The 56,228-nt window shown below is 70.8% G+C and carries 54 protein-coding genes and 4 pseudogenes; 33 read left to right on the forward strand and 25 right to left on the reverse strand.

The features are described from left to right. Positions 1-97 precede the first annotated feature (97 nt). Positions 98-1,495 carry an NAD(P)-binding domain-containing protein gene (locus ABZ154_RS19610; RefSeq protein ID WP_356834228.1) on the reverse strand — a complete coding sequence of 466 codons (1,398 nt, stop codon included), beginning with the start codon at positions 1,493-1,495 and terminating at the stop codon, positions 98-100. A gap of 132 nt (positions 1,496-1,627) precedes the next feature. Between ABZ154_RS19610 and ABZ154_RS19615 the strand changes: the two genes are divergently transcribed. The 3 genes and pseudogenes from ABZ154_RS19615 to ABZ154_RS19625 all read left to right on the forward strand — a co-directional run. Further along, positions 1,628-1,993: a hypothetical protein gene (locus ABZ154_RS19615; RefSeq protein WP_356834230.1), complete on the forward strand. Its 366-nt coding sequence runs from the start codon at positions 1,628-1,630 to the stop codon at positions 1,991-1,993. Positions 1,994-2,119: 126 nt separating this feature from the next. Further along, positions 2,120-2,473 (forward strand): metalloregulator ArsR/SmtB family transcription factor, encoded by a 354-nt coding sequence (locus ABZ154_RS19620; RefSeq protein WP_356834232.1) that lies wholly within the window; start codon positions 2,120-2,122, stop codon positions 2,471-2,473. Between the two features lie 171 nt (positions 2,474-2,644). After that, positions 2,645-2,761, forward strand: a pseudogene (locus ABZ154_RS19625) (hypothetical protein); the annotation flags it as partial. Positions 2,762-2,818: 57 nt separating this feature from the next. Here ABZ154_RS19625 and ABZ154_RS19630 read toward each other — a convergent pair. The 3 genes from ABZ154_RS19630 to ABZ154_RS19640 all read right to left on the reverse strand — a co-directional run bounded on the left by ABZ154_RS19630 (position 2,819) and on the right by ABZ154_RS19640 (position 5,422). Beyond that, entirely contained in the window at positions 2,819-3,874 is a 1,056-nt protein-coding gene (locus tag ABZ154_RS19630) for an ArsO family NAD(P)H-dependent flavin-containing monooxygenase (protein ID WP_356834234.1), read from the reverse strand. Between the two features lie 136 nt (positions 3,875-4,010). Beyond that, on the reverse strand, positions 4,011-5,117 hold the full coding sequence (gene arsB / locus ABZ154_RS19635; protein WP_356834236.1) for an ACR3 family arsenite efflux transporter: 1,107 nt from the start codon (positions 5,115-5,117) through the stop codon (positions 4,011-4,013). Further along, positions 5,114-5,422 (reverse strand): metalloregulator ArsR/SmtB family transcription factor, encoded by a 309-nt coding sequence (locus tag ABZ154_RS19640; RefSeq protein WP_062189842.1) that lies wholly within the window; start codon positions 5,420-5,422, stop codon positions 5,114-5,116. The genes arsB and ABZ154_RS19640 overlap by 4 nt, the downstream gene beginning before the upstream one ends. 92 nt (positions 5,423-5,514) lie before the next feature. On the opposite strand from ABZ154_RS19640, the gene ABZ154_RS19645 reads away from it, so the two are divergent. The 5 genes from ABZ154_RS19645 to ABZ154_RS19665 all read left to right on the forward strand — a co-directional run bounded on the left by ABZ154_RS19645 (position 5,515) and on the right by ABZ154_RS19665 (position 11,609). Further along, entirely contained in the window at positions 5,515-5,928 is a 414-nt protein-coding gene (locus ABZ154_RS19645; RefSeq protein WP_356834238.1) for an arsenate reductase ArsC, read from the forward strand. Further along, complete coding sequence (gene trxB / locus ABZ154_RS19650; protein ID WP_356834240.1) at positions 5,925-6,914, forward strand: thioredoxin-disulfide reductase; 990 nt, start codon at positions 5,925-5,927, stop codon at positions 6,912-6,914. Before ABZ154_RS19645 ends, trxB begins: the two co-directional genes overlap by 4 nt. 289 nt (positions 6,915-7,203) lie before the next feature. After that, a complete protein-coding gene (locus ABZ154_RS19655) occupies positions 7,204-9,954 on the forward strand; it encodes an AAA family ATPase (RefSeq protein ID WP_356834242.1) in 2,751 nt (916 codons plus the stop codon). Positions 9,955-10,083: 129 nt separating this feature from the next. Next, positions 10,084-10,917 (forward strand): alpha/beta hydrolase, encoded by an 834-nt coding sequence (locus tag ABZ154_RS19660; RefSeq protein WP_356834244.1) that lies wholly within the window; start codon positions 10,084-10,086, stop codon positions 10,915-10,917. A 104-nt stretch (positions 10,918-11,021) separates the two neighbouring features. Continuing rightward, complete coding sequence (locus ABZ154_RS19665) at positions 11,022-11,609, forward strand: sigma-70 family RNA polymerase sigma factor (RefSeq protein ID WP_356834246.1); 588 nt, start codon at positions 11,022-11,024, stop codon at positions 11,607-11,609. A gap of 64 nt (positions 11,610-11,673) precedes the next feature. On the opposite strand, the gene ABZ154_RS19670 is transcribed toward ABZ154_RS19665, so the two are convergent. Beyond that, complete coding sequence (locus tag ABZ154_RS19670; protein ID WP_356834248.1) at positions 11,674-11,973, reverse strand: hypothetical protein; 300 nt, start codon at positions 11,971-11,973, stop codon at positions 11,674-11,676. Positions 11,974-12,219: 246 nt separating this feature from the next. On the opposite strand from ABZ154_RS19670, the gene ABZ154_RS19675 reads away from it, so the two are divergent. The 3 genes and pseudogenes from ABZ154_RS19675 to ABZ154_RS19685 all read left to right on the forward strand — a co-directional run bounded on the left by ABZ154_RS19675 (position 12,220) and on the right by ABZ154_RS19685 (position 13,739). Continuing rightward, a complete protein-coding gene (locus ABZ154_RS19675; RefSeq protein WP_356834250.1) occupies positions 12,220-12,693 on the forward strand; it encodes a DNA starvation/stationary phase protection protein in 474 nt (157 codons plus the stop codon). 73 nt (positions 12,694-12,766) lie between these two features. Then, a pseudogene (locus ABZ154_RS19680) lies at positions 12,767-13,090 on the forward strand (AhpC/TSA family protein); the annotation flags it as partial. A 115-nt stretch (positions 13,091-13,205) separates the two neighbouring features. Next, positions 13,206-13,739, forward strand: coding sequence for a DM13 domain-containing protein (locus ABZ154_RS19685; protein WP_356834409.1), 534 nt, complete (start codon positions 13,206-13,208; stop codon positions 13,737-13,739). Between the two features lie 311 nt (positions 13,740-14,050). Here ABZ154_RS19685 and ABZ154_RS19690 read toward each other — a convergent pair whose 3' ends face one another. Both ABZ154_RS19690 and ABZ154_RS19695 read right to left on the reverse strand, forming a co-directional pair. Further along, on the reverse strand, positions 14,051-14,380 hold the full coding sequence (locus ABZ154_RS19690) for a hypothetical protein (protein WP_356834252.1): 330 nt from the start codon (positions 14,378-14,380) through the stop codon (positions 14,051-14,053). A gap of 210 nt (positions 14,381-14,590) precedes the next feature. Beyond that, positions 14,591-14,932: a beta/gamma crystallin domain-containing protein gene (locus ABZ154_RS19695; RefSeq protein ID WP_356834254.1), complete on the reverse strand. Its 342-nt coding sequence runs from the start codon at positions 14,930-14,932 to the stop codon at positions 14,591-14,593. Between the two features lie 681 nt (positions 14,933-15,613). Here ABZ154_RS19695 and ABZ154_RS19700 point away from each other — a divergent pair. Further along, complete coding sequence (locus ABZ154_RS19700) at positions 15,614-16,027, forward strand: sigma factor-like helix-turn-helix DNA-binding protein (RefSeq protein ID WP_356834256.1); 414 nt, start codon at positions 15,614-15,616, stop codon at positions 16,025-16,027. Here ABZ154_RS19700 and ABZ154_RS19705 read toward each other — a convergent pair. Then, positions 15,981-16,307 carry a TetR/AcrR family transcriptional regulator C-terminal ligand-binding domain-containing protein gene (locus ABZ154_RS19705; RefSeq protein ID WP_356834258.1) on the reverse strand — a complete coding sequence of 109 codons (327 nt, stop codon included), beginning with the start codon at positions 16,305-16,307 and terminating at the stop codon, positions 15,981-15,983. The genes ABZ154_RS19700 and ABZ154_RS19705 overlap by 47 nt on opposite strands. A 20-nt stretch (positions 16,308-16,327) precedes the next feature. Between ABZ154_RS19705 and ABZ154_RS19710 the strand changes: the two are divergent. From ABZ154_RS19710 to ABZ154_RS19725, 4 genes and pseudogenes are all read left to right on the forward strand, one after another. Continuing rightward, a pseudogene (locus ABZ154_RS19710) lies at positions 16,328-16,528 on the forward strand (hypothetical protein); the annotation flags it as partial. 322 nt (positions 16,529-16,850) lie between these two features. Next, positions 16,851-18,032, forward strand: coding sequence for a serine hydrolase domain-containing protein (locus ABZ154_RS19715; RefSeq protein WP_356834260.1), 1,182 nt, complete (start codon positions 16,851-16,853; stop codon positions 18,030-18,032). A 484-nt stretch (positions 18,033-18,516) separates the two neighbouring features. After that, entirely contained in the window at positions 18,517-19,353 is an 837-nt protein-coding gene (locus tag ABZ154_RS19720; protein WP_356834262.1) for an alpha/beta hydrolase, read from the forward strand. A 107-nt stretch (positions 19,354-19,460) separates the two neighbouring features. Then, entirely contained in the window at positions 19,461-20,318 is an 858-nt protein-coding gene (locus ABZ154_RS19725) for an alpha/beta hydrolase (protein ID WP_356834264.1), read from the forward strand. A gap of 398 nt (positions 20,319-20,716) precedes the next feature. On the opposite strand, the gene ABZ154_RS19730 is transcribed toward ABZ154_RS19725, so the two are convergent. Then, positions 20,717-21,871 carry an FHA domain-containing protein gene (locus tag ABZ154_RS19730; RefSeq protein WP_356834266.1) on the reverse strand — a complete coding sequence of 385 codons (1,155 nt, stop codon included), beginning with the start codon at positions 21,869-21,871 and terminating at the stop codon, positions 20,717-20,719. 181 nt (positions 21,872-22,052) lie between these two features. Between ABZ154_RS19730 and ABZ154_RS19735 the strand changes: the two genes are divergently transcribed. From ABZ154_RS19735 to ABZ154_RS19765, 7 genes are all read left to right on the forward strand, one after another. Beyond that, entirely contained in the window at positions 22,053-23,909 is a 1,857-nt protein-coding gene (locus tag ABZ154_RS19735; protein WP_356834268.1) for a serine/threonine-protein kinase, read from the forward strand. A 446-nt stretch (positions 23,910-24,355) separates the two neighbouring features. Next, entirely contained in the window at positions 24,356-24,592 is a 237-nt protein-coding gene (locus ABZ154_RS19740; RefSeq protein WP_356834270.1) for a hypothetical protein, read from the forward strand. 69 nt (positions 24,593-24,661) lie between these two features. Beyond that, positions 24,662-26,785: a choline BCCT transporter BetT gene (gene betT / locus ABZ154_RS19745; RefSeq protein ID WP_356834272.1), complete on the forward strand. Its 2,124-nt coding sequence runs from the start codon at positions 24,662-24,664 to the stop codon at positions 26,783-26,785. A gap of 226 nt (positions 26,786-27,011) precedes the next feature. After that, positions 27,012-27,599 carry a redoxin domain-containing protein gene (locus ABZ154_RS19750; RefSeq protein ID WP_356834274.1) on the forward strand — a complete coding sequence of 196 codons (588 nt, stop codon included), beginning with the start codon at positions 27,012-27,014 and terminating at the stop codon, positions 27,597-27,599. Positions 27,600-27,605: 6 nt separating this feature from the next. After that, positions 27,606-28,484, forward strand: coding sequence for a cytochrome c biogenesis CcdA family protein (locus tag ABZ154_RS19755; protein WP_356834276.1), 879 nt, complete (start codon positions 27,606-27,608; stop codon positions 28,482-28,484). Between the two features lie 289 nt (positions 28,485-28,773). Further along, positions 28,774-30,306 (forward strand): sodium-dependent transporter, encoded by a 1,533-nt coding sequence (locus tag ABZ154_RS19760; protein WP_356834278.1) that lies wholly within the window; start codon positions 28,774-28,776, stop codon positions 30,304-30,306. Further along, positions 30,306-30,443 carry a methionine/alanine import family NSS transporter small subunit gene (locus ABZ154_RS19765; RefSeq protein ID WP_356834280.1) on the forward strand — a complete coding sequence of 46 codons (138 nt, stop codon included), beginning with the start codon at positions 30,306-30,308 and terminating at the stop codon, positions 30,441-30,443. Before ABZ154_RS19760 ends, ABZ154_RS19765 begins: the two co-directional genes overlap by 1 nt. 376 nt (positions 30,444-30,819) lie before the next feature. Here the strand turns inward: ABZ154_RS19765 and ABZ154_RS19770 are convergent, their stop codons facing one another. After that, on the reverse strand, positions 30,820-31,590 hold the full coding sequence (locus ABZ154_RS19770; protein WP_356834282.1) for a potassium channel family protein: 771 nt from the start codon (positions 31,588-31,590) through the stop codon (positions 30,820-30,822). 271 nt (positions 31,591-31,861) lie between these two features. Between ABZ154_RS19770 and ABZ154_RS19775 the strand changes: the two genes are divergently transcribed. Beyond that, positions 31,862-33,124 carry an MFS transporter gene (locus tag ABZ154_RS19775; RefSeq protein WP_356834284.1) on the forward strand — a complete coding sequence of 421 codons (1,263 nt, stop codon included), beginning with the start codon at positions 31,862-31,864 and terminating at the stop codon, positions 33,122-33,124. A gap of 111 nt (positions 33,125-33,235) precedes the next feature. Here ABZ154_RS19775 and ABZ154_RS19780 read toward each other — a convergent pair whose 3' ends face one another. Beyond that, positions 33,236-33,976, reverse strand: coding sequence for a 3-oxoacyl-ACP reductase family protein (locus tag ABZ154_RS19780; RefSeq protein WP_356834286.1), 741 nt, complete (start codon positions 33,974-33,976; stop codon positions 33,236-33,238). Between the two features lie 104 nt (positions 33,977-34,080). On the opposite strand from ABZ154_RS19780, the gene ABZ154_RS19785 reads away from it, so the two are divergent. Continuing rightward, the gene (locus ABZ154_RS19785; RefSeq protein WP_356834288.1) at positions 34,081-34,704 is read left to right on the forward strand and encodes a TetR/AcrR family transcriptional regulator; all 624 of its coding nucleotides are present in this window, start codon (positions 34,081-34,083) and stop codon (positions 34,702-34,704) included. 13 nt (positions 34,705-34,717) lie between these two features. Here ABZ154_RS19785 and ABZ154_RS19790 read toward each other — a convergent pair whose 3' ends face one another. The 3 genes from ABZ154_RS19790 to ABZ154_RS19800 form a co-directional block, all read right to left on the reverse strand. Then, positions 34,718-36,217: a carboxyl transferase domain-containing protein gene (locus ABZ154_RS19790; RefSeq protein WP_356834290.1), complete on the reverse strand. Its 1,500-nt coding sequence runs from the start codon at positions 36,215-36,217 to the stop codon at positions 34,718-34,720. After that, the gene (locus ABZ154_RS19795; RefSeq protein ID WP_356834292.1) at positions 36,207-37,712 is read right to left on the reverse strand and encodes an acyl-CoA synthetase; all 1,506 of its coding nucleotides are present in this window, start codon (positions 37,710-37,712) and stop codon (positions 36,207-36,209) included. The genes ABZ154_RS19790 and ABZ154_RS19795 overlap by 11 nt, the downstream gene beginning before the upstream one ends. Positions 37,713-38,059: 347 nt before the next feature. Further along, complete coding sequence (locus ABZ154_RS19800) at positions 38,060-39,280, reverse strand: NarK/NasA family nitrate transporter (protein ID WP_356834294.1); 1,221 nt, start codon at positions 39,278-39,280, stop codon at positions 38,060-38,062. Positions 39,281-39,406: 126 nt separating this feature from the next. Between ABZ154_RS19800 and ABZ154_RS19805 the strand changes: the two genes are divergently transcribed. After that, positions 39,407-39,838, forward strand: coding sequence for an Lrp/AsnC family transcriptional regulator (locus tag ABZ154_RS19805; RefSeq protein WP_356834296.1), 432 nt, complete (start codon positions 39,407-39,409; stop codon positions 39,836-39,838). 40 nt (positions 39,839-39,878) lie between these two features. On the opposite strand, the gene ABZ154_RS19810 is transcribed toward ABZ154_RS19805, so the two are convergent. The 3 genes from ABZ154_RS19810 to ABZ154_RS19820 form a co-directional block, all read right to left on the reverse strand. Continuing rightward, complete coding sequence (locus tag ABZ154_RS19810) at positions 39,879-41,447, reverse strand: GAF domain-containing protein (RefSeq protein WP_356834298.1); 1,569 nt, start codon at positions 41,445-41,447, stop codon at positions 39,879-39,881. A gap of 8 nt (positions 41,448-41,455) precedes the next feature. Further along, positions 41,456-42,493, reverse strand: a complete 1,038-nt coding sequence (locus ABZ154_RS19815; protein WP_356834300.1) for a rod shape-determining protein — start codon at positions 42,491-42,493, stop codon at positions 41,456-41,458. Positions 42,494-42,636: 143 nt separating this feature from the next. Continuing rightward, a complete protein-coding gene (locus tag ABZ154_RS19820; RefSeq protein WP_356834302.1) occupies positions 42,637-43,203 on the reverse strand; it encodes a hypothetical protein in 567 nt (188 codons plus the stop codon). Between the two features lie 123 nt (positions 43,204-43,326). Between ABZ154_RS19820 and ABZ154_RS19825 the strand changes: the two genes are divergently transcribed. After that, a complete protein-coding gene (locus tag ABZ154_RS19825; protein ID WP_356834304.1) occupies positions 43,327-44,061 on the forward strand; it encodes a hypothetical protein in 735 nt (244 codons plus the stop codon). 53 nt (positions 44,062-44,114) lie between these two features. Here the strand turns inward: ABZ154_RS19825 and ABZ154_RS19830 are convergent, their stop codons facing one another. Then, positions 44,115-44,549, reverse strand: coding sequence for a MarR family transcriptional regulator (locus ABZ154_RS19830; protein ID WP_356834306.1), 435 nt, complete (start codon positions 44,547-44,549; stop codon positions 44,115-44,117). 117 nt (positions 44,550-44,666) lie between these two features. Here ABZ154_RS19830 and ABZ154_RS19835 point away from each other — a divergent pair, with 117 nt between their 5' ends. The 5 genes and pseudogenes from ABZ154_RS19835 to ABZ154_RS19855 all read left to right on the forward strand — a co-directional run. Next, positions 44,667-45,686 (forward strand): NADP-dependent oxidoreductase, encoded by a 1,020-nt coding sequence (locus ABZ154_RS19835; protein WP_356834308.1) that lies wholly within the window; start codon positions 44,667-44,669, stop codon positions 45,684-45,686. Positions 45,687-45,797: 111 nt separating this feature from the next. Then, positions 45,798-46,226, forward strand: a complete 429-nt coding sequence (locus tag ABZ154_RS19840; protein ID WP_356834310.1) for an organic hydroperoxide resistance protein — start codon at positions 45,798-45,800, stop codon at positions 46,224-46,226. Positions 46,227-46,307: 81 nt separating this feature from the next. Beyond that, positions 46,308-47,087: an EI24 domain-containing protein gene (locus ABZ154_RS19845; protein ID WP_356834312.1), complete on the forward strand. Its 780-nt coding sequence runs from the start codon at positions 46,308-46,310 to the stop codon at positions 47,085-47,087. Beyond that, positions 47,084-47,692: a LysE family transporter gene (locus tag ABZ154_RS19850; RefSeq protein WP_356834314.1), complete on the forward strand. Its 609-nt coding sequence runs from the start codon at positions 47,084-47,086 to the stop codon at positions 47,690-47,692. Before ABZ154_RS19845 ends, ABZ154_RS19850 begins: the two co-directional genes overlap by 4 nt. 79 nt (positions 47,693-47,771) lie before the next feature. Beyond that, positions 47,772-47,966, forward strand: a pseudogene (locus tag ABZ154_RS19855) (hypothetical protein); the annotation flags it as partial. Positions 47,967-47,977: 11 nt separating this feature from the next. Here the strand turns inward: ABZ154_RS19855 and ABZ154_RS19860 are convergent. Both ABZ154_RS19860 and ABZ154_RS19865 read right to left on the reverse strand, forming a co-directional pair. Beyond that, on the reverse strand, positions 47,978-49,111 hold the full coding sequence (locus ABZ154_RS19860; protein ID WP_356834316.1) for an amidinotransferase: 1,134 nt from the start codon (positions 49,109-49,111) through the stop codon (positions 47,978-47,980). A gap of 161 nt (positions 49,112-49,272) precedes the next feature. Next, positions 49,273-50,184 (reverse strand): SGNH/GDSL hydrolase family protein, encoded by a 912-nt coding sequence (locus ABZ154_RS19865; protein WP_356834318.1) that lies wholly within the window; start codon positions 50,182-50,184, stop codon positions 49,273-49,275. A 399-nt stretch (positions 50,185-50,583) separates the two neighbouring features. On the opposite strand from ABZ154_RS19865, the gene ABZ154_RS19870 reads away from it, so the two are divergent. Continuing rightward, positions 50,584-51,078 (forward strand): DUF3145 domain-containing protein, encoded by a 495-nt coding sequence (locus ABZ154_RS19870; protein WP_053561392.1) that lies wholly within the window; start codon positions 50,584-50,586, stop codon positions 51,076-51,078. 108 nt (positions 51,079-51,186) lie between these two features. Here ABZ154_RS19870 and fabF read toward each other — a convergent pair whose 3' ends face one another. From fabF to ABZ154_RS19895, 5 genes are all read right to left on the reverse strand, one after another. Further along, positions 51,187-52,449: a beta-ketoacyl-ACP synthase II gene (gene fabF, locus ABZ154_RS19875; protein ID WP_356834320.1), complete on the reverse strand. Its 1,263-nt coding sequence runs from the start codon at positions 52,447-52,449 to the stop codon at positions 51,187-51,189. Between the two features lie 76 nt (positions 52,450-52,525). Next, positions 52,526-52,774 (reverse strand): acyl carrier protein, encoded by a 249-nt coding sequence (locus ABZ154_RS19880; RefSeq protein WP_356834322.1) that lies wholly within the window; start codon positions 52,772-52,774, stop codon positions 52,526-52,528. Between the two features lie 63 nt (positions 52,775-52,837). Continuing rightward, the gene (locus tag ABZ154_RS19885) at positions 52,838-53,869 is read right to left on the reverse strand and encodes a ketoacyl-ACP synthase III (RefSeq protein WP_356834325.1); all 1,032 of its coding nucleotides are present in this window, start codon (positions 53,867-53,869) and stop codon (positions 52,838-52,840) included. A gap of 13 nt (positions 53,870-53,882) precedes the next feature. Next, positions 53,883-54,800, reverse strand: a complete 918-nt coding sequence (locus ABZ154_RS19890) for an ACP S-malonyltransferase (RefSeq protein ID WP_356834327.1) — start codon at positions 54,798-54,800, stop codon at positions 53,883-53,885. Positions 54,801-54,889: 89 nt separating this feature from the next. After that, entirely contained in the window at positions 54,890-56,089 is a 1,200-nt protein-coding gene (locus ABZ154_RS19895) for a helix-turn-helix domain-containing protein (RefSeq protein WP_356834329.1), read from the reverse strand. Positions 56,090-56,228: the final 139 nt, after the last annotated feature.

Here is a 56,228-nt window from a genome sequence, read left to right on the forward strand (position 1 = left end):
GCAGTCGGAGCGGGCCACGATTCGAGTTAGGTGAACAGGTGCTGGTAGCTGGTCGGGTCCCCTGTTCCGGTCGCGGCCCCGCGGGCGTGGGTTTCGGTCACGCGCAGCAGCCACCGGCTGGCGTGGGCTCCACGGCAGCCGCGGTTCCAGCGGGCGCGGCAGTACCGATCTGGACCACGGCGGGCTCAGGGGCGCAGCAGCCTCCGCCGTCCGTCTCTGCCGTGACGGGGGCGTCGAAGAGTCCGGCGCCGCCGCAGACTCCGGTATCGGGGAGGGTGAGCTCGACGCGGTCGGCGGCTTCGAGGTCTCCGGCGAGAGCAGCGGCAACGGAGCGGACCTGCTCGTAGCCCGTCATGGCGAGGAAGGTGGGGGCGCGGCCGTAGGACTTCATGCCCACGAGGTAGATCCCGGTCTCCGGGTGGGAGAGCTCGCGGTGGCCGTGCGGATAGACCGTGCCGCAGGAGTGCTGGTTCGGGTCGATGAGCGGAGCCAGCTCCACCGGTGCCTGGAGGCGCTCGTCCAGGCCGAGGCGGAGCTCGGACAGGAAGGACAGGTCGGGGCGCAGGCCGGTCAGGACGATGACCTCGTCCACCGGGTCGAGCCGGCGTCCGTCCTCGGCCACCAGTGTCAGGCGCTCGTCGTCACCGCGCTCGATGACTTCCGTGCGGAAGCCGGTGACGGCATCGGCGTGTCCGGCGTCGACGGCTGCCTTGGCCGCCAGGCCCAGGGCGCCGCGGGCGGGGAGCTGGTCGGCGCTTCCGCCGCCGAAGGTGGAACCGCTGATTCCACGGCGCAGGATCCAGACGGAGTGGGTGCCTGGCTCGTCCTTCGCTACGTCGGCGAGCGAGGCGAGCGCGGTGAAGGCGGAGGCTCCTGAGCCGATGACGGCGGTGCGCTTGCCGGCGTACCGGGTGCGGACGGCGGGGTCCTTGAGGTCGGGGATGCGGTAGGAGATGCGCGCGGAGGCGGCGGACTCGCCGAGGGCGGGAAGCCCGTCGGCACCGATGGGGCTGGGCGTGGTCCAGGTGCCGGAGGCGTCGATCACGGCCCGGGCGAGAATCCGCTCTTCCGTACTGTCCACGCCCTTGATGCGGATGGTGAAGGGCTGCTGCTCCCGGCCCGCGTCCACGATGCGGTCGCGGCCGAGGCGGGAGACGCCGGTGACGGTCGTGTCGTAGCGGACCTTGTCGCCGAGGACGTCGGCGAGCGGCTGGAGGTACTTCTCCGCCCAGTCCGTGCCGGAGGGATAGGTGCCGCCGTCGGGCGCGGTCCAGCCGGTGGGGGACAGGAGCTTCTCGGCGGCCGGGTCCACGAGCTCGGACCACGTCGAGAACAGCCGTACGTGCCCCCACTCGCGTACCGCGCTGCCCGCTGCGGGGCCGGACTCCAGGACCAGGAACTCCATGCCGCGCCCGGCGAGATGAGCGGCGGCAGCAAGGCCGGCGGGGCCCGCTCCGATCACCACGGTGGGCAGGGCGGTGGTGGGCGCGTTCACGGCGACTCCCCAGTTGTTTCGACGTCTGTCAATAACTTGCGCCGCCAGCATGACACCTGTATTGATGGCCGTCAACTTAGACATTCATCGAACTCGCGGTGATGTGAGTGAGCGGCGGAGCAATTCGATGTTGTGGTGATCGGTGGTGGCCGGTCCGGCCTTGCCGCCGCCGAAACTCTGGCGCGGGAGGGCCTTCAGCCGGGGGTGGTCGTGTGGGCCGGCGGCACCCGCGAGAAGGCCGACACCGTGCTGCTGGCCACCGGGTACCGGCCCGGCCTGGGCTGTCTCAAGGCCCTCGATGCCCTGGACGCCGGCGGCATGCCGCTGCACAGTGGCGGGCTGTCCTTGACTCATCCAGGCCTTGTCTGCCTGGGTCTGGAATCTCAGCGGTCCTTCGCCTCCGACACCCTGCGGGGCGTGAGTCGCGATGCCGAACACGTCGTCGCGCCCTTGATTGCCCAATGCGCAAGGCGCCGATCGCCGCCGGTCTCTGAGTGATCGGCCCGCCGGGACGTGGGCGGGGCGGAGGCGGGGTGGCCCTTGCCCCGCCCGCCCCCGGGTCATCTGCGGGGGCGCAGGTTGCCAGTCCTCGCTCCCTGATTCGATGTGTGTCAACATAGGTGTATGTCGAGTATCAGGTCGTTGCCCGTGCTGGAGCCGGTCGTGCCGTGCTGCCCGCCGCTGACCGAACGGCCCTTGAGCGCGGAGGAGGCCGAGCGAACGGCGAAGATGTTCAAGGCGCTCGGCGACCCTGTCAGGCTGCGCCTGTTCTCCGCTGTCGCTTCGCACGAGGGCGGGGAGGCGTGCGTCTGCGACATCTCCGACGTGGGCGTCTCCCAGCCGACGGTCTCCCACCATCTGAAGAAGCTGAGGGAAGCGGGCCTGCTCACCTCCGAGCGGCGCGGGACGTGGGTCTACTACCGAGTGGAGCCTTCCGTCCTCGCGGCCATGGGGCAACTGTTGTCTGCCGCCGCCTGACGCCCTGAGGAGCCGTCACCCTCGCGCATGCGGGCTTCCCGCAGCTGACCGGGCCGTACTCGCCTCCCGACCCGCCCGGCATGACGCTGTTCAGTACCAGTCCGGCCAGCCTCGCCTGCGACTGATGGCGGACGACAGCATTGACACGTTCCGCGGTTGCACCGCGGCGCGATGTCCTTCGCAGAGGGTTGCTCCGCGGGCATGCGGAACTCCAGCAGTCATGGGGGCGGGCTGCCGGAGCTGCCTGAGCACGAGGCCCTGGAACAACTCGCGGCTTTCAGCGTCTTGGCGCGCTGGGTGGACAGCGCGGCCCTCGACACACCCCTCAGTCCGATCGCGGAGGCGTCAGCGCAGCAGTGCGGCGATCTCGCGGGCGGCGTCCCGGGCGGGGCGGCCGACGCCGATCAGGGTCGCCGAGGCGGGCCCCGTCCAGTCGCCGTAACCGAGGAGGTGCAGGCGAGGTTCGTCGACGGCCCGGGTGCCGTGGGCGGGGATATGGCCACGTTCGCCTCGCAGGCCGAGCGGGGCGAGGTGGGACAGTGCGGGGCGAAAGCCCGTGCACCAGATCACCGCTTCAACCCGTGCTCGCGTCCCACCCGCCCACGCCACTTGGTCCTCGGTGAGGCGGGCGAACATCGGCTGGGCTTTGAGGAGGCCGGCATCCCGTGCGGCGCGGACCGGTGCGACGGCGACGACGTCGCCGAGGGAGGCGACGCCTCCCGTGTCGGTGTTCCCCGTGTCCAACGCTCTGCGGCGGGCGGTCGCGGCGTCGAAGAGAGCGCGGCCGTCGATGTCGTCGGCCAGGAAACGTACGGGCCGTCGGGTGACCCAGGTCAGGTCGGTGTGTGGTGCGAGGTCGGCGGCGATCTGTGCTCCGGAGTTGCCTCCACCGACCACGACGACCCGCTGTCCCGCGAACTCGTCAGGGTTCCGGTACTGCACGGTGTGCAGCTGACGGCCGGTGAAGACCTCGCGGCCGGGTACGGCAGGGAGAAAGGGCCGCCACCATGTTCCGGTCGCCGAGACGACCGCACGGGTGGACCAGACACACGCGTCCGTCTCCACCCGCAGCCGCTCACCGTCACGGCGTACAGCCTTCACCTGGACCGGTCGCTGGACCGGCAGGGCGTAGCGCTCCTCGTACGCGGTCAGGTACTGGACGACGTGATGCGCGTCCGGATACTCCGCCCCGTCCTGGGCGGGCATCAGCCAGCCCGGCAGGGAGGAGTACGCGGCCGGGGAGAACAGGCGGAGCGAGTCCCATGTGTGCTGCCACGCGCCGCCCGGTGAGGGCTGGGCATCGAGGATGACGAAGCCGAGGTTCTGGCGGCGCAGATGGTAGCCGGTGGCGAGTCCCGCTTGGCCGCCACCGATCACCACCACATCCACCGCGCGTGTCACCGGGTCACCCCCGGGGCAACGTCGGGCGTCTCGGCTCCCACCCCACCCCCGAGCGGCACAGCCTCCGCCGTCGGGCGGACGGTGAAGCGGGCCGTCGGACGGACGTCGGGACGCGGGCGGGAACCGAGGTGGTGCATCAGTGCTGCGTGGTGCTGGTGGTGATCGCGGACGGGGCGAACTTCTTGCGCCAGGCCAGGGCCACGTAGACGAGGGCGATCAGGACGGGGACCTCGATGAGCGGGCCGACGACGCCGGAGAGGGCCTGGCCGGAGGTGACACCGAAGGTGGCGATGGCCACGGCGATGGCCAGCTCGAAGTTGTTCCCGGCGGCGGTGAAGGCCAGCGTCGTGGTGCGGTCGTAGGCCAGGCCGATGGCCTTGCCGATCAGGAAGCTGCCGAAGAACATGATCGCGAAGTACACGAGGAGCGGGAGCGCGATCCGGACGACGTCCAGCGGCTGCGAGGTGATCGTCTTCCCCTGGAGGGCGAAGAGGATGATGATCGTGAAGAGCAGGCCGTAGAGGGCCCAGGGGCCGATCTTCGGCAGGAACGTCGCCTCGTAGGACTCGCGGCCCATCTTCTTCTCGCCGAGGCGGCGGGTGAGGAAGCCGGCGAGCAGGGGCACGCCCAGGAAGATGACGACGTTGAGGGCGATCTTCCACATGGAGATGTCGAGCGTCTCGCCGTCGCCGAGGCCGAGCCATCCGGGCAGCAGGTCGAGGTAGAGCCATCCGAGCAGGCCGAACGCGATGACCTGGAAGACGGAGTTGAGGGCCACCAGGACGGCTGCGGCTTCGCGGTCGCCGCAGGCGAGGTCGTTCCAGATGATGACCATGGCGATGCAGCGGGCGAGGCCGACGATGATCAGGCCGGTGCGGTACTCGGGCAGGTCCGGCAGGAAGATCCAGGCCAGCGCGAACATGACGGCCGGGCCGATGATCCAGTTGATGACCAGCGAGGAGATCATCAGCTTGCGATCGCCGGTGACGGCGTCGAGCTTGTCGTAGCGGACCTTGGCCAGGACCGGGTACATCATGATCAGCAGGCCCACGGCGATCGGCAGCGAGATGCCGCCGACCTCCACCTTCGCCAGTGCGTCGTTCAGGCCCGGGATCAGCCGGCCGAGACCGAGGCCGAGAGCCATGGCCAGGAGGATCCAGACGGCGAGGAAGCGGTCCAGGGTGGACAGCTTCTGCACGACCGAGGGTTCCTCGGTCGTCGCGGGTGCTTGCGTGGGGGTCACGGACAGGCCCTCTTGTTCTCGGCGGCGGTACGGGCGGACTCGGCCAGGTCGGCGAACTGGCCGGCGAGCTGGGCGATGACGTCCGGGCGGAGCTTGTAGTACGTGAATCGGCCGCACGGTTCGGTCTCCACGACCCCGGCCTCGCGCAGGACCCTCAGGTGGTTGGAGAGGTTGGTCTGCTTCGCACCGGTCTCCTCCACCAGGTGGGTGGTGCACAGCGTCTCGCGGGCGAGCAGGGTCACGATCCGGAGCCGGAGCGGATCGCCCAGCACCCGGATCAGTTCAGTGTCGACTGACGTCATCATGGACTGATACTCTCACATCAGTGGCTACTGACGCCACCGGGTGCTGATGTCATGTGTGCCTGATTCGACTGTGTGACGAGAGAGACCTCCTGATGTCCGAGAAGCCCTCTGTTCTGTTCGTCTGTGTCCACAACGCCGGCCGCTCCCAGATGGCAGCCGCCTGGCTCACCCACCTCGCCGGGGACCGCGTCGAGGTCCGCTCCGCCGGGTCCAACCCCGGTGACGCGGTGAACCCGGCCGCCGTCGAGGCGATGGCCGAGGTCGGCATCGACATCTCCGCCGAACAGCCGAAGGTCCTCACGGTCGACGCGGTCAAGGAGTCGGACGTCTGCATCACGATGGGCTGCGGCGACACCTGCCCCGTCTTCCCCGGCAAGCGCTACCTCGACTGGAAGCTGGAAGACCCGGCCGGTCAGGGCGTGGCAGCGGTGCGCCCGATCCGCGACGAGATCAAGGTCATGGTCGAGGGCCTGATCAAGGAGATCGCGCCGGAGACGTCCAAGTGAGCGCCGACACGGAGATCCGCAACGTCATCGTCATCGGCTCCGGCCCCGCCGGATACACCGCGGCGCTCTACACGGCGCGTGCCGACCTCGAGCCGCTGGTCTTCGAAGGCTCGGTGACCGCGGGCGGCGCGCTCATGAACACCACGGAGGTCGAGAACTTCCCCGGCTTCCCCGAGGGCATCGTCGGCCCGGACCTCATGGACAGCATGCGGGCCCAGGCGACACGGTTCGGCGCCGAGCTGGTCCCGGACGACATCGTCGCCGTCGACCTGACGGGCGACATCAAGACGGTCACCGACAGCAGCGGCGGGGTCCACAAGGCCCGCGCCGTGATCGTGACCACCGGATCGCAGCATCGGAAGCTGAACCTGGAGCGGGAGGACGAACTGTCGGGACGCGGGGTCTCCTACTGCGCGACCTGTGACGGGTTCTTCTTCCGGGACCGCGACATCGTGGTCGTCGGCGGCGGGGACACCTCGATGGAGGAGGCCACCTTCCTCACCCGGTTCGCCCGTTCCGTCACGGTCGTCCACCGCCGCAGTGCGCTGCGGGCGTCCCAGGTCATGCAGAGCCGCGCATTCGCCGACGACAAGATCTCCTTCGCCTTCGACAGCGAGATCGCGGAGATCAAGGAGGAGGGCGGCGCGCTGTCCGGCCTCGTCCTGCGTGACACGGTCAGTGGCCGGACGCGCGGCCTCGATGTCACCGGCCTGTTCGTCGCGATCGGCCATGATCCGCGCACGGAGCTCTTCGCCGGTCAGCTGGACCTGGACGACGAGGGATACCTGAAGGTGGAGGCCCCCTCGACCCGTACGAACGTCCCTGGCGTGTTCGGAGCGGGAGACGTGGTCGACCACACGTACCGCCAGGCGATCACCGCTGCCGGTTCGGGATGCGCCGCAGCCCTGGACGCCGAGCGCTACCTCGCGGCCCTCACCGACACCGAGGCGGTCGCGGAGCCCGGGAAGACCCCGGCAGCCGTCTGAGCGTCCCGGCGGAACGACTCCGACCGCGATCCTCGGGAAAGCCTTCGGCCCGGCGAGCGAGAAGTGTGCGAGGCCGACGTCACGCCGCGTCCTGCCGCAGTCGACCCCACGGTGTCGGAAGACGACATACCGACGTCTTTCCCGCCCGGCGGCGTGCTTACCATTGCACGGATGGCATCCAGCCCCGGCCTCCGTTTCGCCTGCCAGTGGAGATGCCGCCGAGTCGCCTGGTCACGCGAGGACGCGGAGCCCTCGGGTGCCCGGGAGGCGCAGAGAATCGGAGTGAGGCATGCAGAGGCGGGCACTGCTGGGTCGTGAGACGGAGCGTCGCGCGCTGGCTGCCCTGGTCGAGCAGGGCGCCACCGGGTCGGGCGGCGCGACGGTGATCACCGGTGAGCCGGGGATCGGCAAGTCGGCGCTGGTCGCAGAGGCCGCAGCCGCGGCAGCGCGCGGCGGTACCCATGTGATCACTGCTGTGGGGGTCCAGTCGGAGGAGAACCTGCCCTGTGCCGGCCTGCACCAGCTGGTTCACCAGCTGCGAGACGGAATCGACGACTTGCCGGAGCGTCAGCGTACTGCGCTGCTCGCAGCCGTCGGGCTCGTCGACGAGACCGTCCACGATCTGTACCTCGTCGGCCTGGCCGCGCTGACCTTGCTGACGGACGCGGCAGCGCAGGCGCCGCTGCTGGTGGTCGTCGAGGACGCCCACTGGATGGACCACGCCAGCCTCGATGTGCTCGGGTTCGTGGCGCGGCGGATCGAGTCCGACCCCCTTGTCCTGGTCGCCGTCACCCGGCGCCTCGACGACCGCCTCAGCAGCGCCGGCCTGCCTGTGCTGCACCTGGGTCCGCTGACGGATGAGGTGTCGGGTGCGGTGTTGGACGCGGTGGCCCCCGGCCTGGGGCAGCAGGTCAGGCGGCGGCTGCTGGAGGAGTCCGCCGGGAACCCGTTGGCGCTGACCGAGCTGCCGGTCGCGCTGCAGGCGGTCGGCGGGGCGTACGCGCTCAACCCGGGTCCGTTGCCGCTGACCGCACGGCTGGAGAGGACCTTCACGGCACGGATCTCCCGCCTTCCGGCCGACGCCCATACGGTTCTGCTCCTCTCGGCCCTCAACGGTGACGGAACGATGGACGAATGCCTCGCCGCGGCGACCCGGATGCTCGGAACGGTGGTCGACGTCGCCGCTCTCGAGGCAGCGATCGACGCGGGTCTGGTGGAGAACCAGGGGCTGGCCTTCAGGCACCCGCTCATCCGCTCGGCGATCTACCACGCCGCTACCGCGGCGGAACGACGGGCCGCACACGCCGCTCTGGCCGCCGCGCTCCAGGGGCTGCCCGATCGACAGGCATGGCACCGTGCCGCCGCCACCGCGGGCCCCGACGAACGAGTAGCACGGGATCTGGACTCCACTGCCGGCAGAGCCCTGCGGCGAGGTGGTGTCGCCGCAGCCCTTGCCGCGCTGAGGCGGGCGACGGAGCTGACGAAGGACCCGTCCGCGCGGGCAGACCGGCTGCTCCGGGCGGCGGAGCTCGCGTTGGAGTCGGGCCAAGGAGACATCGCGGCACATCTGCTGGCCCAGGCGCGCTCACTGGACCTCTCAATCCGGGACCAAGGCCGCGCGGCCTGGGTCAGCATCGCTCTGGCCGAGGGGACACGGGGCGAGGGCGCCGCGACCGCCGAACTCGCCGAGCTGGCGGTCGAGATCGCCGCTGGAGGCGAACCGGCACTCGGACTGCGCATGCTGTGGGGCGCGGTCCTGCAATGTTTCTGGGGAGAGCCAGGGCCGGCCGCCCGCAAGCGGGTCGCGGCTGCCGCCGATCGGATGCCCGTGCATGCCGACAACGCCGACCTGGTGGCTCTGCGGGCGTACTCAGCCCCGGTCGAGCGCGGGGGAGGGGTGATGGAAGGCCTGGCGGGGCAGATGGAGCGCTCGTCCGAGAACCCAGAAGGGGACCAGCTCCTGGGAGCCGCCGCCGTGACGGTGGGTGCTCCGGCCCTGGCAAGCCGGCTGGCGGCGAGGTCGCTGGACGCCCTGCGAGCGCAAGGCAGGCTGTCGATGCTGGCCCGCGCTCTCTGCGTCCAGGCGGGGAGCGCAGCACGGCTGGGTGACGTACGCGCTGGGCACCTCGCCGCGGAGGAGGCCGCGTCACTGGCCCGCGAGACCGGTCAGCCTCTCGTGCACGCGATGGTGAACGCCATCCGCGCGCAACTGGCCGCCGTCAGCGGCGACCCGGCGTCGGAGGCGTGGGCGTCGGAAGCCGAGCGCGCGGCCCTTCCCAGCGGAGGACGCCCGGTGCTGGCCATCGTGCAGATGGCCCGCGGGCAGGCGGCGCTCTGCCAAGGGCGCTACGGCGACGCGTACGGGCACCTGCACCGTGTCTTCGACCCGGCTGACTCCGCCTTCCATCCCTGGTTGCGCTTCTACGCGGTCGCGGAGCTGGTCGAGGCGGCCGTGCGCAGCGAATCCCGGGAGGTGGCGCGCGACGTCGTGCGGGAGCTGACCCCGCTCGGGAAAGTGACTTCTTCGCCGGCCCTGCTCTGCGGATTGCGACTTGGCCAAGCTCTGCTGAGCCCGCAGGATGCCGCCGAGCCGCTCTACAGGGCGGCCCTCCACGCCGTACCCAGAGAGTGGCCGTTCGAGCGGGCGCGGGCGTGCCTCGCCCTGGGCGAGTGGCTGCGGCGGCACCGGCGGCCCGCGGAGTCCCGCGCCTCCCTGCAAGCCGCGCGCGAGATCTTCGACGCCCTCGGCGCGTCGGCATGGGCTGAGCGGGCACGGCAGGAGCTGCGAGCCGCGGGCGCGTCCTCCCCTCGCCAGGATCCGGCTGCGGTGGACCAGCTGACCTCCACCGAGCTGCATGTCGCCCAGCTCGCCGCGCAGGGCCTGACGAACCGGGAGATCGGCGAGCGGTTGTACGTCTCGCCCAGGACGGTGAGCACCCATCTCCAGCGGATGTTCCCCAAACTGGGGGTGACGTCCCGCGGCGAGCTCGCCGCGGTGCTGGGCGGCACGGTGACGTACGCCGAAGACGCGGCACGGTGACGTACGCCGAAGACGCGGCGTCATGACGTACGCGGAAGACGTAGTCCGACGGACGCGGTCTCCCCTGCTCGTTTCCTAGGTTTGGGCCATGCCCGGTTCGTACACGGCGGACGGGCGGGAAGGCACACCATGGGAACCATTACCGTCGGAGCCGAGGGCTCGACCAGCATCGAGCTCTACTACGAGGACCACGGGGCGGGGCAGCCGGTCGTCCTGATCCACGGCTACCCGCTGGACGGGCAGTCGTGGGAGAAGCAGACCGATGCTCTGGTCAAGGCCGGTTACCGCGTCATCACCTACGACCGCCGTGGCTTCGGCCGGTCGAGCAAGACCATGACGGGCTACGACTACGACACCTTCGCCGCCGACCTGGACACCGTCCTCACGCAGCTGGATCTGCGTGACGTGGTTCTCGTCGGGTTCTCGATGGGCTCGGGCGAGGTCGCTCGCTACCTCGGCGTCCACGGCTCGCAGCGGGTGGCGAAGGCGGCGTTTCTCGGTTCGCTCCAGCCGTTCCTGTTGCAGACGCCGGACAACCCCGCCGGTGTGCCGCAGAGCGTCTTCGACGGCATTGCGGAGCAGGCGGAGGCCGACCGCTACGCCTGGTACGAGAGCTTCTTCGTCGACTTCTTCAACACCGACGAGACGCTCGGGACGCGGCTCAGCGAGGCCGCGCTGCGGGCGAACTGGGCCACCGCCATCGGCTCGGCGCCCATGGCGGCGTACGCGTGCGTCCCGGCGTGGCTGACGGACTTCCGGGCCGACGTGGAGCGCATCGATGTGCCGTCGCTGATCCTGCACGGGACCGCCGACCGCATCCTGCCGATCGACGCCACAGCCCGCGAGTTCCGCCGCCGCCTGCCCGACGCGCGATACGTCGAGATCGACGGCGCTCCGCACGGGCTGCTGCTCACCCACGCAGCCGAGGTCAACGCCGCTCTGATCGACTTCCTCACCACCTGAAAGCCGGCGTCTTTCCCCCTTGTAAGGAGCAGGTGTGTGTCAGCTGTTCTCCGCGCACGTAGGTGAGCACGCCACGGACACTCGAACAGGATTGGGCGCCTCTCATGAACGGGATCATGGATACGGGGGCCGCTGCCCTCGCTCCGACTTCGTCGCAGGCCCGTCACCTCGCATCGGACCCCGACCCTGACTGCGACGCCTTCATCAAGGACATCTACGACCAGTACGGGTCTCTGCTCGTCCGATATGCCGCGCGGCTGCTGGATGGTGACTGGCACAAAGGGGAGGACATCTTCCAGGAGACGGCGGCCCGCGCCTGGAAGCACGCCCGCTTCCTGGGCAGCCGCCACGAGAGCCTTCGACCGTGGTTGTTCACCGTGACGAGGAATCTCGTCATCGACCACTTCCGGGCACGCCAGGTCAGGCCGCTGGAGCTCATGTCCGTAGAGGACCTGGACACATCCAGCGACAGCACGGCATCCACGATCGACTCCCATGTGGTGGTGCAGGCCCTGGGGGAGCTGAACGAGCAGCAGCAAACCGTCATCCGCCTCATGTACTACCTGGAATGCAGCGTGAATCAGGCTGCCGAGCACCTCGGCATACCGCCCGGCACCGTCAAAAGCCGTGCTTTCTATGCCACGCGGGCGTTGCGCAAGGTGCTGGAGAAGCAGGGGATCCTGGGGGTGTAGCCCGCCGCGAGGCCACGTGCACGCCGGACCCCTTCCACGGCCCCGTATGCCGGTGGCATGGTCTTCAGCGGGGCCTGTGGTCCAAGCCGGGAAGCACCACGCACGTGAAGTACGAGCGCAGGTACGCCGTGTCGGGGCCTGCCCCTGTCACTGCCCGCTGGGACAGCATCGAGCCGAGCAGGCCGTCTGCTCCCGCCCTCACGGCGACTTCGTCCAGATCGCCCGCGAGGGTGCCGGTGTCGACGGCGTCGATGTGGATGCGTCCGCTCTGCTCAAGGGCCGCTGCCACCAGATGCGTCTCGTGGTGCCATCGGCGGTGGAGAATCGCTTTGCTCGCGCGCGCCTTCGAGCGCACTTCGTCCATCGTCGCGCTTCGAAGCCCACCTCTTCGAGCAGTTCTCGACCGCTGCGCATATGACGCGCCGGCGCTCTTCGCCCAGCCGGGACGGGACTGGAGCGGACGAGCTGCACCCACGGCGGACTCCCCCCGTTCCTAGCCTCGGGCTCATCGACGCCCCACAGAAGCGAGCGGCGCACGTTCCTATCCAACGGCAGTCGTCGACGTCCGCGACCAGGACGTCGGCGCCTTACACGAAAGGACGGCACTCCTGTGCTGGCTATCAACAACCCCCTGCCGGAGCACGACCGCGAAACCGCGGGTGCGGCGCTGCAGGCGACCCTGACCGACCTTCTCGATCTGTCCCTGGTGGCCAAGCAGGCCCATTGGAATGTGTACGGCCCGCGCTTCCGCTCGGTTCACGTCCAGCTCGACGAGGCCGCCACCGTCGCCCGGAACCACGCCGACACGGTGGCCGAACGCGCGGCCGCCCTGGGCGTCAGCCCGGACGGACGGGCCGGAACCATAGCGGGTACCAGCGGTGTGCCCGCCTTCCCGTCAGGCTGGACCAAGGACAGCGACGCCGTGGAGGCCTTGGTGCACGCGCTATCCGCGGTGACCGGAAGACTGCGTGAGCGCATCGCCGAGATCGGCCCGGTGGATGTGGTCACTGAGGACCTCCTCATCGGACTCACGGCTGATCTGGAGCAGCAGAGCTGGATGTTCCAGGCGGAGAACCGGGGCTGATCAGTCCCCGGTTCCTGCGATGCGCTCTCCGTCCTGCGCTCCTCGTGCCGGGCGGAGAGCGCGTCGCGGACGGTCACTCTCCCTCGCGGAGAAGCACGAGCTGGCCTTCGACGTGCTCAGTGACATCGGTTCCGACACCGCCAAGCAGTAGGGACTGGCCTTCGACCTGCCCGACGACCTGGCTGCCGTCTACGAAGGCTTCCACATCTACCCGCAGCGTGTGAACGCCGGCCACTCCCGTACCCTGCCGCTGCCCGCGACGTACGTCACCGACCGTGACGGCACCATCGGGTGGGCCTTCGTCACCACCGACCACACCACCAGGGCCGAACCCGCCGACATCCTCGACGCGCTCGACATCCTCGACGCGCTCGATCGGGCCCCGCGCCGGCCGTAAGCATTTCGTCATCAGTCCTGGACGGCCGTGGGCCGCCGTCACCCCGTTGAATGGGGGCGGGAAGTTCCTACGTGAAGGGGGGCGCGCCGTGGGTCGCGTGGCGAAGAAGAAGCTCATGGCCGGACTTTCGGTCGCCGTAGTAGCCGTGGTCGCCTCCGGGCTCGTGTGGTTCAAGCCCTGGACCCTTTGGGTCGACGAGACGGTGCGCGAGGAGCTGCCGTCGGCAGCGGCGACGCAGACGATGACTCCCACCACGCCTCAGGGGAGCCCGAGCCCGTCTTCCGCCCCCGTCGGACCGCAGACGCTGGCCTCGGGCGAGCTGATCAGCCACGAGCACACCACCACCGGCTCGGTGAAGCTCGTACGGCTCGAGGACGGCACGCACACGCTGCGTATCGAGGGGCTCGACACCAGCAACGGTCCTGACCTGCGCGTCTGGCTCACCGACGCGCCGGTGAAGGCGGGTCAGGCCGGCTGGCACGTCTTCGACGACGGCGAGTACGTCAGCCTCGGCAAGCTCAAGGGGAACAAGGGCGACCAGAACTACGCACTGCCCGCAGGCGTCGACTGGAATGCGTACACGAGCGTCAGCATCTGGTGCGACCGCTTCAACGTATCGTTCGGCGCCGCAGAGTTGATCCGAATCTGACAGAGTCCTTGTCCTTCCTGGCCGGGCGTCGCGGTCACCGCCCTCTCGTGCAAGCCGACTCGTCCTCCCCGGGGAATGGCCGGCTGCCGAGGGGGCGCCAGGCGTCTGTCAGGTCCTTCGATCTGGCCACACGCGTGCGTTCCCATCGATCTGGTCATGGGGTGCAGCTTTGTTGATTCCCATCACCCACCAGCTCGTAGTTCCTCGTTCCGAAGTCACGATGATCACTTCCCCGCGTGAGAAACACACCGCACTCGCAGCCCGACCACCACACCGGTGGTGTCCATTTCCTGTCCTGCCGGACTCGGCCTTCATGCGGTGATCGAGCGGGTGACGTTGCCCATCGCCACCCGCGAGGATGGCCGTCGCGGCAGGCTCCCTCCGTACAAGCGGGCCTTCGTGTTCTCGCCTGCCTGCGCAAGCACGTCACTCTCGCGCAGATCGCCGCCCGCTGCGGCATATCCGTAGGCACCGCCCACGGATATGCCACCGCCGTCGTCCTGCTTCTCTCCGACCGGACGCCGGTCCTGCTCAGAACTGCGCGAGCAGGACCGGACCAGGCACTGCCGGGTGGCACCCTCAGTTAGTGCGACCGCCCGGGTGACGGACGCGCCGATCGCGCCCGCGAACACCGGCGTCACGGCGTGTAGACGCAGATCGGCCCTCGTCCGGGCCCGCGCACCTCTCGAACGATGTGCCGCCCGCCTGAGGCCCCGGCGGACCTTGCGCCGGAGCCGCCGCAGCCCGAACCGCTGCAGTCCGAACCGCACCCGCGACACGGTGGGTTCCAGAGCCAAGTGCCCGCGCCCTCGTGACGAGGAGCGCTGTCACCTCGTTCGTTGCGACGGGCGCTACCAGATCCTGATCTTCGTGATCTTGTGAATGGGCTCGCCGGGGATGTTACCGAAGTGCCACTTGTCCACGGTCGCGCTGGTCGCCGGCGCGCCCAGCCTCGGCACGTACTCAAACGTGACCTTGTTGTCTCCGGTCCACATCCGGTCCACGCCGTAGATCGCCACGCTCTGCACGCCCGCGTTGGCGAAGCAGAGGTTGCCACCCGCGTTGTGAAGCGACAGGAGACCCAGCCCATGGCAGTCGGTGCGGTTGATGGCGGACGCCGACGAAGCAGGCAGCACGACGGCCATGGCTCCGGCCGCCGCGACTACCGCGAGGCGTGTGATGAAGCGCTTCACTGGTGAGTTGTTCCTTTCATGGTGGTGTGGTGCCGCCGAGGGCCACACCGCTCGGCGGCATCGCAGGGACGCATGGACGCCCAATCAGCGGAACGTGGAAAAGGGCGCTCCCGTTCACCACGTGAGCGCCCTACTTCGGGCACGGTCGCAATCCGGCTCCTCGGCCGCTGACGGCGGCCGCGGGGCTCGCGTGGTGCCGGCACAGCGCAAGGCCGACCGGGAGTACGAGCACCGCGTCAGCATCCCCACGCAGAACGGTCCATGACCGTTCGCGGTACCCACAAGAATGTGACCCGGTAGCGCGCTCGTTGGACGCGAAGCCGGCGGGTGCCGCTGTCGTGGAGACGACGTGTGGACGAAGGACACGCCCGCACGCGTCGTGTGCGAAAGGGCAGGCCGGCCACTTGTCGGCAGCGATCCGTCAACCACTACGTGGCACTCGCCGAGTCCTGTGCAGCGGAAACTGGCTTGTCCCAGCAGGCATGCGTTCCCGGGGCAGCTACAGCTACTCGGCGTGGATCGACCTGGTGACCGTTACGGTCGGCGGCGACGACCTCGGCTTCTCCGACGTTTCCTGGCTCCATCAGACGACCGACCGGCTGAACCCCATGCTGGAGCTGCCAGCTCTCATGGAGCACGCCGCATTTCCGGGGGCCTCGAGCGCCACGCATGAACGGGCTCATGGAAACGACCGTGGTTGTTCACCGTGACGAGGAATCTCTCGTCATCGATCATCACCGGGCGCGCCAGGTGCGGCCGCTGGAGCACATGGCCGTCGAGGAGCTGGACGCCTCCAGCGACAACACGGCAACCACGATCGACTCCCATGCGGTGTCGCAGGCCCTGGCGGAGCCGAACGAACAGCAGCGATCAATCATCTGCCTCATGTACTCCCCGGAATGCGGCGTTGCCCAAGCAGCCGAGCACCTCGGCATACCGGCCGGCACCGTCAAGAGCCGTTCCTTCTCCGCCGTGCGGGCGTTGCGCAGAGCGCTGGAGAAGCAGGGCATCTTGGGAGTGCGACCGCGCGGCCACGGTCACACGGCCGTCAACGGGGCCTGTAGTCAAGAAGGCTGGGAAGCACGACGGAACTGAAGTACGCGCGCAGGTGGGTCGTGTCGGGGTCTGTTCCCGTGACGGGGCGCTGCGACAACATCGCGCCGAGCACCAGGTGGGGGAAGTAGCCGATGGCAGGACAGTTTCTGGGGACTTCGCCCCTCTCAACCGCACGACGCAGCAGCAGGCGCAGTGCTTCCAGGTGCCCCTCGACGACGTGTCTGCGCAGTGCCTCCGCGAGGTGACTGTCGCCGCGTATCGCGTGTGCTGTCGAGGAGAGCAGGCGGGCGGTCTGCCCCCCGTCCTCTCCCGCCCGCACGGCGACCTCGTCCAGGTCGCCTGTCTCTGCCGGCCGAGCAGGCCCATGGGAATGTGTACGGCCCGCGCTTCCGCTCGGTTCACGTCCAGCTCGACGAGGCCGCCACCCGTCGCCTGGACGCCGTGACCGAGGACCTCCTCATCGGGCTCACGGCCGATCCGGAGAAGCAGAGCTGGATGTTGCAGGCGGAGAACCGGGCTGCCCGGTCCTCCTTCGGGTGACCGCCCGACGTACCGTCCGGTGAGCCGGGCCTGCTCGGCGTGGCATCCGCACGGGGCCCGCGGATGGCTCCTGCGAGACGACCCTCGCCACGTCCTGTCGTCCGAGCGGTGCCGGCGACTACTTGATGACGGCCGATGCCCCACCTACAGGCGGGCGGCGGCCAACACCGCAGGCGGTGGCCGCCGCCGTCCGGGACAGCGCGCACGGCGGAGTGAGGAAGCCTGCGCAGGGGCTCCGCTACAACCCCCTGCCGGAGCGGCATGTGAACAGATGTCATGACCTGAGGCGATGCGTGAACCACTGTGACCTTTGGCCCGTTGAGTGAGCGAACGGTTGTCGTCCGGAGTGGAGAAGAACATGGTCGTCGAGGGCACGAGCACTGCCCGGTTCGAACCGGTACGAGCGGCGCTGGCAGCGCACCTCGAAGCCGGCGCTGAGTTGGGGGCGTCGATCGCCGTCGATGTGGGCGGGGTCATGGAAGTCGATCTGTGGGGTGGCCACGCGGACCGAGCGCGGACCGTGCCGTGGCACCGGAACACCTTGGTGAGCATGTGGTCGACCACGAAAACTCTCACCAATCTCGCGGCCCTCGTCCTCGTCGACCGGGGCGCACTGGACCTGCACCGCCCGGTCGCGCACTACTGGCCCGGGTTCGCCGCCCAGGGAAAGGAGCACATCGAGGTGCGGCACGTACTGTCGCACACCTCGGGACTGTCCGGCTGGGAGCAGCCATTCTCCATGGAAGACCTGTACGACCGGCCTACCGCGAGCGCCCGGCTGGCCGCGCAGGCCCCGTGGTGGGAGCCGGGCTCCGCTTCGGGATACCACGTGCAGACCCAAGGACAACTGGTGGGAGAGCTCGTCCGGCGGGTCACCGGCCGCACGCTGACGGAGTTCGTCGACACCGAGATCGCCAAGCCGACGCAAGCCGATGTCCAGATCGGTGCGCGTCAGGCCGACTGGCCACGCATCGCCGATCTGGTGGCCCCCTCGCAGATCTCCGGTATACCCACCGGCCTCGGCCCCGAGGGGATCTTCACCAGGACCTTGGTCGGCAGTCCCGCCCGTGACGAACACGTCGACACCCCGCAGTGGCGCTCCGCCGAACTCGGAGCCGTCAACGGCCACGGCAACGCGCGAGGTCTGGCCCGTGCTCTCTCCGTCATCTCACGGCGCGGCCAGGTGAACGGCCTCCGGCTTCTCTCCGCGGAGACGGTGGACAAGGTGTTCGATGTACAGGCCGACGGAGTCGACCTCTTCCTGGGCGTCCCCGTCCGCTGGGGCATCGGCTACGCACTCGCCGACCCGAGGACGATGCCGCACATGCCCACCGGAAGAATCTGCTTCTGGGTCGGCCGGGGCGGTTCGATCGTCATGATGGACCTCGACCGGGGCGTCACGTTGTCGTACACGATGAACCGGGTGGGCGACGGGATCCTCGGCTCGGAACGCACCCACGACTACATCAAGCACGTCTACGAAGTCCTGGCGTCCACCGGCTGAGGAGCGCCCAGTCCCTGGCTCGGCGGGAGACTTCGTGAGCGGAGCTGTCGACCGGTGGGTCAGGCTGCCGTTTCCGGTCCGGTCGTGGCTCCCGCGCACAGTGCGCCACCGGCCGGAGTGGGACGAGGCCGAGCACCACGCCTCGTGCTGCGCCGGGGGCGCGGCGCCGCGAACGAGCAGCTCATCCTCGGGTGAACCGGTCCGGCCGTCCGGTCGTCGTACGAGACGAAGGACGCTCCCCGCCCGGTGACCGGGCGGGAGCACCGCCTCGGGATCACCGGAGCCGCAGGCCCGGAGCCGCTCTCCGTGCCGCTGCCGCCGAGGCCATCAGCAGTCCGGTCCGTGCTGATCACCCAGCGCGGGCGGACGTACGCAAGCTCAGTCCTCGGCGAGGTGACTCGGGGCCCCGCTCCTCGGACGCACCGGCCTGCTTCGCCCGCACGGTCCGTCGAGGACCGTCAACCAACCAAGAGGGACCACACACATGCGCATCACCCGCCTGGCCCGTCCGAGCCGCAGATCCGCGCTGCTCGGTGTCACCACGGCCGTAGGCCTGTCCGTCGCCGCCGCCCTGCCCGGTACGGCCGGCGCGACGCCCCACCACCCCGTACGTCCGACGATCGTCCTGGAACACGGAGCCTTCGCCGACGCCGCGAGCTGGGACGGTGTCGTCACCCGGCTGCAGCGCGCCGGCTATCCGGTGGTGTCCGCCGCCAATCCGCTGCGCGGTCCGGCGAACGATGCCGCCTACCTGCGCAGCGTCCTCGACCACATCGACGGGCCCGTGGTCCTGGTCGGCCACTCCTACGGCGGCACCGTCATCAGCCAGGCCGCTGCGGGCCTCGAGGACAAGGTGAAGGCCCTGGTCTACATCGCGGCGTTCCTGCCCGACACGGGGGAGAGCTCGATCGGACTGACGAACAAGTTCCCCGGCAGCACCCTCGGACAGGCCGTCGAGCCGGTCAACTACTCCCTGCCCGACGGCGGTCAAGGCGCGGACGTATACATCAAGCACGAGAAGTTCCGCCACCAGTTCGCCGCGGACGTTCCGGCGGCCAAGGCCAGGCTCATGGCTGCCGGCCAGCGTCCGGTCGCCGCGGCCGCTCTGGAGGAGAAGTCCACCGAGGCCGCCTGGAAGACGATCCCCTCCTGGTCGCTGGTCACCACGGAGGACCGCAACATCCCCGTGGCCGCCCAGCGCTTCATGTCGGCCCGTGCCAAGGCCCGTACGACGACCGTCGACGCGTCGCACGCGGTATCCGTGTCCCGCCCCGAAGCCGTCACCCGCATCGTGGAGCAGGCGGCCCGCACGGTCCGATGACCGACGGCCCCGCACTGTCGCCCGACGTACCTCACAGCACCCGCACAGCCTTGCCCGATCGGGCACCTCACCATCAGACGCACCCACACCGGAAGGCAGGAACCACCATGGCGTTCATCACCGTCGGCCAGGAAAACTCCACCAGCATCGAGCTGTACTACGAGGACCACGGCACGGGGCAGCCGGTCGTGCTGATCCACGGCTACCCGCTCGACGGCCACTCCTGGGAGAAGCAGTCCGCCGCACTCCTGGCAGCCGGCTACCGCGTGATCACGTACGACCGGCGCGGTTTCGGCCGCTCCAGCCAGCCCACCACCGGCTATGACTACGACACCTTCGCCGCCGACCTGAACACGGTCCTGGAGACCCTCGACCTCGACGACGTCGTCCTGGTGGGCTTCTCCATGGGCACCGGTGAGGTCGGCCGATACCTGGGCACCTACGGCTCCGCCCGGATCGCCAAGGCCGCCTTCCTCGCCTCCCTGGAGCCCTTCCTCCTCAAGACCGACGACAACCCCGGCGGCGTCGACGGCACCATCTTCAAGGACATCGAAGGTGCCGTCACCGCGGACCGCTACGCCTACTTCAGCGCGTTCTACGAGGACTTCTACAACCTCGACGAGAACCTCGGCTCCCGTATCAGCGAGGAGGCCGTCCGCAACAGCTGGAACGTTGCCGCCGGGGCCTCCTCGTACGCCTCCCTGGCCTGCGTGGCCACCTGGTCCACCGACTTCCGTGCCGACCTGCCGAAGATCGACGTCCCGGCACTCATCCTGCACGGCACCGCCGACCGCATCCTGCCCATCGAGGCCACCGGAGAACTCTTCCACCAGGCACTCCCGCAGGCGGATTACGTCGTCATCGACGGCGCCCCCCACGGCCTGCTGTGGACCCACGCCCAGGAAGTCACCGACGCCCTCCTCGCGTTCCTCGCCAAGGGGCGGCCGGCGCCTCAGCTGCCGTGAGGCGGCACGCGGCCGGTTACGCACCGGGCGGGAAGCTGAGGCGTACCCCCGCTGCTGTACAGGAGGACCGTGAGCCGGGCTCACCATGACGTCGAGCCGACGACGCCGGCCGACGCGCATCGGCGGCAGCACGACCGGGCAGCCGGCCAGGAGCGTCGTGCGGCCGGACTCTCCGACACGAGATGCCCGCCCACCCACGTGGGCGGGCATCTCGTCGGTGCTGGCGCCGGACGCGTGCACGCCGGTACTCACGCTGCGGAGCTGCGCAATCGGACAGCACCATGTAGTGGTGCCTCCCGAAGTGGCGCACATCTGCGGCCGGTTCCCGGTGCTCGTGCACCGAAGCGGCCGGCTCAGTCATCGGACGGTCAGGCGTCCAGCCGGCGGCGCCAAGGTGGTCAGGCCCGGCGGGTGGGCGCCGCGGCAGTGGGTGACACGGGGGTCCTGGCGGCTTCCGTCCGCCAGGCGTCGGCCAGTTCGGCGGGAAAGCGTCGGCCACTGCGGGTGAGTACGACGCCGGATGAGAGCTCGGCCTCGTCGCCTGGACGGAAGGGACGGTCGGTCTGCGGGGGCAGCTTCTCCCAGGGGCCGAACGCACCCTGCCTGCGCGCGCGGCGCACGCGGGTCCCGTAGGTGCTGATGTCACGGATCAGGACTGCGCCGCTCCGGGCGGAGACGGTCACATGCCTGCGGCTGACCTGCTGGGCGACCTGCGGGGGCAGCAGGCTGTGGAGGGCGATTCCCACCTGCCCCGGCAGTCGGCCGACGTGCGCCTCGGAGCCCTCGTCGAGGGTGTACCGGGCCACGCAGGTGCCGTTGATGACGGCCTTGAGCTGGGTGGTGCCCAGGCGCGGTCCTTCACCCACCAGAGGCGTGCCGTGCAGCTCGCAGGTGGGAACACCGCGGCGCATACGGGGCAGCAGGATCCGTCCGCCCTTGTGGATGTCGTAGAGGGTGCAACGGAGTTCCGGGCAGCGCCACGTCCGCATGATCACCTCCGCCAGCGGCGTCCGGGAGGGGCCGAGGAGACCCTGCTTCTTCAGTGCGGACAGTTCCATCCTGCGCGAGATCTCCGCCGCTGAGCGCACGCCCATGTCCATCGCCAGGAGGGCGACGGATCCGTCGGGGCGGGCTTCCGGTCTGAGGAACTGCCAGGTGTTGCCCTGGATCCACGGGTGCTCCGGACGGTGGTCGACGTACCGGTCGCCGGTGATGACCGGCAACGAGGTCATGCGGGCCAGGTCGAGGACGCGCTCATCGGCGTCGTCGACCTCCTCGACCAGCCCGTCGGCCACCCAGCCACGCAGTCGCCGGACCTCGGCCTGATCAGCGAACTCTCGGTGCCCGCCCAGCAGGCTGGTGTCGGCGACCAGGTAGACGGAGACGTCCGGATCCCCTGTGAGCTCCATCAGGGCCCTCAGGACCAGACCCAGGCGGCGCAGGGACCGCGGGCCGAGTCCGCCGACGGAGGAGGTGTCGCGCACCACGTTGGAGAGTTCCACGAGATAGTCAGCCCGCTCCGCCGACGCGGCCAGATGATGTTCCACGGACACCTCGCTGTCTGTCGGCAGGGGTGTCACTTTAAGGGCGCCTGGCGCCATCCGCCATCAGGACGAACTCTCGCGGCTCCACGGCACTTCCCGAAGTTCGCCTCTCCCCCCACTTCCCCGGACGCCTACCAGGGGCGTGGGCTGGTCGGTACGATCATCGCAGTGACGGAGAGGGTCGAAAATCTTGAACAGCGCTGAGAACGTGGGTCAGTTGAGCCCGCTGGGCCCCGAAGACCCGCGTGAGGTGGCCGGTTACCGCCTGCTCGCCAGGATTGGCGAGGGCGGCATGGGGCGCGTCTATCTCTCGCGCACGCGCGGCAACCAGCCGGTCGCCCTGAAGGTGATCCGCCACGAGTACGCCCAGGACGAGGAGTTCCGCCGCCGTTTCGAGCAGGAGGCGATCTCCGCCCGCAGAGTGCGGGGCTATTACATCGTCCCCGTCGTCGACCATGACACCACCGGCCCGCAGCCGTGGCTGGCCACCACGTACGTCCCCGGCCTCGCCCTGGACCAGCTCCTCACCGGGCATGGGACGCTCCCGCTGACCACGGTCCTGCAGCTGACCTGCTGCGCGGCGGAGGCGCTGCACGCCGTGCACAAGGCCGGAGTGATCCACCGTGACATGAAGCCGAGCAACATCCTCATCGGCTCCGAAGGCCCCTGGATCATCGACTTCGGCATCGCCCGGGCCGCCGACGCCACCCAGCTCACCCGCAGCGGAGGGCTCATCGGCACCCCTCAGTTCATGTCGCCGGAACACGCCGGAGGCCAGGACCTCACACCGGCGACCGACGTCTTCTCGCTCGGCCTGATCGCCGCCGTCGCCGCGACCGGCCGCCACCCCTACGGCGATGCCGGAGCCATCACGCTGGCCACCAAGATCGCCAACAGCGAGTCCCGGCCGCCGGACCTGACGGCGTATCCACAACCGCTGCGTGCCGTCCTGGAGCGCACGCTGGCCGCCGACGCGACCGCCCGCCCCACACCCTCCGAACTGGCGGAACTCTGCCAGGAGCTGAGCGGGCGGCCGTCGCGTGACTTCGTCGGCTGGCTGCCCGCGCCCGTCGCGGCGGACATCGCCCGCCGGGAGCAGGCCGCCCGGCAGCAGGCCGAGACCGATTCCGGAGCGCGTTCCGGCGCCGTCGCGGGTGCTGAGACAGTGCCCCCCCGGCCTGTCGCGTCAGGCGCAGCTGTGCCTCCCGGTGCCGCTGCGCCGGCCGACACCCCACCGTCGGTCGGCGTGGCCGTGGGCGGATACACGCCCACCCATGCCTCCCGGCCCGGTGAGCACCCGCACCACGGTCGGGTACAGCCGCCGCCGGCCGGATCCTCTGTCCCGTTCCCGCAGGGAGCGCCACCCCCCACCGGCCCCCCGGCAGCCGCGTCGGCGGCCCGGAGACGTACTCCGTTGACGGTCGGCGCGGCTGTGCTGGCCCTGGCGGTGGCGGCGACCGCCGTCTGGGTCCTCACCCAGGGCGACGACACGGACAACGCCCGGGGCCGCGGCGGACAACCGGCCTCGTCGCCGGCCACCGGTACCCAGACCCCCGGGGACACCACGCCGGGTACCGGCGCATCGCCCACCGGGAACGCGGCGCCGAACGGCTACACGGCGATCTTCGAGGACAAGCCGCTCACCTTGCGCGCCCAGTTCACCTCCAACCGCATCTCTTACACCAACGTCGACCTGGACAAACCGAAGATCGACCCGAACGCCCTCAGCGAGGGGAAGGGAAACGAGCTGCAGTACGAGGAGTTCGGCGGCACCTACACCCTGCGCTTTCTGACGACCATGGGAAAGAGTGCGGGCACCACCCCCCAGGAGTGTGCCGAGGGGGCGGCGGCCGACGCGATGCCCTCCGAGCTCGACGGCGAGGCACAGGGCGAACAACTGATCCCGGGCACGGTGCTGTGCACCGTCACCGATGAGGACAATCTCGCGATGCTCACCATCAAGAACGTCGTCGTCCAGACGGATGAGAGCGCGGGCTTCGAAGCACGCGACTACGTCACCGAACTGACTCTCTGGAAGGCGCCCTGATCCGCTGACCCGCCCGTCGCGGAAAGCGTCCTCGTCCCGTCGTACCGACTCGTCCCGCGCGGGCATCACCGTCCGGGGCTACCCGCCGCTGAACCGACCGCACCACAGTCGGCACACCTCGCGCCGCCGTCGTACCAGGGGAACAGCTCCGGGTCGTCACGGTGGACATCGAACAGCGTGTTCACGCGGGGCGGGCCTGGCGACCGTGCGTGCGCCGGTGTTAGCCCGAGCGGTGCGCATGGGGCCACCAGCTCGGCGATGCTGCGGTGAGTCCCCTGGACCGGTGGCCACCGGACAGGCCATGTTGCTGGCAGCCACCTGATCAGATCGGTACCGACCGGAGGGGCAGGGGTGGTCTGCACACCCGATGCGAGTGGCCCTCGGCGAGGAGGGTGGCCTATCCCGGCGGCGACGCCGTTGGCTGGAGCTCAACAGCGAATGGTGCCGTGCGTGTCACCCGCTTCGCCTGCCGAGGAGGCCCGGGCCGCGATTCCGGCGCGGCGCCCGTCCCCGCGCTCACGTTCGCACTGCTGTGTGACTGGGCGCAGAGCGTCCGCGTCGAGTCCGCCGATGACCGCCCGGCTCGGGTCGCCGACCCCGCCGTCGGCCGGGTCGTACACGAGGACGCCGCCCCCGGTTCCAGTATGGCCGTATGGCTGGGCGCCGACGGCACGCCGCCCTGATCGAAGACCGACCGGCCTCCGGCAGACCGGAAGCCGCACAGTTGCCCGCCCCTGCGAAAGGAGCCGACCATGTCGACCGTAGGAGACAAGGGCCCCAGGCCTGGCGCGGACGAGCCGCAGGCCGATCCCGGTGCGGAAGGGGCTGGCTCGCTCAAACCGTTGGTCTTCTTCGGCTCCGCGACGCTCATCCTGGCCATCTCGATCTGGGCGATCATCACCCCCTCGGGTGCCGAGAAGGTCATCGGCGTGGTGGTGGACAAGATCTCCGGCTGGTTCGGCTGGTACTACTTCCTCGCCGCGACCCTGTATCTCGTCTTCGTCGTCTTCATCGGGTTGTCGAAGTACGGCACGATCAAGCTCGGTCCCAAGCACTACAAGCCGGACTACGGGCTCTTCGCCTGGGCCGCGATGTTGTTCGCGGCGGGCATCGGCATCGACTTGATGTTCTTCTCGGTCGCCGGCCCGGTGAGCCACTACCTGGTGCCGCCGGAAGGGGACCCCGAGTCGCTGGAGGCGGCCCAGCAGGCCGTGGTGTGGACGCTGTTCCACTACGGCATCACCGGCTGGGCCATGTACGCGCTGATGGGTATGGCGCTCGGCTACTTCGCTTTCCGCCACCAGTTGCCGCTCGCCATCCGCTCCGCGATCTACCCGATCATCGGCCGTCGGATCCACGGCAGGATCGGTGACGCCGTCGACCTGGCGGCCATCATCGGTACGGTCTTCGGGATCTCCGTGTCCCTCGGCATCGGCGTGGTGCAGCTGAACTACGGGCTCAAGGTCCTCTTCGGGGTCCCGGAGGGTCTGCCCGCACAGATCGGGCTCATTGCCGTCGCGGTGGTGATGGCCACCGTTTCGGCGGCTGCCGGGGTCGACAAGGGCATCCGCCGACTGTCGCAGCTCAACGTGCTCCTCGCCGTACTGCTGATGCTCTACATCCTGATCGTCGGCGAGCCGTTCCGGCTGCTCAACGCGCTGGTGCAGAACATCGGCGACTACCTCAGCGGATTTCCGTCGATGACACTGAACACCTTCGCCTACGACCAGCCGACCGAATGGCTGGACGCCTGGACGCTGTTCTTCTGGGCCTGGTGGATCGCCTGGGCGCCGTTCGTGGGTCTGTTCCTCGCCCGGATCTCGCGAGGCCGCACCCTGCGCCAGTTCGTCGCCGCGACCCTGATCATCCCGTTCCTCTTCACCGGCCTCTTCCTGGCCGTCTTCGGCAACAGCGCACTGTTCGTGGTGCGCGACGGCAACTCCGCTTTCGGGGAGACCGCGCTCAACTCCCCCGAGCAGGCCTTCTACGGACTGCTGGACCAATACCCCGGGGCGCTGTTCAGTGCGGGACTCGCGACCTTCGTCGGGCTGCTCCTGTACGTCACCTCCGCCGACTCCGGAGCCCTGGTCATGGGCAACCTCAGCTCGCACCTCCCCACACCGGTGACCGACGCGCGGACCTGGCTCCGCGTCTTCTGGGCGGTGGCGACGGGCCTGCTCACCCTCGCCATGCTCCTGGTGGGCGGTGTGCAGGCCCTCACCGAAGCCACGATCATCATGGGGCTGCCCTTCTCGTTCGTGATGTTCCTGATCATGGCGGGGCTCTACCTGGCGTTGCGCTCCGAGCGGATGCGTGAGGAGGCACTCACCACCACCCTGCCGGGGTCGCTCTCCGGACGGACCACGCAGCAGGGGCCTTCGGGGGCGCGGAACTGGCGACAGAGGCTGTCGCGGGCGATGTCCTTCCCCGGCAGACGGGCAGCCGCCAGATTCGTGGAGGACGTTTGCCGCCCGGCGTTCGAGGAAGTCGTCCAAGAACTGCGTGAGCAAGGGGCGGATGCGCAGATCCTGTCCGGCACCGTCGAAGAGAACGGCCTCTCATACGTCGGCCTCGCCGTGCCGATCGGCCCGAAGGACCAGTTCGTCTATCGGGTCTGGCCCGTCGAACGGCCCACCCCGGGTTTCGCCACCCGGTCGGTGAGCACCCACGACACCTATGTGCGCTTCGAGGTCCAGCTGGCCGAGGGCAACCAGGGTTACGACGTCATGGGCTACACCAGGGAACAACTCATCGGTGACACCCTCGACCAGTACGAGCGGCATATGGAGTTCCTGCGCCTGCACCACGAGGCCACGGCAGGGTCGGCTTTCCCCGACCACCGACCTGATGCCCCGAACGCGGACCAGCCGGAGTAGCAGGCGGAGCTCGGTCAGGATCGGTGTCTTCACCGGCCACACAGGCGTGTCGAGGAATCTTCGGCGTGGAGCGACCGGGCTCGTCGGTGCAGGCAGTCGCCTCCGACGGCTCGGTCACTGCCTCCGACTCACGTCACCGAACCGTAAGCCTTGCCGTGCCCGCGGGGCGGGCGGGCGATTCTAGAGTGACTCCCATCCCGACCTCCCGACCACACTGGAGTCCTCCATGCGCGCCCGCACCGTTCTGCCCGTCGCCCTCGCCGCGGTTCTCCTCGCCCTCACGGGATGCGGAGCGGACAGTGGCGCCGACGACGGGCCGGCGGGCGCACTTCCCTCGGGCTCCTCGTCCCCTGCACAGCCGCCGGCCTCCTCCGACGCGAGCGGCGACGGAACCGCCGAGGTCGCGGTGCCGCAGGCGCTGCGGTTCACCGCTACCACGGTGGACGGGAAGCCGTTTCAGGCCGACGCACTGGCGGGCAAGCCGACCGTGCTGTGGTTCTGGGCGCCCTGGTGCCCCAAGTGCAAGGCCCAGGCCACGCAGACCGCGAAGGTCGCCGCCGACTACGCGGGCGAGGCCAACGTCGTCGGTGTGGCGGGTCTCGACCGGAACGAGGCCATGAAGGACTTCGTCGCTGACACGGGGACCGGCGGTTTCCCGCAGCTGTCCGACGAGAAGGGCGAGCTCTGGAAGCGGTTCGAGGTCACCGAGCAGAGCCGCTACGTCATCCTCGACAAGAACGGGAAGACCGTCTACGAGGGCGTCCTGCCCAAAGGCGAAGGCCTGGCCGAGAAGGTCGCCGGGCTGGTCGGCTGACCGGCGATGTCCGACCTGCCGCTCGCCCTCGCGCTCACCGCGGGCGTTCTCGCCGCCGTCAACCCCTGCGGCTTCGCCCTGCTCCCCGCCTACCTGTCCCTCCTCGTCCTCGGCGACGACAGTCCCACTCGCGGTGTCGCCGTAACCCGGGCCCTCGTTGCGACCGCCTCGATCACCGCCGGTTTCACCGCCCTGTTCGGCATATTCGGCCTGGCGATCCAGCCCCTGGCCGGGCAGGTCCAGGAGCACCTGCCCTGGTTCACCGTCACCTTCGGTAGCCTCATGGCCGCCGCCGGGGCCTGGCTGCTGACCGGCCGACAACTGCCTGCCCTGATGCCGAAGGTTCGACGGGCGCCCAAGGTGACCCGGTCCATCCCCTCGATGGCCCTGTTCGGCATGGCCTACGCCACCGCTTCCCTCGGCTGCACCATCGCCCCGTTTCTCGCCATCGTCGTCTCCGCCTTCCGCAGCGGCTCCACCACCGAGGGGACCGTCCTCTTCGCCGCCTACGCGGCCGGTATGGGTCTCATCGTCGGCGTCGCGTCCCTGACCGTCGCCCTCACCCGCAGCACAGCGGTCGGCCAACTGCGCCGTGTCGGCGCCCTCGCGCCGCGCATCGGCGGCGGGCTCATCCTCCTCGTCGGGGCGTACGTCGCCTACTACGGCTGGTACGAGATCCGCGTCCAGCGCGATCCCGCCGTCACCGACCCCGTCATCGACACCGCCGGAGCGGCTCAGCGCCTCCTCGCCGACACACTGGACTCCGTCGGCCCCGCCATCCTGACCACACTTCTGGCCGTGCTCCTCCTGACCGCCTGGGCGATCCGCCGCAGGCGAGCACAGACGGAGGACCGGTCGGCGGACGGGGCCGGCCACAGAGACTGACGCGGCACAGACGTGCTGCGAGGCTGCCCGACGTCCCCCGCCGACCCGGCCGGTCCGGGCGCACAAGGCGACAGGTGCGCGCTCCCAGCCCTCCTGGCCGGGTCCACGGTGGCGCGTCGCGAGAAGCCCGGCGCATATGACGCCGAAAGCGTTCGAGCCTCCAGTGCTTGGCCGGTGTGGGCGGTCTTCGTGTTGTCTGTGGGCCCTGTCAGGGTGGTTTGGGACACTTTCCGCGCTAACGTTCCATCAGTTTGATCCGCAGCGCTATGAGGGGATCCGAGGACTGCAAATGGCAGAGCAGCCACGTGAGCAATGGGCCACCCGCACCGGCTTTCTGCTGGCCGCCATCGGCTCGGCCGTCGGGCTCGGCAATATCTGGCGGTTCCCCGCCATCGCCTACGAGAACGGTGGTGGCGCCTTCCTGCTGCCGTACCTCATCGCGCTCCTCTCGGCGGGCATTCCGCTGTTGATCATGGAGTACGCCATCGGGCGCAAGTACCGTCTGTCGCCCCCAGCCGCTCTGCGCAGGATGGCCCGGCCGGCAGAGGTCATCGGATGGTGGCAGGTGGCGATCTCCTTCGTGATCGCCACCTACTACGCCGTGATCATCGCCTGGGCCGTACGGTACGTGGGGTTCTCGGTCGGCCGGCAATGGGGCGACGACCCGGAGGCGTTCCTCTTCGGCGACTTCCTGCGGGCCCCTGAGACCCCGGGCTTCCTGGACGGCTTCGTACCAGGGGTGTTCTGGCCGCTCATCGCCGTGTGGGCGGTCGTGCTGGCCGTCCTGGCGTTCGGTATCCGGCGAGGCATCGAGCGCGCCAACAAGATCTTCATTCCGTTGCTCTTCGTCCTGTTCGCCGCACTGGTGATCCGGGCGCTCACGCTGGACGGAGCGGCCACAGGTCTCGACGCCCTCTTCTCGCCGAACTGGTCGGAACTCGGCAGCGGCAGCGTCTGGGTCGCTGCCTACGGGCAGATCTTCTTCTCCCTGTCCATCGGGTTCGGCATCATGGTCACGTACGCGTCGTACCTGGGCCGCCGGGCCGACCTGACGGGTTCCGCGATGGTGGCGGGGTTCGCCAACAGCTCGTTCGAGATCCTGGCGGGTATCGGGGTCTTCGCGACCCTGGGCTATCTGGCGACCGCCTCGGGGGTCGGCGTCGACGAAGTCGCCGGCGCGGGCATCGGCCTGGCGTTCGTCGCCTTCCCCGCGGTGATCTCGGAAATGCCGCTCGGTGGCCTCTTCGGCGTGCTCTTCTTCAGCTCCCTGGTGATCGCGGGACTCTCCTCGCTGATCTCCATCGTGCAGGTGGTCGTCTCGGCCGTGCAGGACCGGACCGGCATGCGGCGCATGCCGGCGGTCCTGGGGATCGGCGGTCTGGTGGCGCTGGTCTCGGTCCTGTTGTTCCCCACCGAGTCCGGCATCTACCTGCTCGACGCGTCCGACCACTTCATCAATCAGTACGGCATCGCCCTGGCGGCTCTGGTCGGGCTGATCGTGATCGTCTGGGTGCTGCGGCAGCTGCCCAGCCTCCAGCAGAACGCAGACGCCACCTCCGCCATCCGGCTCGGCCGCTGGTGGCGTATCTGCCTCGGTGTCATCACACCGCTGGTGCTGGGCTGGATGATGGTCGACAGCCTACGGACCGAGTTCGAGGAGAACTATGAGGGCTACTCGACCGGCTTTCTGCTCTCCGCGGGCTGGAGCGTCGCCATCGGCGCACTGCTGGTAGGGGCCATCCTCACTCTGATGCCGTGGCCGGCCGGTGGCGAGGACATCGACCTGGACATGGAGTCGCCCGCTGACCGGAAGGAGCGCTGATGTCCACCAGCGCCATCGTCATGATGGTTGTCGCCATGCTCATCGTCTGGGGTGGACTGATCACCGCCATCCTCCGGCTGAGGGGCCACTCGGAGCCGCCGGAAGAGTTTCCGCCCGGCGCCCACCGGGCCGAGTGACCGAGCCCTCACCGGCTCCTGGGAGACGTACCGGGCCGCCGGGTTCGCGGCAGACGTCCGGCACAGAGTGCCGTCGCTGCCGCGGCCCGGTCCGTGCGCGGCCGGCTCTCGGCTCAGCCGCACATGGCTCCGACACCGCCCCCGGCGGTGACGCCGGCCCGGTCGTGTCCTTGCCGCGCCCGTAGCCTCACGTCCGGATACCGGACACATGCCCAGCCGGCTCCGCGACTGGGTCCTGCCGGAGCGGCAGCGACCTGGCCTCGAAGACCTGCGCGATCGGCGCGGTGGCCGCGCGCTGCCCACCGGGTGCCCCGGCGCGCCGCGGCTACCTCATGCTCGGACTGCTCTTCCTGGCCGTGCTCCTGGCGGATGGGTGTCACGGCCCGGCGGACGAGGGGCCGGGCACTCTCGACGCGGGCTCATAGGCGCCGGCGCTACGTGCCAGCTCGGCCCGCAATGCGGCCACTTCCGCGGTCAGAGCCTCCAGGAGCGCCGTCTGCCTTCTTTCCTCGGCGTTGTCCCGCTCGAAGCGAGAGATGAACCAGGCCGCGATGTTCGCCGTCACCACCCCGAGCAGTGCGATGCCGGAGAGCATCAGGCCCACGGCGAGCAGCCTGCCGAGTCCGGTGGTGGGCGCCAGGTCCCCGTAGCCCACCGTCGTCATGGTCGTGAAGGACCACCACACGGCATCTCCGATCGTGCGGATGTTGCCGCTCGGCGCATCCCGTTCCACCTGCAGCACCGCGAGCGAACCGAACATCATGAGTCCGACGACGGACCCCGCGACATAAACGGTCATCGTGACCTGCGGAGCCTGACTGGCTCGTCGGCCCACCAGCAGCAGTGTGGACAGCAGCCGCAGCAGCCGCAGCGGTTGGACGAGCGGCAGGACCACCGCCAGCAGGTCCAGCGGATGGCTGCGGACGAAGGCCCACTTGCCGGTAGCGAGCAGCAGTCGCGTCATGTAGTCGACGGCGAAGGTCACCCATACCGCCCACTCGGCAGCCCAGCACGCGGTGCGTGCCCAAGCCGGTGCGTCCGGGGCGAGGACGGGAAGGGCGTAGGCGGCGGCGAACACCACGGCCAGTACCAGCAGCGGGGTACGCGTGCGCTGTTCCCAGCGGTCCAGGGCGGTTCCATGCTTCATGCAGGCATCGTAGAGACCGGGTAGGGAGCGAGCCCCGATACGCTGCCGCGCGCTTGAGGCCGCGGAGGGCCGCGGACATCCGGATGTGCCGAGCAGATCGTGGTGCCGGGGCGTACCGCACAGTCGTCTCCGTTCGAGTGCCGTTGGTCGGGCGGACCCGATCCCCATCGCACAGCCTTTCTCGCCCCACCACGCGCCCTTCCCGATGGTCTCCCCGCCTGCTCCGGTGGCCGCCAGGACCGTCGGGAACCGCTCGTGACTACCATTCCCTGTGACCGAAACGACCGAGCCGCCCGTCCACCGCACCCGGATATTCGCCGACCTCACCCCGCTGCGGTCCTCGCCCGACTACCGGCGGCTCTGGTTCGGCAACACCGTGTCCTGGATCGGGCAGGGCATGACGGCCCTCGCCGTGTCGCTCCAGGTCTACGGCATCACCGGGTCCGCGTTCTCCGTGGGGCTCATCGGGTTCTGTTCGCTCGTGCCGCTCGTGGTGTTCGGGCTCTACGGCGGAGCCGTCGCCGACACCGTCGACCGGCGCAAGCTCGGCCTGTTCAGCGCCGCCGGTTCGTTCTCCCTGGCCCTCGTCCTGATGGCCGCGACCTTCGCGGGCATCGAGAACATCGGCCTGCTGTACGCGATCGTCGCCCTCCAGGCCGTCTGCTTCGCCCTCAACGCCCCGGCCCGTTCCTCGATGGTCGCCCGGCTGCTGCCGCCGGAACAGCTGCCCGCCGCCAACGCGTTGAGCTCCATGACCAGTACGACGGGCGCCCTCGTCGGACCGATGCTGGGCGGGCTGATCGTCGGCTGGTGGGGGTACCGCGCCGCGTACACCGTCGACGCCCTCACCTTCACCGCCTCCCTCTACGCGATGTGGCGGCTGCCCCCGATGCTGCCCGACCGGGAGGAAGGGGCGCGCAAACGGGCCTCCGTACTGGACGGGCTGCGGTTCCTGGCGGGCCGGCCCAACCTCCGGATGACCTTCCTGACCGACCTGTGCGCCATGGTCCTCGCCCACCCCCGGGCACTCTTCCCGGTCGTCGCGATTCTCTGGTACGGAGGTGACGCCCGGACCACCGGCATGCTCGTCGCCGCCCCCGCGCTCGGGGCGCTCCTCGGCGGGGTCTTCTCCGGCTGGCTCGGCCGCATCCGGCTGCACGGCCTCGCCGTCCTGCTGGCCGTCGGCAGCTGGGGCGCCGCCATCGCCGTCTTCGGGCTCACCCGGCACCTCTGGCTCGGGCTGCTCTTCCTCGCCCTCGCCGGGTGCGCCGACACCGTGTCCATGGTGTTCCGCAACACCATGCTCCAGGCGGCCGTCCCCGACGAGATGCGCGGCCGGCTCCAGGGCGTCTTCATCGTCGTCGTCGCGGGAGGGCCCCGGCTCGGCGACTTCCTGGCCGGTTCGGTCGCCGACCTCACCTCGCCCGCCGTGGCCGTCGTCGGCGGAGGCGCCGCCTGTGTCGTCGCCGTCTCCCTGCTCGCCCTGAAGTGGCGCGGCTTCGCCCGCTACGATGCCCGGGACCCGCAGCCGTAGGGCCCTTTCCTCCGCGGCGTCGGGGCCCGATCCCGTAGAGCCTCGCCCGCCACGGCGTCGGGACCCGACGCCGCAGCGCACGGACCGCGCCATCAGGTCCGCGTACGACCGTCAGGCCGTGTACCCGCCGTCCACCGCCAGCGAGGTGCCGGTGATCCACCGGGCGTCCGGGCCCGCCAGGAAGGCCACGGCCCCCGCGATGTCGGCGCCGGTGCCCATCACCTTCGCGGCCGTCCTCAGGCGCTCCGCCTCCGCCACCTCCGTACCCTCCGGGTTCATGTCGGTGACCGTGGGGCCGGGGTCCACGATGTTCGCCGTGATCCCCTTGGGCGCCAGGTCGTGAGCGACGCCCTTGGTGAAGCCGGTCAGCGCCGACTTGCTCATCGCGTACAGCGTCACGTTCGGCACGGGTACGCGGGTGCCCCAGCAGCTCCCGATGCTGATGACGCGGCCGCCCTGCCCCATGTGGGGGACGGCGGCCTGGGTGGCGAGGAAGACGGCCCGCACATGGACGGCGAGCATGCGGTCGATCTCCGCCGGTGTCACGTCCTCGATCGGGCCGTAGGAGAAGATCCCGGCGTTGTTCACCAGGATGTCCAGGCGCCCGAACGCGCCCGCCGCCTCCTCGACCGAGCGCACGACGGCCTCCGGGTCCGCGCTGTCCGCCTGGATGGCCAGGCCCTTGGGCCCCGACGCCTCGACCGCCGCCACGACTTCCTTCGCCTTGTCGGCCGCGCTCACATAGGTCAGCGCCACGTCGGCGCCCTCCTCGGCCAGGCGGAGGGCGATCGCGGCGCCTATGCCCCGGCTTCCTCCGGTCACCAGCGCCACTTTGCCCGCTAACTGAGACATGTTGTTCCTTCCGCTGCCGCGTTGAGCTATTTTTAGGTCGGACGATCCAGAAATACTAAACAGGTGGGGCGGGCAAGAGGCAACCCCCCTGGGAGGAGGCGGAGATGGCCGAAAGAGGGCGGCCGCGTGCGTTCGACCGGGGAGCGGCGCTGCGCGGTGCGATGGAGACGTTCTGGGAGTACGGGTACGAGGGCGCCAAGCTCACCGATCTGACGGCCGCCATGGGCATCAACTCCGCCAGCCTCTACAACACCTTCGGCTCGAAGGAAAGGTTGTTCCGGGAGGCCGTGGCCCTCTACGGAGCCACCGCGGGGTCGTCGACCGGCCGCGCCCTGCGCGAGGAGCCGACGGCCCGGGGTGCCGTCGAGGCCATGCTGCGCGGCAACATCGCCATCTTCGCCGACCCGGGCACCCCCAGCGGCTGCATGATCGTCCTCGCGGCCACCAACTGCTCCCAGCAGAACAGGGAGGTCGCCGAACATCTGGCCGGGTGTCGCAGGGCGGCGGTCGCGGAGCTGGAGGCGCGGTTGGAACGGGCTGTCGAGGAAGGGGAGTTGGGGATCGACACCGACGTCCGCCACGTCGCCGCCTTCTACGCGACCATCCTCCACGGGCTCTCCGTCGAGGCACGCGACGGCGTGCCCCTGGAGCGCCTCACCTCCACCGTGGACCAGGCCATCGCCCTCTGGGACTCGCTGGTGCGGAAGGCGGTGCCCCCGTCAGGATGAGTGCCTGCGCTTCCTACGTCACGATGGAGCGGGCGATGCCCAGTTCCACCAGGTCCTGCGGCCGAAGGTGGAGCTGGTCGGCGGTGGCGCCCGTCTCCTTTGGAGGCCGCTTGAGGATCGCCGCCGCCAGCTCGGGGGCGATGACGGAAAAATAACTGTCCGCCGTGACATGGGTGTTGCCCGGTGCTGCGAGGGCCAGCGCACCGCCCGAGCCGCCCTCGCCGATCACCAGCGTCGTCACCGGGACCCGGGCCGCCGCGATCGCCGAGAAGGTGTCGGCGATGGCCGCGCCCGCGCCCGCCCTTTCCGCCTCCGCGTCGTTGGCGGCGCCCGGGGTGTCGACCAGGGTGAGGACGGGGACGCCGAGCCGGTCCGCGAGCCGGATCGTGCGGGCCGCCGCCCGGTACCCGGCCGGGCGGGTCGGGGTCCCGCACTGGGCGACGTACGCGACCGGCTGCCCGTCGGCGCGCAGCCCGAAGCCGGTCAGCAGCCCGGGATCCGTACCGCCGCACCTGTCCCCGTGGAGGGGGAGCCGTACGGCGAAGTAGTCGGCCAGATACGCCTCCGCGCGCGGCCGTTGCGCGGAACGGGCCCGCTCCACCGCCTCCCGCCCGGTCGCCGGCAGCCCGGAAGCGGTGGGCGGCTGGGCACGGGGGAGGGGTGCGGCAGCGGGCCCGTCCTCGGAGGCGGCCCCGGCCCGGGGCACCTCACGCGCCTCGGCCCGCGACGGGGGCGCGGCAGGCGGGGCGTCGTGCGGTTCGGCGGAGCCGGTCCCGCCGCCCGTGCCCCGCGTCCCCTCGCCCATGCCTGGCGTCCTCCCGCCCGGCGCCCCCAGCGCCCGCAGCCACAGCCCCACCGTGCCCGGCAGCTCCCGGGCCGGGACCACCGCGTCCACCTGGCCCGCGGCGGACTGGCCCTCGGCGCCGTACGCGTACGGGTCCGCGTCCGGCGGCCGCACCCGGGACCCGGCGAACCCGACCTGGGCGCCCGGCAGGGCCAGCACCACGTCCGCGCCCGCCCCCACCGTCGCCCAGCCGCCGCCGGTCGTGGGGTCGCGGACCACGGCGATCTGCGGGAGCCCCGCCGCCCGCAGCCGGGTGGAGGCGGCCGCCACCCGCTGGAGCTGGGTGAGCGCGACCATGCCCTCCTGCATCCGGCTGCCACCCGTGGCGACGAGCGCGAGCAGCGGGAGGCGCCGGGACAGTGCCAGCCCGTACGCGGCCTCCAGGCGGTCACCCGTCAGCTGCCCCAACGAGCCTCCCAGGAAGCCGAATTCGAAGGAGAGGAGTACGCACTCCCGCTCGCCGACGACCCCGGTGCCGTACACCACGGACTCGTCCTCGCCCGTCCGCTCCGTCGCCCGCTCCCGCGCCGCGTCGTACCCCGCCCAGCCGAGCGGGCCGTCCGGCGGCAGGGCGCGTGGCGGCGGGAGGTGCTCGGTGAAGGCCGTGCCGCCCGTGAGCAGCGCGATCACCTCCCGGGCCGTCATCCGGGCCGAAGGCTCAGCGGGCATGGAGCGACCTCTTCACGATCTTGCCCAGGTCGTTGCGGGGCAGCGCGTCCAGGAAGTGCACCGTGCGCGGGCGCTTGTGCGGGGCCAGCTGCGCCGCCACATGGTCCGCCAACTCTTCGGCGAGGGGTGGCGAGTCCGGGTCGGCCGCGACCACCCACGCCACGACCCGCTCGCCCAGGTCCGGGTCCTCCTCACCGGTCACGGCCGCCTCCCGGACGCCGGGGTGGCCGAGGAGCACGTTCTCGATCTCGCCCGCGCCGATCTTGTAGCCGCCGCTCTTGATCAGGTCGGTGGCCTTGCGCCCGATGATCGCGACGTACCCGTCCTCGTCCACCGTGCCCACGTCGCCCGTACGGAACCAGCCGTCCGCCGTGTGCGCGGCGGCCGTGGCGTCGGGCCGGTTCAGGTAGCCGGTGAAGAGGTTCGGGCCGCGCAGCTGGATCTCGCCGATCGCCTGCGGCCCCTCCAGCACCGTGCCGTCCTCCTCCACCAGGCGCAGCTCCACCCCGGCGAGCGGCGGGCCGACCGTGCCCGGGCGCGGTACGCCGTCCGCCCGGATCCCCGTGTTCATCAGGGTCTCCGTCATCCCGTACCGCTCGATCACGCGCCGCCCGGTCGCCGCCGCGATGCGCTCGTGGTCGTGCACGGGAAGCGCGGCCGAACCGGAGACCAGCAGCCGCGCCCCCGCCAGCGCCCCGGCGAGCGCGTCCCGTTCGGCGCCGCCCGCCGGGGCGTTCCGCTCCCCGTCGCCCGCCGGAGCGTCCAGCACCTCGGCCAGCCGGTGGTACATCGTCGGTACGCCGAACAGCATCGTGCCCCCGGACCCCAGCTCACGGGCCACGCCCTCGGCGGAGAACTTCCCCAGGTGGCGCAGGGAGCCGCCCCGGCGCAACGGGCCGAGGACGCCCAGGATCAAGCCGTGGACGTGGAACAGCGGCAACGCGTGGACCAGGACGTCGTCGCCGGTCCACCCCCAGGCGCCCTCCAGCGCGTCCAGGGACGCGGCGATGGCCCGGCGGGGCAGAACGGCCCCCTTGGGCGGGCCGGTGGTGCCGGAGGTGTAGACGATCAGGGCGGGGGCCTCGGCGGCCGCCTCGCCCGGCCCGTACCCCTGCGGGGCTTCGGCCACCGCCCGGGCGTCGACCGTCACCCGCCGCAGCTTCTCCAGTGCCGGGGGCAGCTCGTCGTCCGGGCCCGCCAGGACGGCGGTGGGCTCGCTGTCGGCCAGGATGTGCGCCAACTCGGCTTCGCCCGTACGGGGGTTGAGCGGTACGGCCGGCACGCCGGCCCGCAGCGCCGCCACCACCGCGATCACCGTCTCCGGCGTCGGGGTGGCCCAGACGGCGACCCGGCCCGCGTCCGCGATCCGGGCGGCGAGGGCGGTGGAGGCCTCGGCCAGTTCGCCGTAGGTCAGGGTGAGAGCACCGAAGCGGACGGCCTCCCGGGAGGCTGCCGGGCCGGTGGGGGACTGGAGCGGGGGAAGGAGGAGGGTCACGCCGGGAAGCCTAGGGGGTCGGCGCGGGCTTCGCCGGGACTCGGAAGCCGATGAGGCCGGCGTCACCCCAGGGCGACTGCGCAGGAGCCAGCGGTCCGGTCTGGGCCCCTCGGCCACCCCCCGGCCACCTCGACGACCGGGGCCGTCTCCGGCAACACCACCCCACCCTGGGCCGCGCGGACGGCGCCGTACTGGGGCGGACCGCGTACTGGGGCGGACCGCGTACTGGACCGGACCGCGTACTGGGGCGGACCGCTTCGAACAGCAACGCCGATAGCGCCCACCGGGGTCCGCACACGAACGGCCGCGTTCCGGCGGGCGCGGCCGTTCTTCCCTGCCCGAGGACCTCACCCGTCGCGCTGGATGTTCCGCATCCGCCCGTACGCGTACACGCACCCCGCCAGCGCCAGATCGGACAGGAGCATGAACCCGATGGCGTACGAGTCCTTGGCGCTGTAGATCGCCCCCATCACCAGCGGCGGCACGAAACCGCCGAGCCCTCCCATCGCGCCGACGATGCCCGTCACACTGCCCGCCTTCGGCTGCGGGGTCACCTGCGAGACCAGGGCGAACACGCTGCCGCTCGCGGTGCCGAGCCCGGCCGCCATGGCCAGCAGCGCGATCGTGCCGACCGGGTTCAGCGGCGGCTCGAAGGCCTGGACGACCGCCATCAGGGCCGCCGCCAGCAGCGCGCCCGAGGTGACGAGCGCCGGGTGGATCCGGTCCGAGAGCCAGCCGCCGATCGGCCGGAAGACGACCGTGACCAGCGCGAATCCGGCCGCCTTGGTGCCCGCCTCGGTCGGTGACATGTCGTACCAGGTCTTCAGGTACGTCGGCAGATAGACCCCGAACGCCACGATCCCGCCGAAGCCGATCGCGTACAGCGCCGACAGCTCCCAGGTCACCCGCAGCTTCCCGGCCTCGCCCAGCCGGTGCACCAAGGTATCCGTGGGAACCTTCCGGCCGGGATGGTCGCTGACCAGGACGGCGGCGAGCAGTGCGAACACGATCAGTGCGCCCGCCATGACGAGGAAGGGCAGGTTGTCGCCGTGCTCGGCGATGCGAGGGGTGAAGTAGCCGGAGAGCGCGACCCCGCCCATGCCCATCCCGAACACGCCCAGTGCGAACCCCCGCTTGGCGGGCGGGAACCACGAGTTGACCAGCGGGACACCGATCGCGAACGTGGTGCCGCCGAGCCCCAGCAGGAAGCCGGCGGCGATCATGGCGCCGTACGAGTTCTTCGCCGGGATCAGCAGCAGCACCGGCACGACCGTCAGCGCCGACACCACGGGGAACATCAGCTTCGCGCCGTACTTGTCGGTCAGCGCGCCCACCGGGATCCGGCCGAGCGACCCGACGAGCACCGGCACGGCCACCAGGAACGACTGCTGGAACGAGCTGAGCCCGAGCCGGTCCTTGTAGTCGCCGGACATCGGCGCGATCAGGTTCCACGCCCAGAAGGTGAGGGCGAAGCCGATCGTCGCCATGACGAGGTTGCGGTACGCCGCGGCGGCCACCGGGGCGGGGGCGTCCGGAGGCTCGGACAACTGCTTGACGGCGGTATCCACACGGAAAGTCAAGGCCGCGGGGGAGCGCACGGCCCGCCGGACTGCGCCGACCGGGCGACGAAGGGATCCTGCGGCTCTTCCCGGTCTCCCTCAGCCGATATCGCCGCAAGCTGGGACAATCACGGTATGGATCGGCTGGACAGGGAAATCCTCGGCATTCTCCAGGAGGACGCCCGGATCTCGTACCGGGATCTGGGCGTACGCGTGGGGCTCAGCGCCAACGCGGCGGGCGACCGGGTCCGCCGCATGCGCCGGGACGGGGTGATCCGCGGCTTCACCGTCATCGTCGACCCGGCCGCCGACACCCGTTCGGGCCTGGTCGTCTTCATCGATGTGACGCTGCGGCTCGACACGACGAACGAGGAGTTCGAGCGCTCGGTGCTGATGCTGCCCGGGATCACGGAGGTGGTGCACGTGACGGGCGGCCACGACTACCTGATCCGCGCCGCGGCGGCCGACCCGGTGGCGCTGGACTCGCTGCTGCGGCGGCTGAAACGGGAGGCGGGGGTGGCTCACTCCACCACCCGGATCGCGCTGCGGGCGGCCCCGAAGCACTGACGGCGCCTGCTCCCCATCACAGAGGCGCCTGCTCCCCGCATCACAGCGGCGCCTGCCAGGTCACCGTCGTCGACCGGCCGTCCTCCTCGTCCCGTCCGTCATCGGCCACCACCAGACGCACCGCGCTCCGCCCGTCGGGCAGCCGGGCCGTCGCGTCCACCCCCACGTCGATCGCCGAGACCCCGGGCCTGCGGTGCGCGGCGGCCAGCGCCCCGCGCAGCGCGGCCAGCAGCTCCCGGCCCGTCTCCTCGCCCACCAGCGCGTCCACCGCTCCCGTGAAGTGCACCGACGGCGGAAACCCGAGCAGGGCCGCCGCGCCCCCGGTCTCCCGCAGGACCCGGCCCCGGAACGTGCTCGGGGCCTCGGTGGGCGGCTGCTGGAGGGCGAAGATCGCGGTGCGGACCTCCTGGATGGTGGAGTCCAGCTCGTCCACGGCCCGGCCGAGCAGCTCACCGGCCTCCTTCTCGCCCGCCCCCTCGCCGGCCTTCCCGCCCGATCCCTCGCCCGCCTGCTCGCCCGATCCCTCGCCCGCCCCCTCCCTCGTCGCCCGCCGACGCGTCGACTCCAGCATCATCTCCGTGGCGAAGAGCCGCTGGACCACCAGATCGTGCAGGTCACGGGCGATCCGGTCGCGGTCCTCGTACACAGCGAGCTGCTCCCGGTCCGCCTGCGCGTCTGCCATCACCAGCGCCAGGGCGGCCTGCGAGGCGAACTGGGTCGCGAGCAGCCGGTCGACCGCCGTGTACGGGGGTTCGCCGCGCCGCCGGGGCAGGGCGAGGGTGCCGATGAGCCGGCCGCCGCTCTGCAGCGGCAGCATCATGCTGGGCCCGAACCGGGACCGTACGTCGGTGGTCATGCGGGGGTCGGTGGCGGAGTCGTCGATGAAGACCGGCTCGCCGCCGAGCAGTTGGGCCAGGACGGGGGAGCCGGGGGCGATGGTCGTGCCGACGATGCCCGCCGGGTCGTCGAGGGTGGAGGCGGTCACGATTTCCATCCCACCCGCCTCGGTGGGCTGGAGGATCACCCCGGCCGAGGCGCCGGCCAGCGCCCGGGCACTTTCGGCCACGGTCATCAGGGCGTCGGCCGCGTCGGTGCCGGTCAGCAGGGCTGTGGTGACGGCGGCCGCCCCCTCGATCCACCGCTCGCGCTGCCGGGCGCTCTCGTAGAGCCGTGCGTTGCCGATGGCGATGCCCGCCTGGGAGGCGAGGACGTGCAGAAGGGCCCGGTCCGTCTCGGAGAACGGGCCGGAACTCTTCTCCGCCAGGCAGAGGTGGCCGAAGAGCTCGGTGTGCACCTGGATCGGGGCGGTGAGGAAGGCCGGGGCGGACAGCCCGCCCGCCTCCCGGCCGCCGCCATCGGACGGGAGCCCGGCGCGGCGCTCCGGGAGGAGGTGACCGACGCTCCGCCGCTCCGCCTCGGTCATCCCGGTGGTGTACAGCGCCTCGGTCCGGTCCTGGTCGGGTTCCAGCACGCCGAGGGCGCCGTAGCGGGCCCCGGTCAGGGTGGTCGCGGTGTCCACGATCTGCTGGAGGGTGGCCCGGAGCCCGAGGTCGCTGCCGATGCTGAGGAGGGCCTCCAGGAGGAGGGGCAGACGGCCGACGGAGGTCAAGGCACCCCCTAACCCGCCAGAGGGTTGAGGACCATCGGCTGGATCTTGCCGTCCAGCATCGCGCCGAGGCCGAGCACCGAGCAGACGTCGGGGCGGTCGGCGATGTGCACCGGCATGCCGGTCGCGTCGCGGAGCATCTCGTCGAGTCCCGGCAGCAGCGCGCTGCCGCCCACCATCATGATCCCGCGGTCCGCGAGGTCGGCGACCAGGTCGGGCGGGCACTCGCGCAGCACCTTGCCCACGCCGTCGAGGACGGCGGTGAGCGGGGTGTGGATGGCCTGCCGTACGGCGGCGGTGTCGACCTGCACCGAGCGGGCCAGGCCGGTCGCCACGTCCCGGCCGTGGATCTCGGTCAGAGCGGGTCCGGTCAGCTGGAGGCCGTTGCCGTGCAGCGCCAGCTGCAGCGGGCGCACGGACTGGCTCGGCAGCATCAGCTCGTGGTGCTGGCGCAGGTGCTGGATCACCGCTTCGTCGATGGCGTTGCCGCCGACCGGCATCCGGACGGCCGTCACGATCGAGCCCAGGGAGAGAACGGCGATCTGTGTGGTGGCCGCACCGCACGCCATGATCATGGTGGCGGTCGGCTGCTCGACCGGCAGGCCGCAGCCCACGGCCGCCGCGATCAGCGTGTCCACCAGCTCGACCCGCCGGGCGCCGAGCCCGACGAGGGTCTCCACCGTGGCGCGCTGGGCCAGCGGATCGGCCTCGTGCGGGGTGCAGGCGGCGGCGCGCAGCCGGGGCTTGCGGCGCAACTGACGGCGGAGCTTGTCGCCGAGCAGGTGGCGCAGCATCCGCTGGGCCATCTCGATGTCGACGACGGTTCCGCCGGAGACCGGGCGGACCACCCGGATGTATTCGGGAGTGCGGCCGGTCATCTGCTCGGCGAGCACGCCGACCGCGATGAGCGATCCGGTACGGGTGTTGACGGCGGCGACGCTCGGTTCGTCGACGACGAGCCCGAGCCCCTTGACGTACACACGGGTCCTCGCGGCCCCGAGATCGACGGCGATGTGGCAACGCTGCAACTGCTCAAGGCTGACGGTCACGGCAGGTTCTCCCGAGAGCACGGATGGGGGTACCGGCGGCAGCCGGCCTCTCATCGCATCGTCGCGTTCCCCGCCGGGGCGCGCGCGCTGGGATGCGCCGTACGAGGGTCGGGAGCTGACGGCCCGCCAGCTGACGGCAACCCTCAGCCGGGCAGCAGCCGCTGGAACAGCCCCCAGGTGAACTCGGCGACGTACGCCTCCCCGCTACCCGGGTCGGTGAGGGCCAGCGCCCACCTGGTCGGCGCGCTGCCCTCCATCGGCCGCGCCGGGGGGAAGGCCCGGGCCACCTCGTCGACGGTGCACGACCAGGGACGGAGCGAGGGTACGGAGGTGAGCTCGGGGGCCGCCGCCCCCGGCGCCCGGACGAGCCACTCGTTCCACACGGCCCCGCCCGGCGCGGCCATCACCTCGAACCGCAGGTCCGGCCAGAGCGGCACCGGCCAGAGCAGCGCCTGGCACTCCAGGTCGCCCACCCGGCGCCTCAGCGTCAGCTCCGGCTCACCGAGCACCGAGCGGTAGCGCCGTAGCGACCCCCGCCCCCGGGGTGCGCGGACCATGGCCTGCCAGCGGCGGTTGGCCTCCCGTGTGTCGGCGAGCGAGGCGCTCAGCTCCTGCCGTGCCTCTTCGACCAGATCCGGCTGGTGGTCGGCCATCCGGCGGAGCAGGACGAGCTGGAATTCGCGGGGACCGAAGGGGGTGGGAGCGGTCATGCCGCCCATCCTCCCGCAGGTCAGGCGTATCGGACGGACCTTCGCGGAATCCGGTGTTCCTCACAGGATCCTCACCTGGTCCGCTTCCTCTGTTGATCTGCGCACGTCTACTCTGCGGGCGCCATGGATTACTGCGACCCGTGCCGACGGCATCTCAACGGAGCCCTGGCCTGCGCCGGGTGCGGGACTCCCGCCGAGGCGCTGGGCCCCTTCGCGGTGCCCGCGCCGATGCCCGTGGGCCACGCGCAGGACGCCCCTGACGGAGCCGCCGCGCCCGCCCCTGCCGCCCGTTCCCGCCGGCGTGCGCGGGGCGGCCACCGCAGACGCGGCCGTACGGCGCTGCTCGCCGTGGGCGGACTGGTCCTCGCGGCGGGCGCGCTGAGTCTGGCGGAGCTGGCCCTGGAGCCGGGCCGGGACGACACCGCAGCCGACTTCGTCCAGGACGCGCCGCGCGGCCCCGACGAGCAGCCCGTCCCGGACTCCCTCTCCGGCGGGGCGCCGCAGGATCCGGGCCCGGTCACGACCGGGCGGGGCAGGCCCGGTGATCCGTCGCCGTCGGGCAGTGCCCCGGCGGCCGGCCCGGTGGAGTCACCCGCCCCCGACGCCGCGACGACCCCGCCCACGGCGTCCCCGGAGCCGGACCCGGACGACGCGACCACCACACCCGGCTCGCCCCCGGACGCCTCGGACAGCCCGCCCGCCGACCCGCCGGGCCCGGTGCAGCCGGGGGACCCGGAGGAGCCGCCGACCGTACCGGCGCGTCCGCCCCCACCGGGCGACCCGGCCGAGGACCCGACGCCCACGCCCTCTCCGACACCGTCGCCGACCTGCACTCCGTTCCTCTGGTGGTGCCGGTAGGGGGCACGTGCGAACGTGAGAGGGAGCTTCCAGCCCTCCGCGCGCAGGAACTTCTAGCCCTCCGCGCCCTCGCCCAGCATCCGCCGCAGCAGATCCCGCAGGACGGTCCGCTCCGCGTCCGAGAGCTCGGCCAGCGGCTCCCGGGCGAAGTTCAGCGAGTCGCGCAGCTCCCGGGCCATCCGCCGGCCCGCCCCCGTCGCGGCGGCCAGCTTCACGCGGCGGTCGACCGGGTCCGCCCGGCGTTCGACCAGGCCGCGGGTCTCCAGGCGGTCGACGATGCCGGTCACGTTCGACGGTTCGCACTTCAGCTTGACGGCGATCTTCCGCATCGGGGTCGGGTCCAGCGCGAGCAGGCCGAGGACCCGCGCCTGCGCCCCGGTGAGGGAGTGCTCGGCGGCGGCCCGGTCGTACTCCTCGTGGTAGCGCGCCACGACGGTGCCGATGAGCTCGACGACCTCGAGGGTCAGGGGGTCTGTGCGGGTGGCCATGGAGACCAGCGTACCGATTTACTTGACAATATGAAATATTCAAGTGCACGGTTGTTTCATGTCATGAAGCTTTCCTGTGAGGCTTCCCCCGTAGGACATTGAGGAGAACCCGAGCCCATGTCTGCAGCACTTCCCACGTCCAGCCGCGAATGGCACCTCGTCGCCCGCCCCCACGGCTGGCCCAGGTCCGAGGATTTCGCGCTGCGTGAGACCGCGGTGGCCGCTCCGGCCGAAGGCCGCATCCTCGTCCGCAACAAGTTCTTCTCCGTCGACCCGTACATGCGGGGCCGGATGAACGACGTGAAGTCGTACACCCCGCCCTTCAAGCTCGACCACCCCATGGACGGCGGCGCGGTCGGCGAGGTCATCGCCTCGAACGCCGGGGGCTTCGCCGTCGGCGACCACGTCCTGCACGGCCTCGGCTGGCGCGAGATCGCCGACGTGCCGGCGAAGCACGCGGTGAAGGTCGACCCCGACCTCGCCCCGCTCTCCGCCTACCTCGGCGTGCTCGGCATGACCGGGCTCACCGCCTACGCGGGCCTGTTCGACGTCGCCTCCTTCAAGGAGGGCGACGCGGTCTTCGTCTCCGGCGCCGCCGGCGCCGTGGGCAGCCAGGTCGGCCAGCTGGCCAGGCTCAAGGGCGCCTCCCGGGTCATCGGCTCCGCGGGCTCCGACGAGAAGGTCAAGCTCCTCACCGAGGAGTACGGCTTCGACGCCGCGTTCAACTACAAGAACGGGCCGGTCCGCGACCAGCTCAAGGAAGCCGCCCCGGACGGCATCGACGTCTACTTCGACAACGTCGGCGGCGACCACCTCGAAGCCGCCATCGGCGCGCTCAACGTGCACGGCCGCGCCACCATCTGCGGCATGATCGCGCAGTACAACGCGACGGAGCCGAGCCCCGGCCCGCGCAACATGGCCCTGATCATCGGCAAGCGGCTGCGCCTGCAGGGCATGCTCGTCGGCGACCACGCCGACCTCCAGCCGAAGTTCGTCGAGGAGGTCGCCGGCTGGCTGGCCTCCGGCGAGCTGAAGTACCGCGAGACGACGGTCGAGGGCATCGAGAACGGCTACGACGCGTTCGTCGGGCTCCTGCGCGGCGAGAACACGGGAAAGATGATCGTTTCCCTCGCCTGAGTCACGCATGACCCACGCACGGCCGGGGAGGGGCACCCATTAGGCTCAACCCCAGGCCGTCGCGATCGTGGGCGCGAGTCGCGGCGCACCAACAGGAGGAATCCTCACATCATGACCATGCAGAAGATAGACGTCGCCTACACCGCCGTCGCCGTCGCCGAGAACGGCCGTGACGGCCGCGTCTCCTCGGACGACGGCCAGCTCGACGTCGTCGTCAACCCGCCGAAGGCCCTGGGCGGCAGCGGCGCGGGCACCAACCCCGAGCAGCTCTTCGCGGCGGGCTACAGCGCCTGCTTCCAGGGTGCGCTGGGCGTCGTCGCCCGCCAGGAGAAGGCCGACATCTCCGGCTCCACGGTCACCGCCTCGGTCTCCATCGGCAAGACCGAGGCCGGCGGCTTCGGCCTGGAGGTCGCGATCAGCGCGACCATCCCCAACGTCGACGCCGCCACCGCCCAGTCGCTCATCGAGAAGGCCCACCAGGTCTGCCCGTACTCGAACGCGACCCGCGGCAACATCAAGGTCGAGCTCTCCGTCGCCTGACGGCACAGCCTCGGCATGAGGACCGCACCCCGCCCCGGGGTGCGGTCCTCGCCGCTTTCCGCACGCCAGTACGCTGACGCCATGAACGATCTCGGGGCAGGCTTCGGCTACTTGGTGAAGGGGCAGCGCTGGGTCATCGGGCACGGCCGGTGGTTCGGCTTCGGACTGCTGCCCGGACTGATCACCCTCGTCGTGTACGCCGGCGCCCTGGTCGGACTCGGTTACGGCGCCGACGACTTCGTCGCCTGGGCCACCCCCTTCGCCGACGACTGGGCCTCGCCCTGGACCGGCCTGCTCCGCACCACGCTGACCGCGCTCGTCTTCGTCTTCGGCCTCTTCCTCGCGGTCATCACCTTCACCGCCGTCACCCTCCTGGTCGGCCAGCCGTTCTACGAGTCGCTCTCCGAGGAGGTCGAGCGCGGGGAGGGCGGCGAGGTCCACGAGTCCGGGCTGCCGCTCTGGCGCGAACTGTGGATCTCCGCCCGGGACTCCGTACGCATCCTGCTGCGCGTCGCCCTCTTCGGGATCGCCCTCTTCGCCTGCGGCTTCATCCCGGTCGTCGGCCAGACCGTCGTCCCGGCGATCGGCATCTGCGTCTCCGGCTACTTCCTGGCCGAGGAGCTGACCGGCGTGGCCCTCCAGCGCCGGGGGCTGGTCCTGAAGAAGCGGCTCGGCCTGCTGCGCCGCCGCCGGCTGCTGGTGCTCGGCTTCGGCGTCCCGCTCGCCCTCTCGTTCCTGGTCCCGTTCGTCGCGGTGTTCCTGATGCCGGGAGCGGTCGCCGGGGCCACCCTCCTCGCCCGCGACCTGGTCGACCCGCAAGGCAGCGGTGACACGGCCGCCCCGAAGGAGTGGGCCGCGTGACCGAGCTGCTGGCGGTCGCCGCCATCACCGTCCTCGCCGTCATCAGCCCGGGCGCCGACTTCGCCATGGTCGTCCGCAACAGCTATCTGTACGGGCGCACCACCGGCGTCCTCGCGGCCGCCGGGGTCGCGGCCGGCGTCCTGGTCCACGTCACGTACACGATGCTCGGCGTCGGGCTGCTCATCGCCTCCTCCACCGCCCTGTTCACCGCGGTGAAGCTGGCCGGTGCGGCCTACCTGATCTACATCGGCGTACGCACCTTCATGGCCCGCGCCGACCTCGACGTCGACCTGACGGACCGGCCGGGGCTCACCCGCTTCGGGGCGCTGCGCAGCGGCTTCCTGACCAACGCGCTCAACCCGAAGACGACCCTGTTCGTCGTCGCGACCTTCACCCAGGTCGTCGGCCCGGAGACCGCCCTGTGGCAGCAGGCGGGGTACGGGCTGTTCATGTCGGTGGCGCATCTCGGCTGGTTCGCGCTGGTCGCGCTCTTCTTCTCGCACTCCCGGCTGCGCGGCGCGATGCTCCGCCGCCAGAAGGCGCTGAACCGGTCCATCGGCTCGGTCCTGGTCGGCCTCGGCGTCACGCTGGGCCTGGCGCGCTGAGAGGACGGCAGCTCTGCGAGGGAGCCTCGGGGCAGTTCCACGAGGGAACCTCAAGCTCTACGAGGGAGTCTCGGGCCCCGCGCCGGCCCGCGACGCCCGGGTGCTCGGCGGCGGCTCGGCGCTGGTCTTCCCCGACCATGTGGCCTCCCTGCCGGACGGGGTCACCCACGGCACCCTGGACACCGTCGAGATCACCGGCACCGTCACCCCGCGCGCGAGCGGCGAGCAGACTGTCGGCACCCGGGGCACCGGCTCCTTCGCCCCCACCGTGGAGATCACGGGGGATCAGTCGAAGTAGGAGTCCAGCGTGCCGCGCCGCCGCACGTCGAGCGTCGCGCAGTGGAAGGAGCCGCCGAACGGCGCGTAGTGCATCAGGTCGCACGGGATCGGCTCGAAGCCCCACCGTTCGAGCGCGCGCAGCATCCCGGTGTGGTGGCGCTCCGCGATGACCCGCTTCTCGTCGACCATGAGGATGTTCATGCTGAGCCACTTGCCGCACATCGAGGTCGTCCGGAGCAGGAGGTCCCTGACCGGCTCGGGCTCGGGGGCGACCAGGATGTCCCAGGAGTCCAGGACGGCGGGCAGCCGGTCGACGTCGACGTAGTCGGGGTTGACCAGCGCCTTGCCGGGCGCCAGCACGAGGAACGTCGTGTCGATGTGCATGGGCGTCCGGCAGCGGCTCTCGATCTCGTGGATGCGGTAGCCGGGCCCCAGGTGGCGGCGCAGCCACTCGATGCCCATACCGTTGGTGACGTTGGAGCGCGTCACGAACAGATCGCGCCCGGCCCGGACGAAATCCGCCGCGTCGAACACCGGCTCGAACTCGGTGAGGATGTACCGCATGGGCTCATCGGACCCGGGGGCACGGAAATCCTTCTCGAACAGCTCGTCCGTCAGCTGGGGCTTCGGCGCGGAGGTCCAGCGGGCCCCGCGCCGGAAGTAGTCCTTCAGGATCCGGCGGTAGGAGTGCGTCTCGAAGTACCGGCACGGCCACGCCATCGGGGTCTCGATGATCTCGTCGCCGATCACCAGCATGCTGTCGCGCGGGCAGGTGTTGCAGAAACCCCGCGAGGACCAGTCGGGGGTGGCGAACCGCTGCCGGTGGTCGACCGCGTCCGGACGGGTGACGGTGACGCCGAGCGAGTGGAGCAGCGAGACGAAGCCGTCCAGCTCCTGTTGCGCGGGCTCGATCAGCCGGCGCGGGTATTTGTGACCGGCGGCGAGTCCCTGGAAGCGGGCCGCCCACGGCGGGATGTTGCAGGAGACCACCGGATGGCTGGAAGGGATCGTCGCGTCGTCGAGCCGTCCGACGATGATCTCCTCCAGCGGATCCCACTCGTTGTGGGAATTGACCGGTGAAACGAGCGGGGCGGCGTCCTCGGCGGCCGGAGTAGCGGGTCTCCGCTCCACTGTCGTCATGATCAACCACCCTCGGTCGCGGACCGGCACATCACGCCACCCATGGTGAACGGGGGAAGCGGGTTCGCGCCACCTGTAGGGAGCGGCCCGGGGCCTCGGAAGAGGGAGGACGCCTGCCCGTACGCCGGGTCGCCGGCGCGATGGGCGCCGTCCGCCGGACCCTACGCGGGGGGTTCGGCCGCCGTGATGTTGCGGTGGGCGATCTCCGCCAGCCGGGCCTGGCCGTCGCGACTGGGGTGGAACCAGTCCCACGGGCTCAGCTGCGCCCCGGTGAAGCGGAAACCGAAGACCGCACCGCCGTCGTACCGGCAGCGCCGGTCCTTCACGCAGACGTCCCGCAGTACCTCGTTGTACGCCACCACCCGGTCCTGCACCGCGTCCCGCCGCGCCACGGCCGCGGGCCCCAGGTCGTCCGCGTCCGCCAGCATGGACTGGCAGATGCCGAGGCTCCAGATCTTCTTGCCGGACTCGTTGAGCCGCCCGGTCGACCAGAGCCGCTTCAGGTCCGGCACACTGGAGACGTACACCTGCGCCTTGGGCGCCCCGGCCCGCAGCTGCCGCATCGACGCCTCGAACGACGCCCGGAAGTCCGCCACGGGCGTCATCAGCCGCACCGAGTCACGGCAGGCGTCGTTCGCGCCCATCATCACCGTGACCAGCTCCGGCCGCTCCTTCGCCGCCAGCGCCATCTGCTCCGGCAGCTGGGCCATCCGGGCGCCCGACACCGCGTGGTTCCAGCTGCGGTCCGCGGCCTTCGCCGGACCGAGCAGCCGCACGGCGAGACTCCGCACCAGGCTGTCGCTCCCGGTCGCCCAGGACACCTCAGGGCAGTCCGCCAGCACCGAGCAGGCGTCGAAGCCCCGGGTGATGGAGTCCCCGACCGCGGCGACGGACCCCGGACTCGGGTTCCAGCCGGAGGTGGGGGAGGGGGACGACGACGCGGAGGGCGAGGAGGAGGCGGAGGCGGGCGCGTTCCGTGACGCGCCGTCACCCGAACTCTCCCCGCTGCATCCGGCCAGCGCGGCGACGCCGACGAACGAGAGCGCCGCCAGCACAGCGCCGACGGTACGCATTCGTGGGCGTGTCGCTTGCTCCGCCATTCGCCGTTCCCCTCCGGTCAACCCCTGGTTTATGCCTCTGGTCATGCCCCCGGCAAGCCAACGATCCCCAGGTCGCGGGCGTGCGCGCCCTGCCGGGTGAAAGCCGGCGAATCAAGGGCCCCGGACCGACGGTACGTCACACGGACGGCCCCGGCGCACGGTAGCTTTTCCCCGTCGAACCAGTGGCACCGCTCCCGGCCTCGTCACGGCGGGTGGCTCCGGTACATTACGTCACGTCACACACTGTCCCTTTTCAGGAGATTAACTCCCGATGCTGTTTACTGATGACAACCTCGGGATCCGGCCGAAAAGAGGCGGTGCGGGCGCGAGGCCGCTGGGGAAGGCGTACCTCGTCCCACACGGGAGGTTCCGGTGACGACACGTGGAGTCCTGTACGTTCACTCCGCACCGCGCGCGCTGTGCCCACACGTCGAATGGGCAGTGGCGGGCGTCCTCGGTGTGCGGGTCCAGCTGGACTGGATCAGACAGCCGGCCGCGCCCGGCACCTGGCGGTCCGAATTCTCCTGGAAGGGCCGCGCCGGCACCGCGTCGCAGCTCGCCTCCGCCCTGCGCGGCTGGGACATGCTCCGCTTCGAGGTGACCGCCGAGCCGTGCCCCACGGCCGAGGGCGAGCGCTACAGCTCCACCCCGGGCCTCGGCATCTTCCACGCCGTCACCGGCATGCACGGTGACATCCTGATCCCCGAGGACCGCCTGCGCGCGGCCCTGGCCCGCTCGACGCGCGGCGAGAGCGATCTGGAGGCGGAGATCGCCTCCCTCCTGGGCAAGCCGTGGGACGACGAGCTGGAGTCCTTCCGCCACGCGGGCGAGGGCGCGCCGGTCCGCTGGCTGCACCAGGTCGTGTGACCCGGGGCTCTGCCCCGGACCCCGCTCCTCAACAGCCGGAGGGGCCTGATCATGGGTGAAGCCCGCCTCCCGACGACCGGGAAGCGGGCTTCACCCGTAAAGGCAGGGCTACACGGACCGGAACGCGAGCACCACGTTGTGCCCGCCGAACCCGAACGAGTTGTTGATCGCCGCGATCGGCCCCTCGGGCAGCACCCGGGGCTCACCGCGCACGATGTCCGCGTCGATCGCCTCGTCGAGGTCGTCGACGTTGATGGTCGGCGGAGCGATCCGGTGGTGCAGGGCGAGCACGGTGGCCACCGTCTCGATACCGCCCGCGCCACCCAGGAGGTGCCCCGTCATCGACTTCGTCGCCGAGATCGCGACATGGTCCAGGTCGTCGCCCAGGACCTTCCGCAGCGCCTTGATCTCCGCGATGTCACCCTGCGGCGTCGATGTGGCGTGTGCGTTGAGGTGGACCACCTCGGACGGCTTGAGGTCGCTGGAGTCCAGCAGGTTCTGCATCGCGGCGGCGATGCCCCGCCCGGTGGGCTCGGGCTGCGCGATGTGGTGGGCGTCGGCCGACAGGCCCTGGCCCAGCACCTCGCAGTAGACCTTCGCACCGCGCGCGGCGGCGTGCTCGGCCGACTCCAGGATGACGACGCCCGCGCCCTCTCCGAGGACGAAGCCGTCACGGCCGGTGTCGTAGGGGCGCGAGGCCTTCTCCGGCTCGTCGTTGCTCTTGGACATCGCCATCATGTTGGCGAAGGCCGCGATGGGCAGCGGGTGGATCGCCGCCTCCGTGCCGCCGGCGACGACCACGTCGGCACGGCCGGTGCGGATCATCTCGACGGCGTACCCGATCGCCTCCGCGCCGGACGCGCAGGCGGAGACCGGCGTGTGGACACCGGCCTGGGCGTTGACCTCCAGGCCGACGTTGGCCGCCGGGCCGTTGGGCATGAGCATGGGAACGGTGTGCGGGGAGACGCGGCGTACGCCCTTCTCCTTCAGCACGTCGTACTGGTCGAGCAGGGTGATCACGCCGCCGATGCCGGAGGCGATGACCGAGCCGAGCCGCTCGGGGGCGATGGTCTCGTCCTCGCCGGCCTTGGCGGTGAAGCCCGCGTCCGCCCAGGCCTCGCGGGCCGCGATCAGCGCGAACTGCGCCGAGCGGTCCAGCTTGCGGGCGAGCGGGCGGGGCAGTACGTCGTTCGGGTCGACGGCCGCGAGGGCGGCGATCCGGACGGGCAGTTCGGCGAAGCGCTCGCCTTCGAGAGGCTTGACGCCGGACCGGCCGGCCATCAGACCTTCCCAGGTCGATGCGGAGTCGCCACCCAGCGGAGTGGTTGCGCCGATACCGGTGACGACCACGGTGCGATTGGTCGAGTTCACTGGAAAATCTTCTCCACGTGTAGAGGGTCGTGAATCAGCGGCGCCACCGCCGGGTGGCGACACAGCCGGGCTGGGATCAGCCCTGGTGCTTCAGGATGTAGTCGGCAGCGTCGCCGACCGTCTTGAGGTTCTTGACGTCCTCGTCGGGGATCTTGACGTCGAAGCGCTCCTCGGCGGCGACGACGACCTCGACCATGGACAGCGAGTCGACGTCCAGGTCGTCGGTGAAGGACTTCTCCAGCTGGACGTCCTCGACCGGGATCCCGGCGATCTCGTTGACGATCTCGGCGAGACCGGTGACGATCTCTTCCTGCGTGGCGGCCATCTTGGCGCTCCTTCGGTGGGTTTCTTCAGGGATCGTGCGTACGGACCAAAAGGTCCGGTGTGCCTAGGGGAGGGTAACGACCGTCGCGGCGTAGACGAGACCCGCCCCGAAGCCGATGACGAGCGCGGTGTCGCCGCTCTTCGCCTGACCGGTCGCCAGGAGCCGCTCCATCGCGAGCGGGATCGAGGCGGCGGACGTGTTGCCGGTGGACTCGATGTCACGGGCGACCGTGACGTGTTCCGGCAGCTTGAGGGTCTTCACCATCGAGTCGATGATCCGCATGTTGGCCTGGTGCGGAATGAAGACGTCCAGGTCGTCCGGGGAGATCCCGGCCGCCTCCAGCGCCTGCTGGGCGACCTTGGCCATCTCGTAGACGGCCCAGCGGAAGACCGCCTGGCCCTCCTGCGTGATGGCCGGGAACTTGATCTCGCCCTTGGAGTCGAGCGGCAGCTTGGAGACGTCGCCGATGTGCAGCTCGTTCCAGGACACCGTCTGCTTGATGGTCTCCGACTTGTCGCCCTCGGAGCCCCACACGGTCGGGCCGATGGCCGGCTCCTGGGAGGGGCCGACGACGACCGCGCCCGCGCCGTCACCGAACAGGAAGGCCGTCGCGCGGTCCTCCAGGTCGGTCAGGTCGCTGAGCCGCTCCACGCCGATCACGAGGACGTGCTCCGCCGAGCCCTCGACGATCATGCCCTTGGCGAGGGTGAGGCCGTAGCCGAAGCCCGCGCAGCCGGCCGAGATGTCGAAGGCGGCGGGCTTGCCCGCGCCGATCTTGTGGGCGATCTCGGTGGCGACGGCCGGGGTCTGCTTGAAGTGCGAGACGGTCGAGACGATGACCGCGCCGATCTGCTCGGGCGTGATGCCCGCGTCGGCGATGGCCTTGCCGGACGCCTCGATCGACATCATGGCCACGGTCTCCTCGTCGGAGGCCCAGTGGCGGGTGACGATGCCGGAGCGGGAGCGGATCCACTCGTCGGAGGAGTCGATCGTTTCGAGGATCACCTCGTTCGGCACGACCCGGGTCGGGCGGTAGCCGCCGACCCCGAGGATGCGCGCGTACGGGGCGCCCTTGCTGGGCTTGATCTTCGACATGCTCTCGGGCTCCTTAGGCGCCTGCGTGCTCGGAGATGAGCGCGCGGGCGGCGTCGAGGTCGTCGGGGGTCTTGAGCGCGAGCGTCTTCACACCGGGCAGCGCCCGCTTGGCGAGCCCGGTGAGGGTGCCGCCGGGGCTCAGCTCGACCAGCGCGGTGACGCCGAGCTTCTGGAAGGTCTCCATGCACAGGTCCCAGCGGACCGGGTTCGCGACCTGGCCGACCAGCCGGGCGATGACCTCGGTGCCGGTGGCGACCGTGTGGCCGTCGGCGTTGGACACGTACCTCACGGTCGGGTCGGTGACCGTGAGGTCCCCGACGGCCGCGCGCAGCTTCTCCACGGCCGGGGCCATGTGGTGCGTGTGGAACGCGCCGGCCACCTTCAGCGCGACGACCCGGCGGACGCCCTCGGGCTTGTCGGCCTCCAGGGCTGCGATCTGGGCCGCGGTGCCGGCGGCGACGATCTGGCCGCCCCCGTTGACGTTGGCGGGGGTCAGGCCGAGCTTCTCCAGGTGCGGGACCGTCACGGCGGGGTCGCCGCCGAGGAGGGCCGCCATACCGGTCTCGGTGACCGCGGCGGCCTCGGCCATGCCGAGCCCCCGGGTCCGGACGAAGCGGAGTGCCGCCTCGTCGTCGATGACACCGGCGATCGTGGCGGCGGTGATCTCACCGACGCTGTGACCCGCGACGACGTCGGGGGAGGGCGCGTCCAGGGCGGCGGCGGAGAGCAGGCCCGCGGCGACCAGGAGCGGCTGGGCGACGGCCGTGTCGCGGATCTCTTCCGCGTCGGCCTGCGTGCCGTAGTGGGCAAGGTCGAGCCCGATGGCGTCGGACCAGGCCGCGATGCGGTCGGAGGCACCAGGGAGGTCGAGCCAGGGAGTCAGGAAGCCGGGCGTCTGAGCGCCTTGGCCGGGAGCGACGAGTACGAGCACCCTCACACTCTCTCTTGTGGACGGCTTCGTACGCCCGTGGGGACAGGGACGAAGAACCGTCAGGGGAATTGTTGAAGTCCGACAAAAGTCTAGGACTGAGGATCCGACGCAGCCAAGCGACCCAGGATGAGAGCGATCCGCAGGGTGAACGCTGAGCGCACATCGGAGGGTGACCACCCGGTGACGTCGGTCACACGTCGTAGCCGGTAGCGCACGGTGTTGGGGTGGACGAAAAGCATCCGTGCGGCCCCTTCCAGACTGCTCGCCTGCTCCAGATAGACGCTCAGCGTTTCCAGAAGCGCCGAACCGGCTTCCTCCAGCGGTCTGTAGATCTCCTCCACCAACTGGTCCCGCGCCGCCGGGTCCCCGGCCATCGCGCGCTCGGGGAGGAGATCGTCCGCCAGCACGGGCCGCGGCGCGTCCTGCCACGCCAGGCAGGCCTTCAGCCCGGCCGCCGCGGCCTGCGCGGACCGGGTGGCCGCCAGCAGGTCCGGCACCACGGGCCCGGCGACGACCGGCCCGGCCGCGTACGGCCCGATCAGGCCCTTGGCGACCTGGAGCGGGTTGTCGCTGCCGCCCGCGATGACGACGAGCCGGTTGCCGAGGACCCCGGTGAGGACCTGGAGCTTCGCGTGCCGGGCGGCCCGCCGGATCGCCTCCACGGTCAGCTCGCTGTCCCCGTCGGGGGCGGTGCCGAGGATGACGCAGACGTGCTCGGGCGAGTTCCAGCCGAGCGCGGCGGCCCTGGACACGGCCCCCTCGTCGGCCTCCCCGGACAGCACCGCGTTCACCACCAGCGACTCCAGCCGGGCGTCCCACGCGCCTCGGGCCTCGGCGGCCTGGGCGTAGACCTGGGCGGTGGCGAAGGCGATCTCGCGCGCGTAGACGAGCAGCGCCTCCCGCAGCACGGACTCGTCGCCCGGCGCGGCCACCTCCTCGATCGCGGTCTCCATGACCTCGATCGTGGTCCGCACCATCTCGACGGTCTGCCGCAGCGTGATCGCCCGGGTCAGCTCGCGCGGCGCGGTACCGAACACATCGGTCGAGATGGCCTGCGGGGTCTCGGGATGCCGGAACCACTCGGTGAACGCCGCGATACCGGCCTGGGCGACCAGGCCGATCCAGGACCGGTTCTCCGGGGGCATCGCCCGGTACCACGGCAGCGATTCGTCCATGCGGGCAATCGCGTTCGCGGCCAGCCGGCCGGAGGACTGCTCCAGCCGTTTCAGGGTCGCGGCATGCAGGTGGGCGTCGCGGGCGGCGGAATGCTCAGGATCGGGTCGGGGCACGAGGACAAGACTGCCTTATCGGGCCGGTGGATCGGTGGGGCGGGGCGAGGGTCTCGTCTACTGGTCGGTACGGGGGTGCCGGGCCCGGTCCGTACAGGGTGTGCGGCCTGGTCCGTTCGGGAGCGTCCGGCCCGGTCCG

The sequence above is a fragment of the Streptomyces sp. NPDC006261 genome, assembly GCF_040613515.1.
Classification (GTDB): domain Bacteria; phylum Actinomycetota; class Actinomycetes; order Streptomycetales; family Streptomycetaceae; genus Streptomyces.

Bases quoted from the DNA above. Each gene is read 5' to 3' on its own strand.
- ABZ154_RS19885 (WP_356834325.1), bottom strand. From the start codon at position 53,869: ATGTCGAAGATCAAGCCCAGCAAGGGCGCCCCGTACGCGCGCATCCTC.
- ABZ154_RS19665 (WP_356834246.1), top strand. From the start codon at position 11,022: ATGAACGGGATCATGGATACGGGGGCCGCTGCCCTCGCTCCGACTTCG.
- ABZ154_RS19765 (WP_356834280.1), top strand. From the start codon at position 30,306: ATGTCCACCAGCGCCATCGTCATGATGGTTGTCGCCATGCTCATCGTC.
- ABZ154_RS19780 (WP_356834286.1), bottom strand. From the start codon at position 33,976: ATGTCTCAGTTAGCGGGCAAAGTGGCGCTGGTGACCGGAGGAAGCCGG.
- ABZ154_RS19825 (WP_356834304.1), top strand. From the start codon at position 43,327: ATGGATTACTGCGACCCGTGCCGACGGCATCTCAACGGAGCCCTGGCC.
- ABZ154_RS19880 (WP_356834322.1), bottom strand. From the start codon at position 52,774: ATGGCCGCCACGCAGGAAGAGATCGTCACCGGTCTCGCCGAGATCGTC.
- ABZ154_RS19620 (WP_356834232.1), top strand. From the start codon at position 2,120: ATGTCGAGTATCAGGTCGTTGCCCGTGCTGGAGCCGGTCGTGCCGTGC.
- ABZ154_RS19835 (WP_356834308.1), top strand. From the start codon at position 44,667: ATGTCTGCAGCACTTCCCACGTCCAGCCGCGAATGGCACCTCGTCGCC.
- ABZ154_RS19865 (WP_356834318.1), bottom strand. From the start codon at position 50,184: ATGCGTACCGTCGGCGCTGTGCTGGCGGCGCTCTCGTTCGTCGGCGTC.
- ABZ154_RS19785 (WP_356834288.1), top strand. From the start codon at position 34,081: ATGGCCGAAAGAGGGCGGCCGCGTGCGTTCGACCGGGGAGCGGCGCTG.
- ABZ154_RS19820 (WP_356834302.1), bottom strand. From the start codon at position 43,203: ATGACCGCTCCCACCCCCTTCGGTCCCCGCGAATTCCAGCTCGTCCTG.
- ABZ154_RS19760 (WP_356834278.1), top strand. From the start codon at position 28,774: ATGGCAGAGCAGCCACGTGAGCAATGGGCCACCCGCACCGGCTTTCTG.
- ABZ154_RS19655 (WP_356834242.1), top strand. From the start codon at position 7,204: ATGCAGAGGCGGGCACTGCTGGGTCGTGAGACGGAGCGTCGCGCGCTG.
- ABZ154_RS19750 (WP_356834274.1), top strand. From the start codon at position 27,012: ATGCGCGCCCGCACCGTTCTGCCCGTCGCCCTCGCCGCGGTTCTCCTC.
- ABZ154_RS19725 (WP_356834264.1), top strand. From the start codon at position 19,461: ATGGCGTTCATCACCGTCGGCCAGGAAAACTCCACCAGCATCGAGCTG.
- ABZ154_RS19860 (WP_356834316.1), bottom strand. From the start codon at position 49,111: ATGACGACAGTGGAGCGGAGACCCGCTACTCCGGCCGCCGAGGACGCC.
- ABZ154_RS19755 (WP_356834276.1), top strand. From the start codon at position 27,606: ATGTCCGACCTGCCGCTCGCCCTCGCGCTCACCGCGGGCGTTCTCGCC.
- ABZ154_RS19670 (WP_356834248.1), bottom strand. From the start codon at position 11,973: ATGGACGAAGTGCGCTCGAAGGCGCGCGCGAGCAAAGCGATTCTCCAC.
- ABZ154_RS19720 (WP_356834262.1), top strand. From the start codon at position 18,517: ATGCGCATCACCCGCCTGGCCCGTCCGAGCCGCAGATCCGCGCTGCTC.
- ABZ154_RS19845 (WP_356834312.1), top strand. From the start codon at position 46,308: ATGAACGATCTCGGGGCAGGCTTCGGCTACTTGGTGAAGGGGCAGCGC.
- ABZ154_RS19790 (WP_356834290.1), bottom strand. From the start codon at position 36,217: ATGCCCGCTGAGCCTTCGGCCCGGATGACGGCCCGGGAGGTGATCGCG.
- ABZ154_RS19640 (WP_062189842.1), bottom strand. From the start codon at position 5,422: ATGATGACGTCAGTCGACACTGAACTGATCCGGGTGCTGGGCGATCCG.
- ABZ154_RS19830 (WP_356834306.1), bottom strand. From the start codon at position 44,549: ATGGCCACCCGCACAGACCCCCTGACCCTCGAGGTCGTCGAGCTCATC.
- ABZ154_RS19660 (WP_356834244.1), top strand. From the start codon at position 10,084: ATGGGAACCATTACCGTCGGAGCCGAGGGCTCGACCAGCATCGAGCTC.
- ABZ154_RS19700 (WP_356834256.1), top strand. From the start codon at position 15,614: ATGGAAACGACCGTGGTTGTTCACCGTGACGAGGAATCTCTCGTCATC.
- betT (WP_356834272.1), top strand. From the start codon at position 24,662: ATGTCGACCGTAGGAGACAAGGGCCCCAGGCCTGGCGCGGACGAGCCG.
- ABZ154_RS19805 (WP_356834296.1), top strand. From the start codon at position 39,407: ATGGATCGGCTGGACAGGGAAATCCTCGGCATTCTCCAGGAGGACGCC.
- ABZ154_RS19770 (WP_356834282.1), bottom strand. From the start codon at position 31,590: ATGAAGCATGGAACCGCCCTGGACCGCTGGGAACAGCGCACGCGTACC.
- ABZ154_RS19685 (WP_356834409.1), top strand. From the start codon at position 13,206: ATGGCCGGACTTTCGGTCGCCGTAGTAGCCGTGGTCGCCTCCGGGCTC.
- ABZ154_RS19645 (WP_356834238.1), top strand. From the start codon at position 5,515: ATGTCCGAGAAGCCCTCTGTTCTGTTCGTCTGTGTCCACAACGCCGGC.
- ABZ154_RS19840 (WP_356834310.1), top strand. From the start codon at position 45,798: ATGACCATGCAGAAGATAGACGTCGCCTACACCGCCGTCGCCGTCGCC.